General features: G+C 60.6%; 44 protein-coding genes, 1 tRNA gene and 1 pseudogene (2 of these 46 cut by a window edge). 21 read left to right on the top strand and 25 right to left on the bottom strand.

Annotated features, from left to right (window positions below):
• Positions 1–1,891, top strand: the 3' portion of a protein-coding gene (locus IFJ82_RS02325; protein WP_192265485.1) for a phosphocholine-specific phospholipase C. The gene continues 146 nt to the left of window position 1, outside the view; 1,891 of the gene's 2,037 nt are visible here — the last part of the coding sequence; the start codon falls outside the window, past its left edge; it ends in the stop codon at positions 1,889–1,891.
• Positions 1,888–3,147 carry a haloacid dehalogenase-like hydrolase gene (locus tag IFJ82_RS02320; protein WP_192265477.1) on the top strand — a complete coding sequence of 420 codons (1,260 nt, stop codon included), beginning with the start codon at positions 1,888–1,890 and terminating at the stop codon, positions 3,145–3,147. Before IFJ82_RS02325 ends, IFJ82_RS02320 begins: the two co-directional genes overlap by 4 nt.
• Before the next feature lie 540 nt (positions 3,148–3,687).
• Here IFJ82_RS02320 and IFJ82_RS02315 read toward each other — a convergent pair.
• The 6 genes from IFJ82_RS02315 to pstC all read right to left on the bottom strand — a co-directional run bounded on the left by IFJ82_RS02315 (position 3,688) and on the right by pstC (position 10,812).
• On the bottom strand, positions 3,688–5,361 hold the full coding sequence (locus IFJ82_RS02315; protein ID WP_003621510.1) for an OprO/OprP family phosphate-selective porin: 1,674 nt from the start codon (positions 5,359–5,361) through the stop codon (positions 3,688–3,690).
• Positions 5,362–5,530: 169 nt separating this feature from the next.
• Positions 5,531–6,541, bottom strand: a complete 1,011-nt coding sequence (pstS, locus tag IFJ82_RS02310) for a phosphate ABC transporter substrate-binding protein PstS (RefSeq protein WP_192265475.1) — start codon at positions 6,539–6,541, stop codon at positions 5,531–5,533.
• A gap of 835 nt (positions 6,542–7,376) precedes the next feature.
• Positions 7,377–8,081 (bottom strand): phosphate signaling complex protein PhoU, encoded by a 705-nt coding sequence (gene phoU / locus IFJ82_RS02305; protein WP_192265473.1) that lies wholly within the window; start codon positions 8,079–8,081, stop codon positions 7,377–7,379.
• 17 nt (positions 8,082–8,098) lie between these two features.
• On the bottom strand, positions 8,099–8,902 hold the full coding sequence (gene pstB / locus IFJ82_RS02300) for a phosphate ABC transporter ATP-binding protein PstB (RefSeq protein ID WP_003621506.1): 804 nt from the start codon (positions 8,900–8,902) through the stop codon (positions 8,099–8,101).
• Positions 8,902–9,798 carry a phosphate ABC transporter permease PstA gene (gene pstA / locus IFJ82_RS02295; RefSeq protein ID WP_040512685.1) on the bottom strand — a complete coding sequence of 299 codons (897 nt, stop codon included), beginning with the start codon at positions 9,796–9,798 and terminating at the stop codon, positions 8,902–8,904. Before pstA ends, pstB begins: the two co-directional genes overlap by 1 nt.
• Positions 9,799–9,846: 48 nt before the next feature.
• On the bottom strand, positions 9,847–10,812 hold the full coding sequence (pstC, locus tag IFJ82_RS02290) for a phosphate ABC transporter permease subunit PstC (RefSeq protein WP_048859155.1): 966 nt from the start codon (positions 10,810–10,812) through the stop codon (positions 9,847–9,849).
• Between the two features lie 235 nt (positions 10,813–11,047).
• Here pstC and IFJ82_RS02285 point away from each other — a divergent pair, with 235 nt between their 5' ends.
• A complete protein-coding gene (locus IFJ82_RS02285) occupies positions 11,048–11,275 on the top strand; it encodes a hypothetical protein (protein WP_003621501.1) in 228 nt (75 codons plus the stop codon).
• 79 nt (positions 11,276–11,354) lie between these two features.
• Here IFJ82_RS02285 and IFJ82_RS02280 read toward each other — a convergent pair whose 3' ends face one another.
• The 3 genes from IFJ82_RS02280 to IFJ82_RS02270 form a co-directional block, all read right to left on the bottom strand.
• Positions 11,355–13,379, bottom strand: a complete 2,025-nt coding sequence (locus tag IFJ82_RS02280; RefSeq protein WP_192265472.1) for an FUSC family protein — start codon at positions 13,377–13,379, stop codon at positions 11,355–11,357.
• 521 nt (positions 13,380–13,900) lie between these two features.
• Entirely contained in the window at positions 13,901–14,803 is a 903-nt protein-coding gene (locus IFJ82_RS02275) for a LysR family transcriptional regulator (protein WP_062809570.1), read from the bottom strand.
• 321 nt (positions 14,804–15,124) lie between these two features.
• The gene (locus tag IFJ82_RS02270; protein ID WP_192265470.1) at positions 15,125–17,647 is read right to left on the bottom strand and encodes an excinuclease ABC subunit UvrA; all 2,523 of its coding nucleotides are present in this window, start codon (positions 17,645–17,647) and stop codon (positions 15,125–15,127) included.
• A 349-nt stretch (positions 17,648–17,996) separates the two neighbouring features.
• On the opposite strand from IFJ82_RS02270, the gene IFJ82_RS02265 reads away from it, so the two are divergent.
• The 3 genes and pseudogenes from IFJ82_RS02265 (at position 17,997) to IFJ82_RS02260 (ending at position 22,071) form a co-directional block, all read left to right on the top strand.
• Positions 17,997–20,423, top strand: a complete 2,427-nt coding sequence (locus IFJ82_RS02265; RefSeq protein WP_003621488.1) for a TonB-dependent receptor — start codon at positions 17,997–17,999, stop codon at positions 20,421–20,423.
• A 565-nt stretch (positions 20,424–20,988) separates the two neighbouring features.
• Positions 20,989–21,148 (top strand): annotated as a pseudogene (locus IFJ82_RS15645) (DUF932 domain-containing protein); the annotation flags it as partial.
• 470 nt (positions 21,149–21,618) lie between these two features.
• Positions 21,619–22,071: an Rrf2 family transcriptional regulator gene (locus tag IFJ82_RS02260; RefSeq protein WP_040512678.1), complete on the top strand. Its 453-nt coding sequence runs from the start codon at positions 21,619–21,621 to the stop codon at positions 22,069–22,071.
• A 206-nt stretch (positions 22,072–22,277) separates the two neighbouring features.
• Here the strand turns inward: IFJ82_RS02260 and IFJ82_RS02255 are convergent, their stop codons facing one another.
• A complete protein-coding gene (locus IFJ82_RS02255; RefSeq protein ID WP_239026122.1) occupies positions 22,278–22,739 on the bottom strand; it encodes a MucR family transcriptional regulator in 462 nt (153 codons plus the stop codon).
• A gap of 743 nt (positions 22,740–23,482) precedes the next feature.
• Between IFJ82_RS02255 and IFJ82_RS02250 the strand changes: the two genes are divergently transcribed.
• Positions 23,483–24,457 (top strand): LysR substrate-binding domain-containing protein, encoded by a 975-nt coding sequence (locus tag IFJ82_RS02250; RefSeq protein ID WP_075632592.1) that lies wholly within the window; start codon positions 23,483–23,485, stop codon positions 24,455–24,457.
• A gap of 101 nt (positions 24,458–24,558) precedes the next feature.
• Here the strand turns inward: IFJ82_RS02250 and IFJ82_RS02245 are convergent, their stop codons facing one another.
• From IFJ82_RS02245 to phoU (IFJ82_RS02235), 3 genes are read right to left on the bottom strand one after another with little or no spacing between them, the layout of a single operon-like run.
• The gene (locus tag IFJ82_RS02245) at positions 24,559–25,845 is read right to left on the bottom strand and encodes a sensor histidine kinase (protein WP_117129670.1); all 1,287 of its coding nucleotides are present in this window, start codon (positions 25,843–25,845) and stop codon (positions 24,559–24,561) included.
• Between the two features lie 30 nt (positions 25,846–25,875).
• The gene (locus IFJ82_RS02240) at positions 25,876–26,661 is read right to left on the bottom strand and encodes a response regulator (protein WP_003621473.1); all 786 of its coding nucleotides are present in this window, start codon (positions 26,659–26,661) and stop codon (positions 25,876–25,878) included.
• On the bottom strand, positions 26,658–27,395 hold the full coding sequence (phoU, locus tag IFJ82_RS02235; protein WP_062810041.1) for a phosphate signaling complex protein PhoU: 738 nt from the start codon (positions 27,393–27,395) through the stop codon (positions 26,658–26,660). Before phoU (IFJ82_RS02235) ends, IFJ82_RS02240 begins: the two co-directional genes overlap by 4 nt.
• Before the next feature lie 206 nt (positions 27,396–27,601).
• Here phoU (IFJ82_RS02235) and IFJ82_RS02230 point away from each other — a divergent pair, with 206 nt between their 5' ends.
• Positions 27,602–30,079 carry a TonB-dependent receptor gene (locus tag IFJ82_RS02230; RefSeq protein WP_192265468.1) on the top strand — a complete coding sequence of 826 codons (2,478 nt, stop codon included), beginning with the start codon at positions 27,602–27,604 and terminating at the stop codon, positions 30,077–30,079.
• Between the two features lie 542 nt (positions 30,080–30,621).
• Here IFJ82_RS02230 and IFJ82_RS02225 read toward each other — a convergent pair.
• The gene (locus IFJ82_RS02225; protein WP_225578742.1) at positions 30,622–31,989 is read right to left on the bottom strand and encodes an MFS transporter; all 1,368 of its coding nucleotides are present in this window, start codon (positions 31,987–31,989) and stop codon (positions 30,622–30,624) included.
• Positions 31,990–32,052: 63 nt separating this feature from the next.
• A complete protein-coding gene (gene panB, locus IFJ82_RS02220) occupies positions 32,053–32,835 on the bottom strand; it encodes a 3-methyl-2-oxobutanoate hydroxymethyltransferase (protein ID WP_231105734.1) in 783 nt (260 codons plus the stop codon).
• Between the two features lie 775 nt (positions 32,836–33,610).
• Between panB and IFJ82_RS02215 the strand changes: the two genes are divergently transcribed.
• On the top strand, positions 33,611–34,516 hold the full coding sequence (locus IFJ82_RS02215) for a glucosamine inositolphosphorylceramide transferase family protein (protein ID WP_192265467.1): 906 nt from the start codon (positions 33,611–33,613) through the stop codon (positions 34,514–34,516).
• Between the two features lie 657 nt (positions 34,517–35,173).
• Entirely contained in the window at positions 35,174–36,445 is a 1,272-nt protein-coding gene (locus IFJ82_RS02210; RefSeq protein WP_408901708.1) for a hypothetical protein, read from the top strand.
• 116 nt (positions 36,446–36,561) lie between these two features.
• On the opposite strand, the gene IFJ82_RS02205 is transcribed toward IFJ82_RS02210, so the two are convergent.
• The gene (locus IFJ82_RS02205; RefSeq protein ID WP_192265466.1) at positions 36,562–37,227 is read right to left on the bottom strand and encodes a preprotein translocase subunit YajC; all 666 of its coding nucleotides are present in this window, start codon (positions 37,225–37,227) and stop codon (positions 36,562–36,564) included.
• Between the two features lie 472 nt (positions 37,228–37,699).
• Here IFJ82_RS02205 and IFJ82_RS02200 point away from each other — a divergent pair, with 472 nt between their 5' ends.
• A complete protein-coding gene (locus IFJ82_RS02200; protein ID WP_003621456.1) occupies positions 37,700–39,787 on the top strand; it encodes an AAA family ATPase in 2,088 nt (695 codons plus the stop codon).
• A 384-nt stretch (positions 39,788–40,171) separates the two neighbouring features.
• On the opposite strand, the gene IFJ82_RS02195 is transcribed toward IFJ82_RS02200, so the two are convergent.
• On the bottom strand, positions 40,172–41,083 hold the full coding sequence (locus IFJ82_RS02195) for an acid phosphatase (protein ID WP_192265465.1): 912 nt from the start codon (positions 41,081–41,083) through the stop codon (positions 40,172–40,174).
• 508 nt (positions 41,084–41,591) lie between these two features.
• Between IFJ82_RS02195 and IFJ82_RS02190 the strand changes: the two genes are divergently transcribed.
• On the top strand, positions 41,592–41,837 hold the full coding sequence (locus IFJ82_RS02190; protein ID WP_225578740.1) for a hypothetical protein: 246 nt from the start codon (positions 41,592–41,594) through the stop codon (positions 41,835–41,837).
• A gap of 366 nt (positions 41,838–42,203) precedes the next feature.
• Here the strand turns inward: IFJ82_RS02190 and IFJ82_RS02185 are convergent, their stop codons facing one another.
• Positions 42,204–42,542 carry a hypothetical protein gene (locus IFJ82_RS02185; protein WP_003621452.1) on the bottom strand — a complete coding sequence of 113 codons (339 nt, stop codon included), beginning with the start codon at positions 42,540–42,542 and terminating at the stop codon, positions 42,204–42,206.
• A 141-nt stretch (positions 42,543–42,683) separates the two neighbouring features.
• A complete protein-coding gene (gene grxB / locus IFJ82_RS02180; RefSeq protein ID WP_192265464.1) occupies positions 42,684–43,328 on the bottom strand; it encodes a glutaredoxin 2 in 645 nt (214 codons plus the stop codon).
• A 569-nt stretch (positions 43,329–43,897) separates the two neighbouring features.
• Between grxB and IFJ82_RS15640 the strand changes: the two genes are divergently transcribed.
• Genes IFJ82_RS15640 through IFJ82_RS02165 form a run of 4 tightly spaced genes read left to right on the top strand, consistent with a single transcriptional unit; the run spans position 43,898 to position 46,637 of the window.
• Positions 43,898–44,050: a hypothetical protein gene (locus IFJ82_RS15640; RefSeq protein ID WP_225578739.1), complete on the top strand. Its 153-nt coding sequence runs from the start codon at positions 43,898–43,900 to the stop codon at positions 44,048–44,050.
• Positions 44,029–44,838 carry a metal ABC transporter ATP-binding protein gene (locus IFJ82_RS02175; RefSeq protein WP_408901701.1) on the top strand — a complete coding sequence of 270 codons (810 nt, stop codon included), beginning with the start codon at positions 44,029–44,031 and terminating at the stop codon, positions 44,836–44,838. The genes IFJ82_RS15640 and IFJ82_RS02175 overlap by 22 nt, the downstream gene beginning before the upstream one ends.
• Positions 44,835–45,707: a metal ABC transporter permease gene (locus IFJ82_RS02170; protein WP_040512646.1), complete on the top strand. Its 873-nt coding sequence runs from the start codon at positions 44,835–44,837 to the stop codon at positions 45,705–45,707. The genes IFJ82_RS02175 and IFJ82_RS02170 overlap by 4 nt, the downstream gene beginning before the upstream one ends.
• Positions 45,708–45,722: 15 nt before the next feature.
• Positions 45,723–46,637: a metal ABC transporter solute-binding protein, Zn/Mn family gene (locus IFJ82_RS02165; RefSeq protein ID WP_003621439.1), complete on the top strand. Its 915-nt coding sequence runs from the start codon at positions 45,723–45,725 to the stop codon at positions 46,635–46,637.
• A gap of 58 nt (positions 46,638–46,695) precedes the next feature.
• On the opposite strand, the gene IFJ82_RS02160 is transcribed toward IFJ82_RS02165, so the two are convergent.
• The 4 genes from IFJ82_RS02160 to IFJ82_RS02150 form a co-directional block, all read right to left on the bottom strand.
• Positions 46,696–47,142: a hypothetical protein gene (locus IFJ82_RS02160; RefSeq protein WP_192265462.1), complete on the bottom strand. Its 447-nt coding sequence runs from the start codon at positions 47,140–47,142 to the stop codon at positions 46,696–46,698.
• A gap of 403 nt (positions 47,143–47,545) precedes the next feature.
• Positions 47,546–47,680, bottom strand: coding sequence for a hypothetical protein (locus tag IFJ82_RS15860; RefSeq protein ID WP_264986172.1), 135 nt, complete (start codon positions 47,678–47,680; stop codon positions 47,546–47,548).
• A 117-nt stretch (positions 47,681–47,797) separates the two neighbouring features.
• Complete coding sequence (locus IFJ82_RS02155) at positions 47,798–48,259, bottom strand: hypothetical protein (RefSeq protein ID WP_146222334.1); 462 nt, start codon at positions 48,257–48,259, stop codon at positions 47,798–47,800.
• 822 nt (positions 48,260–49,081) lie between these two features.
• Positions 49,082–50,536: a restriction endonuclease gene (locus tag IFJ82_RS02150; protein WP_192265460.1), complete on the bottom strand. Its 1,455-nt coding sequence runs from the start codon at positions 50,534–50,536 to the stop codon at positions 49,082–49,084.
• A gap of 447 nt (positions 50,537–50,983) precedes the next feature.
• On the opposite strand from IFJ82_RS02150, the gene IFJ82_RS02145 reads away from it, so the two are divergent.
• A complete protein-coding gene (locus tag IFJ82_RS02145) occupies positions 50,984–51,454 on the top strand; it encodes a tyrosine-type recombinase/integrase (protein ID WP_192265458.1) in 471 nt (156 codons plus the stop codon).
• 205 nt (positions 51,455–51,659) lie between these two features.
• Here IFJ82_RS02145 and IFJ82_RS02140 read toward each other — a convergent pair.
• A tRNA-Arg gene (locus tag IFJ82_RS02140) sits at positions 51,660–51,736 on the bottom strand.
• A gap of 58 nt (positions 51,737–51,794) precedes the next feature.
• Entirely contained in the window at positions 51,795–52,901 is a 1,107-nt protein-coding gene (locus tag IFJ82_RS02135) for an alpha/beta hydrolase (protein ID WP_075595782.1), read from the bottom strand.
• 70 nt (positions 52,902–52,971) lie between these two features.
• Here IFJ82_RS02135 and IFJ82_RS02130 point away from each other — a divergent pair, with 70 nt between their 5' ends.
• The 4 genes in view from IFJ82_RS02130 to IFJ82_RS02115 are tightly spaced (at most 15 nt apart) and all read left to right on the top strand, a layout consistent with a single transcriptional unit that may run on beyond the window.
• Positions 52,972–53,187 (top strand): zinc-finger domain-containing protein, encoded by a 216-nt coding sequence (locus IFJ82_RS02130; protein WP_062809584.1) that lies wholly within the window; start codon positions 52,972–52,974, stop codon positions 53,185–53,187.
• 15 nt (positions 53,188–53,202) lie between these two features.
• Positions 53,203–55,989 (top strand): DNA polymerase I, encoded by a 2,787-nt coding sequence (gene polA, locus IFJ82_RS02125; RefSeq protein WP_192265456.1) that lies wholly within the window; start codon positions 53,203–53,205, stop codon positions 55,987–55,989.
• On the top strand, positions 55,989–56,609 hold the full coding sequence (locus IFJ82_RS02120) for an SCO family protein (protein WP_192265455.1): 621 nt from the start codon (positions 55,989–55,991) through the stop codon (positions 56,607–56,609). Before polA ends, IFJ82_RS02120 begins: the two co-directional genes overlap by 1 nt.
• Positions 56,606–57,671, top strand: the 5' portion of a protein-coding gene (locus tag IFJ82_RS02115) for an ABC transporter substrate-binding protein (RefSeq protein WP_192265453.1). Its footprint extends 602 nt past the window's final position; 1,066 of the gene's 1,668 nt are visible here — the first part of the coding sequence; its start codon is at positions 56,606–56,608; its stop codon lies off the right edge, out of view. Before IFJ82_RS02120 ends, IFJ82_RS02115 begins: the two co-directional genes overlap by 4 nt.

Here is a 57,671-nt window from a genome sequence, read left to right as displayed (position 1 = left end):
GATCCTTATGCAGGAAAACCGCTCTTTCGATCATTATTTCGGCTGCCTGCAGGGCGTGCGCGGATATGGCGACCCACGCGCCGAACAACTTCCCGATGGCAACAGCGTCTTTTCCCAACCGGATGGAAAAGGCGGCCGCGTCATGCCGTTCATGCTGGATACGGCCCATACGTCATCGGCCTGCATCGCCAGCCTTGACCATAATTGGAAGGGCACGCAGACGGCATGGAACGACTGGCACACATGGGTGCCGCACAAGACACCCATGACCATGGGCCATTTCACCCGCGCGCAGATCCCGTACTATTACGCGCTGGCCGATGCCTTTACGATCTGCGACGCCTATCACGCCTCCATCTTCGGGCCGACCAACCCCAACCGGCTGTTCCTGTTTTCCGGCACAAGCGGCCTTGCCGCCGGGAATACGGGCAAACAGGTCATCGACAACTGCGATGACGGCAACTGGTCCGCCGACATGGCGCATGACCACCCGGATTTCGAACCGTTCCGCTGGTCTACCTATCCCGAAAAGCTACAGGCGGCCGGGGTGTCATGGCGTGTTTACCAGGAATATGACAATTTCGGCGACAATCCGCTGGCCTCCTTTGCACAGTTTCGCAACCTTGATACGAAATCATGGGCCTATCGCCGCGCGCGCATGGTCGTGCGGGGGTCGAATGCCGCCAACATGCATCAATCCGAAGGGCGCTACCTGATCCGTGCGTTCGAACATGACGTGGCGCACGGCACCTTGCCGCAGGTATCGTGGATCGTGCCGCCCGCCGCGTTGTCGGAACATCCCAATGCACCACCGGGATATGGCGAACACCTGATATCACAGTTGATGGACGTATTCGTACGTCATCCCGATGTCTGGGCCAAAACGGTTTTCATCCTTAATTACGATGAAAATGACGGTTTTTTTGACCATATGCCCCCGCCAGTCCCCGCCCTTGATCCGGCACAGGGCGCAAGCAGCGTAACAGTGGACGGTGAATCCTATCACGGCGTTCCCGTCGGGCTTGGCCCACGCGTACCCACGATCGTGGTGTCGCCCTGGACCAAGGGGGGATGGGTCAATTCGCAGGTGTTCGACCATACCTCCGTCCTGCGCTTTCTAGAGGCCCGCTTTGGCGTGGAGGCCCCCTATATCACCCCATGGCGGCGCGTGGTCTGCGGGGACATGACCTCCATCTTCGACTTTGCACAGACAGACCGCCGGTGGCAGGCGGACCTGCCGCGCACCGATACATACCTGGCCCAGACACGCCAGTCCTGCACGCTGCCGCTGCCGACACTCCCGACGCAGCAGGCCCTGCCACAACAGGAATCCGGGCAACGTCGCGCACGTGCCCTGCCTTACGCCCTGCATGCCGACCTTCTGCCCACGGGGGTCCTGCGCCTGGCGAATACGGGCACGCAGGGGGCGGTCCTGCGCATCCGCGACGCGGGGGTGACACGGCATTACACGCTTGATGCGGGCCATGACATGGATGTGCGGGTGGGTACGCCCCATGTCCCCGGCATGACGGTGGACATAACGGTACATGGACCCAACGGGTTCTTCCGCCGCTTTGCCGGCAAGGCACCGCCGGGGGTGGCGCTGCGATATGATCCGGTGCATGACGCGGTGGTGCTGTCGCTGCACAATCCCGGCCATACACCACAAAAGATACAGGTGGATGACGCCTATGCCCGCACCACGCAAAAGGTCATCATACCACCCGGCGGGAACAGCGAAACCACATGGCCCGTCACCGCGTCGGACTGCTGGTATGACCTGACCCTGCATATCCCCCATCATGGCCATGACACCATCATATTGGCGGGACACATGGAAAATGGCAGACCCAGCCGGACCGATCCACATATGGGGCAGCAACAGGCATGACAGTCCTTACCCGGCGCAGAGCGCTTGCATCCGGCCTTGCGGCCTGCATGGCCCCGGCCGTGCCTTCCTTCACCCGGGCCGCGACGCCGGTGCTGGCCCCCCTGAAATGGGCGCCGCGCACCCGCCAGGTGATCGAAAACCTGATCGCAACCCATGGCACCACCAGCTCCGACGCACGCAATAACCCGGCGCGACGTCCCTATGCCGTGTTCGACTGGGACAATACCTGCATCGCAGGCGATTGCGAAGAAACGCTGCTGCATTATACCGCCAGCCGTTTCCTGTTCGCCATGCCCCCACACGTCTTTGCCCAAGCGACGGCACTTGATGTGCCCGCACGTATTTTCGATGGGGAATTCCGCACCGTGGACGGGCGCCGCGTGCGCTTTGCCGACCTGCATGCGGATCTGTGCGCGGACCATGCCACGCTGGCGGCGCGACAGGGCACACCGGCGGCGGATGATCCGGTACTGCTCAGCCTGCGTTCCAAGCTGGTCTTTGCCTATGACGCCATCAACGCGACATGTGATGGCGACGTCGCCTGCCGATGGATCATCCGGCTGCTGGCGGGATATGACGCATCGGGGCTGGCGGCACTGGCGCGGGCATCGAACGCATGGCACCTTGGCCAGGGGATCGGGCGGGAAACCTGGATCACGCCTGCAAGCCGCCCGGGACGCGCAGGCATCGTCGCACGCCCCATCCAGACGGGCCTGCGCCTGACGCCTGAAATTGCCGAGTTGCAGGCAGCATTGCGGGGTGCGGGAATCGAGGTTTATGTCTGTTCCGCCTCTCTGGAAGAAGTGGTGGCGGTATTTGCGACCGATCCGGATTATGGCTATGGCCTGCCACGCGCCAATATCCTTGGCGTTCGCATGCAATGGCCCGGCGGCCGCCTTGGCCTGCATGGGGCCGCGCACTGGCCCGTGACCTATCGCACGGGAAAGGTCCGCGCCATCCGCGAAGCACTGGTCCGCCGGCATGGGCAAGGTCCGCTGCTGGTCTGTGGCGACAGCAGCGGCGACGCCGCCATGCTGAGCACATTTGCCGATACAGAACTGGGCCTGATCGTCAACAGGCTCCTGCCCGGTCCGATCGGCACCCTGTCCGCACAGGCCATCGCACAGATGTCCCTGCCCAACCCGCGCTTTGTCCTGCAGGGTCGTGACGACAATACCGGCGAGTGGCGCCCATCAGAACAGAGCATTCCAATGGGTCACACCCTGCCGCAGCTTTCAGGCCCCGTACCGGCCTGAACAAAAGGTCCCTGCCCGTTCCTGCAAAAATAATGAAAGTCTTGGGGTGTCGCCATTTTCAAAATGGCGACACCCTATCAAAAAAAACAGGAACATTTCTGTAATTGCCATGATTTTTTGAAAAATCAGTCTCAATAATATCCTGAAATTATAAAAGTTTTTGGTGAAGCTTTTTCCAAAAAGCTTGAGAAGACGCTATCTTTTTGAAAAAAGGAAATACCCAAAGACTTTTCTTAGGGATTATTTGAAAACAAACCGTCGATAAACAATAGGGAATATTTTTGGTGCTGCCATTTAATCGAAAAAAGGCGATGTCTTTCAAAGCTTTTTGAAAAAAGCTTCACCAAAAACTTTTATGATTTCATGATTTTATCGGACTTACCTTTTCCAAACTTTACTCCCAAAACTTTATGACCAGCACGAAATCCTTGTCCGGCACACTGTTGATACAGGCGGCGTGCCCGGACCGCTTCTGACACAATAACCCCGCCAGAGCTCTGGCGGGGTCATGTTACCAAAGGACCGCGACAGGCCGACGGATCAGAATGCCGCCTGAATACGCCCGGCCACCGAGTTACCGGTACGGCCCATCAGGTCATACAACTGGCTGTTGCGGGTCACGATGAAGTGGTTGAAATCCAGCATGAAACGGAAATGACGGTTGGGATACCAGTTTACGCCCGCCGACCAGACCGTCTGCTGCCCGCCCCGCACGCTGCCGATACCGCCAAGGTTGCTGTTCAGGTCCGCCACACTGTAACGCGCGGACAGTTCCAGCGCACCCCAGTCGCCCGTAGCGGGGTTGAAGGGATGTTCCACACCAGGGGCGGAGAACGCACCTTCCTTGATGTTATACGACCGCCCCTTGCCAAACAGGGTATAGTTCGCCGCGCCGTAATACCCTTCGAAATTGGCGGCAGGCATGTTGCCCGTGGCCTCGGTTCCCTTGCGCTGCACGCCGATATGGTAATATTCGCCCTTCAGCGTCAGGCGCTTCCAGCGGAAGCCGAGTTCGGGACCAGCAGACCAGACGGTGCCCGCATTCCCGACCGTGGCGGACAGCAGCTTTGTCGTCGTCAGGTTGACTTCAGGTGCTTCGCTGGGGGAATAGACGCGGCCATTGGCGGTTTCATTCACCTTGAACGCGCTGATGGCCGACAGGCCGACATGCAGGTCAACATCGCGCGAGACATAGGGACGGCCCGCAACACGGAACGTCGCACCCGTCTGGCTGTCGCTGACGACGGCGGACGAACGGTTGCCATAGCTCTGGCCCGTCACGTAACCCGCAATCCACCAGCGTTTGGCATAATGCAGGGCACCAAGGCTGAAGCGCGCATCGCCCGCGGCGATGTTACGCACGATATCGGTGATGGCGGGACGTTCCATCATTTCGAATTCGTTGGAGCTTTCGGAATCTTCCTCGGTCACGCGCGGCTGAAAGTAACCGGCGGTCAGCACCGTATGGTGGATACCTGCATAATTCAGGTTCGCTTCATACAGCGTCACCGCGCCATCCGCGCTGCCTGCGCCGAAATCAGGCGTGATATTCGCAATCCAGTTCTTGTAACGGAAGGAGATGGGGATACGCAGGCGACGCGCATTTTCCGTCATGCCGGGAAACAGGCCCTTCGTTTCCCCCGCACGCGGGGACATGCCCATGAACCCGCCAAGGTCTTCGTGGAACGCAAGGCCGATCTGAAGGGCATAGGCGCCATCCTCGGACGAGATGGTGGGACGACCGCCGGGGAAGCCGATCATCATGCCACCGAAATGAACAGCCTCTTCCTTTTCCGTCGCGGCACGGAACGATTTCCACGACGAATCAATCCCACGGTCGGACGGCGGCGTACCCACGTCGGATGAACGCAGCATGCCGCTGACCGACCCATTCATCCCCGGCCCCGTATCCCCACCAATCGCGATATCATTCGCCATGGCCGGGGACATCGGTGCGCCGACCGGACGGGCCATCGCATGACGGACCGGCTGCTGGCCTGCGGTGGTGCGTCCCTCCGCACGGACAAGACGCTGACGCAGGGCGCTGATCTGCCCCGACATCTCACGCCGCATTTCCTGCATCTCCCGCTGGAGTTGCTGGATCTGGGCATCCTGCGCGGACGTTGCACATGCCTTATGAACCGGCATGGTGCCCCACAAGGCAGAAGAAGCCAGAAAGAACGAAGCAGCAGACCGGCGAATCATCTTGTTCATTCCGTAAATAAAAGATGATCGTGATGTAATCTGTCGCGCTTTATTGTGTGTTATGTTTCCAAGACAGTTTCATGAAGGTTTTATGACAGCCGCGCATGCGCAAAAACCTGCCCCTTTCGGGGCAGGTCCACAACGCGGTCGCGGATTTATAACTGCTGAAAGGCTGTTATTACTGCGCGCTGTCCCACTTTTGCAGGATATCGGCCTTCACACTCGCGGGCACCGGCACGTAATCCAGACGGTTGGCGGCCTTGTCGCCGCTGTGCAGGGCATGGCCAAAGAACTTGCGCACTGCCGCACCGTGTTCCGCCTTGGACACCGGCACGTAAACCATCACATAGGTCGGCGACACGATGGGCCATGCGCCCGCACCATCGGTGTCGATCAGGTCCACCGCGAAGTGCGATGCCCCCTTCCAGTCGGCGGCTTCGGCCGCACGGCTGAAACTGTCGAGGCCGGCGGCAACGAACGCACCGCTATGGTTCTTCAGCTTGACCGTCGCCATGTGGGTATTGGCGGCGAAGGCATATTCCACGTAACCGATCGCACCTTCGGTATTGCGCACGGATGCCGCCACGCCGTCATTGCCACGCGCGCCGATCCCGCCGGGCCATGAAATGGACGCTCCGGCGCCCTGCGCGCCCTTCCATTCCGGTGAAACGCGGGACAGGTAGGACGTGAACACGGCGGTCGTGCCCGAACCATCCGCACGATGCACGGTGGCGATGGCGGTATCCGGCAGCTTTACACCGGGGTTCAGGGCCACGATCTTCGGATCGTTCCACTGCGTGATATCACCACGGTAAATGGCGGCAAGCGTCGGGCCATCAAGCTGCAGCGAACCTGCGGGCACACCAGGCACGTTGACGACCGGCACGATGCCGCCCATCACGGTCGGGAATTGGAACAGGTGCGCGGCATCAAGCTTCTGCGGGTCCATCGGCACGTCGGATGCGCCAAAATCAACAGTCTTGGCCAGGATCTGGTTCTGGCCCGCGCTGGAACCGACCGTCTGGTAATTCAGGCTGACACCGATCGAATTGCGGCTGTCCGCGCCCCACGCGCCATAAATGGGCGCGGCGAAGCTGGACCCCGCCCCCGTGATGTCGGCGGCATGCGCCATGACAGGAGCCGCGGTCGCCGCAAGGGCAAGCGCCAGAAATCGGACAGGAAAGTACATAATACTTGTGTTCCCCAATACAACAACCAGATACCAGGTGAATATCCAGCGAACGCGGGCAAATATAACGACGAATTCAGGGGGTAGGATTATATATCCGTGACAGTTTTGTGACAGAAATATGAACCCCCATCCGCGCATGCGGGCGGCCAGAACGCACCGCATCCTGAATGCAGGCATTCCCCGAGGCCAGAAGGCAGGGGCAAAAAAGATCCCGCCCATCCCGGCAATGTTGACGCAAAATCCTGCCAGAAACCCTTTCGTGGTTCCCGCCCACCATACAACATGACTGCCACGGCCTGCTGAACGATGCTTTCACTGAAATGATAAAGGTCTTTGACGAGGCTTTGATTTCTGAAAAAACAGCAATACCGGAAACTTTTGTCATTCCTTAGCGGCTGTCTGAACAGTTTGCACCAACACCCACTGAAATAATAAAAGATTGTTTGAAAATAAGGAAAGTTTTTATGTGCTGCCTTTTGATCGAAAAAGGCGGCGTCTTCTGAAGCTTTTTAGAAAAAGCTTCACCAAAAACCTTTATAATTTTAGGATGTTATCGATCCTGACTTTTCAAACAGTCTCCAAAGTATTTCGGTAAGTTTTTCCCAAAAATCTTTCAAACACATAATATTTCAAAAATAAAATTCCACATTTCTTCTCAATGGGCTGCTTTCAGACAGTCTCTTCGAGACTGTCTGAAAAGATCATGAGATAATAAAAGTTTTTGGTGAAGCTTTTTTCAAAAAGCTTCAAAAGACGTCGCCTTTTTCAATCGAAAGGCAACACAAAAAATCTTTTCCTATTGTTTATCAACCACTTGTTTTCAAACAGCCCCTTACAGATCCTGATCCGCGATCCCCCCACGCGGCCGCAGGACCGGCAGGATACGTCCCGTCGCGGCATAAAAAACGCGTTCAGAGATATTGGTGGCGTGGTCGCCAATACGTTCAAGATTCTTGGCAATGAACAGCAGATGCGTACAGGGCCCGATATTGCGCGGGTCCTCCATCATATATGTCACCAGTTCGCGAAACATGGAGACATAGAGTTCGTCCACCGCCATATCCGACTGCCAGACCTCCCGCGCCAGGTCAGGGTCACGCCGGTCCATCGCATCAATGGTGCGACGCAGGTTTTCCTGCACCAGACGCCCCATGCTGCGCAAACCGGTGACTGACACGGGATAGGACAGCAGTTCCCCACGCAGCGCACGGCGCGCGATCGACGCCGCACAGTCGCCGATACGTTCAAGATCACCCGAGATCTTGAGCGCGGAAACCACTTCGCGCAGGTCGCCCGCCATCGGCGCACGCAGCGCCAGCAGACGGATCACCAGTGCCTCGGTCTGGCGTTCAAGGTCATCGACCTTGGGGTCAAGTTCGGGGGCCTCCATGGCTGCTTCTTCGCCATGATCCACAACGGCGGCAATCGCCTGTGATGTCTGACGTTCGACAAGGCCACCCATCTGGCTGATGAGGGAGCGCAGGTGTTCGAGTTCCTGCTCGTAGCTATGAACCGTATGCGCTGATTCGTTCGGCATGCTCGATATTTCCTGTATCAGCCAAAGCGGCCCGTGATGTAATCCTGTGTCTGCTTCTTGTGAGGTGCGGTGAACATCTGGTCGGCGGTATCGACCTCCACCAGTTCCCCCATATAGAAAAATGCAACCCGGTCCGCGCAACGCGCCGCCTGCTGCAGGTTGTGCGTCACGATGGCGATGGAGAAATCACGCTTGAGTTCATCAAGCAGTTCCTCGATCCGTGCAGTGGAAATCGGGTCAAGCGCACTGGTCGGTTCATCCAGCAGGATGACTTCGGGGCGGGTGGCGATGGTGCGCGCGATGCACAGGCGCTGCTGCTGCCCACCTGACAGGGCGGCCGCGGATGCCCCCAGGCGGTCGCGCACCTCCGGCCACAGCGCCACGCGCTTGAGCACATCTTCCACGCGCTGGTCCATGTCAGAACGTGACAGCCGTTCATGCAGGCGCACGCCAAAGGCAATGTTGTCATATATGGACATCGGAAACGGTGTTGGTTTTTGGAACACCATGCCAATGCGCGAACGCAGGACATTCACATCCACGCCCGGCGCGATGATGTTGCGACCATCGAACATCACCTCCCCCGTCGCGCGCTGCCCCGGGTAAAGGTCATACATCCGGTTGAGGATACGCAGCAGGGTCGATTTTCCGCATCCCGACGGACCGATCATGCCAGTCACCTGACGTTCGGGGAAATCAAGCGAAATCCCCTTGAGCGCATGATTGGTCCCATACCAGAAATCAAGGTTGCGTATGGACAGCGCGGGCGGCGCGACATCCGTGACCCCACGGGCCACATCATCCATGACAATCGTATTCATTATTTTACGGATCCATTACGCAAGAGCCACCAGCGGGCAAGGATGCTGGTCGCAAGGACAGCGGCGGTAATCAGCAGGGCGCCAGTCCACGCCATCTGTACCCAGTCATCATAGGCCGATCCCGCATACTGGTAGATCGTGACGGGAAGGCTGGCCATCGGGGCATTCAGGCTGGTGGACCAGTTGAGGTTCCCAAGCGACGTGAACAGCAACGGCGCGGTTTCACCCGAAATACGCGCCAGCGCCAGCAGCACGCCGGTCATGATGCCACCACGCGCGGCACGCAGGCAAACGCTGAGGATCACGCGCCATGATGGCGCACCCAGCGCATAGGCCGCCTCACGCATGGCGCGCGGGACAAGGCGCAACATGTCCTCGGTCGTGCGCACCACGACGGGAATGAACAGGATCGTCAGGGCGAACATACCCGCCCATCCCGAAAAATGCCCCGCCGGTTCGACAAAGATCAGATAGACGAACAGGCCGACAAGGATGGAGGGCACCGAAAGCATCATGTCCGAGACAAACCGCACAAGCGAGACGATACGCCCATCGCACGAAAACTCTGACAGATACACGCCCGCCATCATGCCAAGCGGCGTGCCGATCAGGGCGGCAAGGCCCGTCTGTTCCAGACTGCCGACGATGGCGTTGGCCAGGCCGCCACCCGTTCCGGGGGCCGCCGTGCTGTGGGTAAAGGTCGGCAGCGACAGCCCCGCCCCGCCGCGCACGATCAGCGTCCAGAGGATGGAAAACAGCAGATATACGACCACGACGGTCGCAACGATGCACGCAACGCCCACGGCGCGGTCCGTGATGCGGCGGCGGATGGCCTGCGCCCCGCCACGCTGCCACCCGCCGGTGGCGGGGGCGACAGGGGGGCTGGCCGGTGTCATGGCCTGTGTGCTGGTCGGGTTCTGGGCCGACATGGCGTCACCCTTTCCTTATTCCGCAGCGCCGCGACGCAGGAAAATGCGCGAGCAGGCCAGCGTAATGAACGAAATGATCATCAGGATCGCGCCAAGCGCCAGCAGCGCCGACAGTTTCAGGCTGCCGGCCGGGCTTTCGGGGAATTCCAGCGCGATCAGCGATGCGATCGTATTGCCGGGCGCAAACAGCGACCATCCCATATGGTTGGCATTGCCGATAACGAAGGTCACGGCCATCGTCTCCCCCAGCGCACGGCCGGTACCCAGCATGATCCCGCCCATCACCGCCTGACGTGACCATGGCACGACGACCTTGCGCATCACTTCCCACCGGGTGGCGCCAAGGCCAAAGGCACTTTCCTTCAGCACGGCGGGGATGGAGGTGAAGACATCACTCATCACCGAACAGATGAACGGCGTGACCATCAGCGCCAGCACGACCCCACCCGTCAGCAGCCCGGTGCCATAGGGCGCGCCACTGAACAGCAGCCCGACCCCCGGCACATGACCCAGCATATGCTTGGTCGCGGGTTCGACATGATGGGCCATGAACGGCACGACAATGAAAAAGCCCCACATGCCAAAGATGATCGACGGCACGGCGGCCAGAAGCTGCACGGCGGTTTCAATCACGCGCGCCAGTGCGGGCGGCGCCATTTCCACCAGCCAGAAGGCCACCCCGAACGCGAATGGCACGGCAAAGACAAGGGCCACGAGCGTAGTCACCAGGGTGCCGAAGATGGACGTCGCCGCCCCGAAATGCTGCGTTACCGGATCCCATGCGGTGCTGGTGAAAAACTGCGGGCCGAAATTGGCCAGCGCGCGCCAGCCACCGGCGACAAGGACAATGATGATCCCGGCCATGACCAGAAGTATGAGCCAGCCCGCCATGCGCGCGACCAGCCCGAACACAATGTCACCACGCCGATCCGACACTGCCGTATCCTTGGTGGTTTCATCCGAAATTGTGGTAGGAGCCATGTATTGCGCCATGTCTTTTCCTGATATGCGTAACGCATCTTCAGGGTTAGACAATGACAACGTGCAGGATCAATAATAATCCTTCAACACATATGTTAAGTTTTTATGACAGCCCACCTGCCTCTACTGTCATGCAAAGTTCATTTATTTCGTCTTGCCCGTAACCCGTTCCATCCGGCATAGCGGGCGCGAATGCACGATATGTGCACATAAAGACAAAGACAGCAGGCAGGACATGTTTGAATCCAGCATCGTTGAAATCAACGGGATCACCTTGGGCGTCGTCTTGCGCGACCACCGTGACGGGCCGTGCAGTTTCCGCGCCCTGCATGAACGCACCATCCAGATGAACGGCCGCAGCTATGCCACGATGGAGGATGCGCGCGCCCATGCCCGCAGCCTGATGCGCATGGGAAATGCCTGCCGCCCGATGCCCGAAGCCGCCTGTGGGCTGCATGCCTGAACATCAGGGGTGGAATTCCTGAAAATTCCCGACACACCGCCGTTTGCAGACAGGCGGCGTGCCGGGGGGCTTTTTATTTTCATGATGTCACCTTGCCCACGGGCGTAAGCAGCATACGCACCAGATACAGGCACGACAGCACGACCTGACGCTGCTGCATGGCCTGTGGCGTTGCGGGAACCTGTTGTGCGACCCGCCCCTCGATCATCCGCAAAGTGCCATGCTCGCCCGCCCGCCCCTGATGCCAACGCCGCATGAACAGCGCCAGCGCCTGCCGTGTGGCGGGGGGCAGGTCATTGCGGCGTGCGACATCACGCAATGCAATCACACTCAAGCCCAGCGTCATCGCCCGTAACTGCGCCCGCATGTACTCTTCGACCATGTCCGGCGGCACGGTGGCGGAATTACGCAATATCCGCACAAGGCTGCCCGCGCAGGCCGCCAGCCATTGATGTGCGGAGGCATGTTCCCGCCCCGCGCCCAGCCCCCGCAGGCGACGTGCGGTCCATGCCGCCGTACGGCGCATGTGGGAATCGATACGGAACGGCACGACGATGCGATAGGTCAGGATCGCGAACAGGATGCTGCACAAAAACGCCAGCGTCCCGTTCAGGAACGCCGCCTCGTCAATGCGTCCCTGGTTCATTGGGCCAACCAGCACCGGCAGGAACATGTTGAATGAAAATGCATATCCCGCCGTCGCTGCATTACGCGCGGCAAGGCCACCGATGGTCATGGGCACCAGCAATGCCAGCACCAGCATTTCCGGTGCGGTCATTGCGGGAATGACCCAGAACGCCAGCACCGTGCCCACACCCGCGCAGTACAGCCCCCCTTTGAAAAACGGCGTGCCCGCGATGACCGGATTTTCACGTGTCGCCAGCAGGCCATACACCAGCGCGAGGAAGGAAATGAACGCCGCCCCCTGCCGCCATGCCGTGACCTCCCACACCAGCCATGCGCCAAGGATGGCGCAGGACGCACGCACGCCATTTTCCAGCGCCTCCACCGCATGGCGACGGGAAACGACGCGAAAGCGGAAACGGTCATGGCGCACGGGATGGTCACTGGCATGGATTTCGGACAGGACATGCCCCACCTGCGCCAGGAGTTCCATGAACAGGGCGGCCATGGCCGGATGCGCCGCCGTCGCCTGCCGGTCACGCCAGATGGCCTGCAGGCGCGCAACCCCCGCCCGCATCCCCCCACCAGCACGCAGCACCGCGCACAGTTCGCGCCTATATTCCCACGCGTCATGACCCGCATCCGGCGCATGTATCCCCCCCGCCAGCAACAGCGACACCCCGCGCGCCCGCGCCAGCAGGCCCAGCATCGCCGCAAGGGCGGCACGCGCATGGTCCCCGGTCCGGCTGCCGGGTTCGAGTTCAAGCTCGCTGAACTCCACCTGACTGTTGAAGGCCACCAGTTCCCCCAACGTCGCCCCCATCGCGGTGGACGGGACCTCCCCCTCCAGCAGGTCCGCCACCGTGCGCGTCGTATTGCCGAACGCCACCATCAGGCGCGTATGCAATGCCTGGCGCGCATGGGGGGCGACAGAGGGCATGAACACGATCGCCAGCGTCGCCTCGCACACCACGCCCAACACGATATAGCTGGTGCGCGCCACGCTGATATCGAACACATGGTCGGGTTCCAGGATCGCGCCGGTTGCGATGATGGCCGATGTGAAACCCGTCAGCACCAGCCCATAGGCCCGGTAATTGTCCAGCAGCGTCGCCCCCGCGCAACACAGGCCGATCCATACCGCCAGCGCACAGAAAAACAGGCCCGGCGCCTGTGGAAATGCCGCAATCAGCGCCATGGCGGCAACAGAGCCCACCAACGTCCCCCCCACACGCCACCGCGCCTTCGCCAGACTTTCCCCGCGTGAGGACTGCGCCACCACCCACACCGTCAGCGGTGCCCATTGCGGGCTGTCGAGTTCCATCCACATCGCGATCAGCAGCGACAGGATCGCGGCGAACGCCGTACGCAGGGCAAAGGCGAAATCCGCCAGCGAAGGGGCATACAGCCACGACAGCCTGCGCACAAAAGGCGGCAGGAGGGCGGAAAACGTGTCGGGATCGTGGGGGCGCGCGGTCATGGCGTGGGCACCATGCAAATCCGCCCCCGCATGGGTCCAATCGTTTGTCGTGATGATATGATAAGGAGGGAGTATGAAAGCCGGATTCGCCGCACCTTGCGAAACCTGATGGCAAAGACCTGACCACGGCCCTTCAGAAAGCTACCTGAAAAAACAGCATCAGTATCATGCCGGAATTAGAGGCTGTTTGAACAGTCAGTCTCAATAACATACTTAAATTATAAATGTTCTTTAGTGACGCATTCCGTGAAAATCTTCAGAAGACACCGCCTTTTTCGATTAAAAGTCGGAACCTAAAAACTTTTCTTTTTTTATCAATGATTTTTTCAAACACTCTCTTCTGGAAATTTCCGGTAAAGATTTTCAAGGCGGCTTTGGGGAAGGCAGCCTCCAGAAATCCCATAATTCCCGTGGGCTTCTTTCCAAACAGTCTTTACGTGGCACCATGACTGGCGGCATCCCCCTGATGGGGCCGGAAACCTTTCTGCCTCATTCTTTCTGACGACAAAAGACCCTTTCCCTTACACACAAAACACATCATCGGTCCGCAAGCGCATACATACCTCCCAAACACGCGCCAGAACGGCGGACGGGTTGGGCTGGCGCAGGCGCACGATCGCCACCTCCGGCGCGACACAGGGCACGATGGGACAGGTGCGCAGGCCCGCACCGCCCACGACCTCCGGCAGGGCCGCAACCGGCAGGATGCTGCACAGGCGACCCGCGCGCAGTTCGGAATGCAGCAGGCTGATGGAATCCGTCTCCAGCATGATGGTCGGGGTGACACCGGCCTCACGAAAGCCGGCATCAATGATCTGGCGGCTGCGCAGGTTGCGTGTAAACAGGCACAGCGGAATGGACGCGACCTCCGCCCAGTCACATTCGGACCGGTCAGGCACGGGGGCCGACAGCGCACCCGCCAGCACATACTGTTCCGCATAAAGTGGCCGCACATCGAACGCGCCCCCCAGCGGGACCTGATCGAGATAGGTTACACCCAACTGCACCTCATGTTCGCGCAACATACGCGCGATTTCGCCTGCCGCGGCGGAGCGGACTTCCTGATGCAGGCTGGGGATGGCGGTGCGGAAGCTTTCCAGCAGCAACGGAATGGTCAGCAGCGCAGGCGGCATCACCGCAACCGACAGCGACCCGCCCGATACGTCCTGTGCGAACGCGGCCTCCTGCTTTAACCCGTCAAGCGCCGCAAGCGTCTGCTTGGCCCATGCCAGCACCCGCCGCCCCTCCTCCGTCAGGCCAAGAAAGCGGCGGTTGCGATGGATGACGCACACACCAAGTTCGTTTTCAAGCTGCCTGATCCCTGCCGACAATGCGGGCTGCGACACACCGCAATGTTCCGCCGCACGGGAAAAGTGGCGGAAACGATCAAGGGCGATCAGGTAGGTCAACTGGCGCAGGAACACGGCATATCCGTCAGGTCAGGGGCAATGCCCCCGTTTTATAGAAGGTGCCTGTTTGAGGACAGCCAAGAGAAGTTCCAGATGCCGCCCTTTCCCTTAAGAAGCTGTTTGAAAAGTCAGACGCGATAACATCCTGAAATCATAAAGGTTTTTGGTGAAGCTTTTTCTAAAAAGCTTCAGAAGACGCCGCCTTTTTCGATCAAAAGGCGGCACCCAAAAACTTTTCTTTTTTATCAGTGCGTTATTTTCAAAAAATCCCTAATGCATTGATAATAAATTGGAAATTTCAGATGTTCCTTTGAAAGATCGTTGCCAAAAAAGAGCCTACCCTACATACCGCGCAAGGAACGGCGCCGTGACACTGCCGGTGGCCTGCGCCACTGCCTGCGGTGTGCCGGCCGCGACGATCGTGCCGCCTTCTTCACCTGCACCGGGCCCCATGTCGATCACCCAGTCCCCGCCCGCGACCATGCGCATGTCATGTTCGGCCACGATCACGGTATTCCCCTGATCCACCAGTTCATGCAGGTGTGCCGACAGGCGATCCACGTCAGAAGGATGCAGCCCGGTCGTCGGTTCATCCAGCACATACAGCGTATGCCCACGCCGCTGTTTCTGAAGTTCGGTCGCAAGCTTGATGCGCTGCGCCTCGCCCCCCGACAGTTCGGTCGCAGGCTGACCCAGCCGCAGGTGCCCAAGGCCGCTGCGTTGCAGGATCGACAGACACGTCGCGGCGTTGGGCACATCCGACAGAAACGCCAGCGCCTGATCCACATTCATCGCCAGCACATCGGCGATGGAACGGTCGCGATATGTCACCTCCAGCACCTCCGGCCGGTAACGCGCGCCATGACATGTCGGGCACGGGGCATAGACACTGGGCAGGAACAGCAGTTCAACCATCACCGAGCCAGCCCCCTGGCAGTGCGGGCACCGTCCCTTGGCCAGGTTGAAGGAAAACCACCCCGCATCATACCTGCGCGCGCGGGCAAGGTCGGTACGGGCATACAGCCTGCGCACAATGTCGAACAGGCCGGTATAGGTCGCAAGGTTTGAACGCGGGGTGCGACCGATGGGCTTCTGGTCAATCACCACAAGGCGCCCGATCCCCTCCAGCCCGGAGGCGATGCGCCCCTCGAGATGGCGGATTTCCGGGGTCGGGGCCTGCGTGTCCCCGTCGTCGTCGTCCGCCACCGGCAGGGCCTGCCCCAGTGCGCGCGCGACGATGCCCGTCAGCGCATGACTGACCAGCGAGGATTTCCCCGACCCCGAAATCCCGGTCACGGATGTAAACGCCCCCAATGGAAAGGCGGCCTCCAGCCCGTCAAGATTGTTCCAGTGAATATCCGCAAGCCTCAGCCAGCCCTGCGGCGTGCGCGGCGTATGGGTTACGGCCTGCGACGTGGCGAACAGGTACTCGCGCGTGCGTGACGCCGCGACATCGCGCAACCCCTGCGGCGGGCCGCAATACAGGATTTCGCCCCCACGCTCCCCCGCCTCCGGCCCGACATCGACAATCCATGCGGCGTGACGGATGACATCAAGGTTATGTTCGACCAGAAACAGCGAATTGCCCGCCGCACACAGCCGCCCCAACGCACCCAGCAACGCCTGCGTATCGGCCGGATGCAAACCCGATGACGGTTCGTCAAGCACATAGACCACGCCAAACAGGCTGGAATGGATCTGCGTTCCCAGACGCAGGCGTTGGTACTCACCGGGCGAGAGCGTCTGCACCCCGCGTTCCATCTGCAGGTATCCAAGCCCGAGCTGCATCAGCACGTCGATGCGCGCGACCATGTCGGCGGCAATCCGGCGCGCCGCGATCGCGATGGCATCGTCACCCGTACCCGCGGCCATATCGGCCACGCCTGCAAGCACGCCACGGATACGCCCAAGCGGTAGCGCCCCCATCGCCGCGATGTTCATCCCCGCGAACGTCACACGCAGCGCATCGGGGTTCAGCCTCTGCCCATGACAGAGCGGACAGTCGGTGGAGATCATGAACGACGCCGCGCGCGCGCGCATGTTCGCACTTTGCGAATTGGCGAAGGTCTGTGTGACGTATCGGCGCGCACCGGTGAATGTTCCCTGATACGCGGGTTCAACCCCACGGGCGATCGCGGCCTGCACCTGCGCATGCGTCAGGCCCGGATAGATCGGGACAGTGGGCGTTTCATCGGTAAACAGAATCCAGTCACGCGTCTTGCGCGGCAGGTCGCGCCAGGGGCAATCCACATCAATGCCCATGGTAATCAGGATATCGCGCAGGTTCTGCCCCTGCCATGCGGTGGGCCACGCGGCGACGGCGCGATCGCGGATCGACAGGCCGTCATCGGGGACCAACGTGGCCTGCGTCACATCATGGACACGGCCCAGCCCGTGACAGCGCGGGCACGCCCCCATGGGCGTGTTGGGGGAAAATGATTCCGCCTCCAGCCGTGCCAGACCGGGAGGATAGGTGCCCGCGCGCGAATAGAGCATGCGCAGCAGGTTCGACAGCGTGGTGATGCTGCCGACCGATGACCGGCCCGAACTGCCGCCGCGCTGCTGCTGCAACGCGATGGCGGGGGGCAGGCCATCGACAATGTCCACATCAGGCACCGGCATCTGCTGAAACAGACGCCGTGCATAGGGAGAGACGGATTCAAGGTACCTGCGCTGTGCCTCTGCATATAAGGTACCAAACGCCAGAGAGGACTTGCCCGATCCCGATACCCCGGTGAACACCACCATGGTATCGCGCGGCACATCAATCTCCACATCACGCAGGTTATGTTCGCGCGCACCGCGCACACGCACGAAATTCCGCCGGTCCGGTGATATGGGGGGAATGGATGGCGGCATGATGCGAACTCCGGCATAAGGTCACGCCATGATCCCACCGCACGCGCGCACGTTCAACCCCGCCACCTGCATAGGCATAATTGAGTACATGGGCATGGTACCGGCACGGACAGTACGGCCCGTCACATGTCCCGGCATAGCGGGGTATTATCCATCTTTGGCATTTATCCTGCCGGGGTGAACGGGCGCGTCGTTACAACATAAACGGCGAAAACCTCAATAATGCCCACAATAATCGTCATTTCACGGGCATGGTGTTGCATGCGCGCACTGTCATGAAACCTTCACATGAAATAACGCAAAGGTGCCGATAGATCATCTCCTGCCTTTTCACTCAGGAGAATCCCAGGTGCCACCCAAGTTGATCCGCAGTGGTCGTATTGCCCTTGGCCTGTTCTGCTCTGCCATTGCGCTGTCCGTTGCCCATGCCCAGACAGTACAGACCCCCACGGCAGAGAAGAAGTCCACCCGCACCCCCCACAAGACCAACGCAACATCAAAAAAGGAAAAAGGCGAGTTCTCCACATCGAATGTGGAACAGATCATGGCGACGTCCCGACGCACCCGTTCGGAACAGAGCGTCAACCACACCCAGTTGCAGCGCATCCTGCCCGGCATCAACCCGGTCAAGGCGCTTGAAATTCTTCCTGGTGTTGTCTTTGAAAATGCGGACCCATGGGGCAATAACGAACAGAATTCGTCGTTGTACATCCACGGCTTCAACCAGAACCAGCTTGGCTTTACCCTTGATGGTGTCCCGTTGGGCGATCAGTCCTATGGCAACTATAACGGCCTGTCACCACAGCGCGCGGCGTTGAGCGAAAACATCGCTTCCGCCTCGGTCGCGACGGGCGCGGGTGCGCTGGGCACTGCATCGACATCCAACCTTGGCGGTTCGCTGCAATTCACGACGCAGGACCCGATGCACAAGGCAGGCGGGCAGATTTCGCAGACATTCGGCAGTTGGTCGACATTCCGTACCTTTGCACGTGTTGACACCGGCGATTTCGGCAACGGCAACTCGGCCTATTTCTCGTGGGCGCGGCAGGATGCACGGGCATGGGATTTCGCGGGACACCAGGGCGGCAACCAGGTGAACGCCAAGTTCGTCCACCAGGGGTCCAAGGACAAGGTCACGGCCTTCTTCGACTGGTCAGACAAGACCGAACCCAACGAAGACGGCATCGTCGAACCCGCTGGCGGCAGCATGTATGTGCGCCCGTTCCTGTATCCGAACCTGAAGGAAGCGGTGAACTATTATAACGGTTCCGCCGCCTACAAGGCCGCGGGCAACAATTATCGCAATTACTATTCCGATGCACAGCGCGAGGATTTCCTGGCGTATGTGAAATGGACACATGATTTCACGTCCAACCTGCATTGGGACAACCAGATCTATTACCATCACGACATGGGCGAAGGCGTCGTCGCAGGCCCGATCAGCGCCGCCGGCCTGCCGACCCTGTTCAGCGCCTATTTCCCCAACGATTCCTCCTCCCAGCTTTCTGGCGTGTTCGGCGGTTCGGGCATGGCGACGCGCACGACGGAATACTGGGACAACCGGGGCGGCATCATGTCCACCCTGCATTACAAGGTCGGCCACCACAATATTGAACTGGGTGGCTGGTACGAACGCAACGACAATACGCAGGCCCGGCGCTGGTACGCATTCAATATCGACAATCCCACCAGCCCGTATGACCGGCAGCAGAACCCGCTGATCCATCAATATACCAACCTGTTCTATACCAACACCATCACGACCCACCTGCAGGATAGCTGGCAGATCACCAAGAATTTCATGCTCAGCGCCGGGTTCAAGTCGGAACTGGTCTATACCGATGGCACCCTGCCGGTCGCGGCCCTGCCGGGATCGCTGTCGCCTTCGACCGCGCGCACCATCCCCGGTGGCAACGTCAATACGGTCAAGCCCTTCCTGCCCGCATTCGGTGCGTTGTGGAACATCACGCCGCATGAACAGTGGTTTGCAAACATCCAGGAGAACATGCGTTCTTTCCAGGATACCGGTTATGGAAATGCCAGCCCGTGGGGCATGACCAGCCAGGCCGCGTTCGAGGATTTCAAGAAGCACGGCAAGGTCGAAACCGCATGGACATATGAAACCGGCCTGCGCACCAACCGCCATGTCCACCTTGGTCCACTGACGAACATCAGCGGACAGCTTGAATATTACCACGTGCATTATTCAAACCGCCTGCTGTCGGTCGCGTCTTCGCCTTATAATAGCAACGTGTCCTACATCATCGGCAGTGCAAGCATCCTGACCAATGTGGGATCGGTCACTACCGACGGCATGGACTTTTCCATGACGGCACAGTTCGGGCCGCATTTCTCCTTCTATAATGCGCTTTCGTATAACAAGTCGGTCTATAACGACAATTACGTAACCGGGACGACAGTTGTGCCGACGGCGGGCAAGAATGTCGCGGGCATCCCGAACTGGACCGAAAAATTCGTGGCCTCCACCAACTGGGGCGATTTCTATGGGCAGTTCGTCGGCGACGTGATCGGGCGGCGGTACACCACCTTCACCAATGACCTGTCGGCCAAGGCCTATGCCCTGTTCAGCATCAATGCCGGATACACCATCCGCAACATCCCGCATGTGCAGGGCCTGAAGATACAGGGCAACATCACCAACCTGACGGGCACACGTGGGTGGTCCACCCTGAACACCAATAATGCAAGTGGCCAGTACACAGCCTTCCCGATTGCACCGCGCATGTTCTTCCTGACGGTCGGGGCAAGTTTCTGATCGGCAGGACGGGATTTCAGAAAGTTTTCGGGGCCGCATCGCATGACAGGATGCGTCCCCTTCGACTGTCTGAATTTAAAAAGTCCCTGGTGAATGTTTTAAAAGCCACAAACAAATGTCATATTTTTTCAAAAATGTGACAATCAGGGACTTTCACTGTTTCCAGCCAGACCTTTTCAAAAAACGCCTGTCCCGATAACACGGGGCAGGCGTTTTCCTTGACGGGCCATCGCGTTTTAGAGATTGTTTGAAAACAAATTATTGATGAAAAACGAGAAAAGTTTTTTGGGTGTCAACTTTTTCAAAAAATCTGGGTTTTCCGAAGCTTTTTGAAAAAAGCTTCACCAAAAACTTTTATGATTTCATGATCTTGTCGGACTTACCTTTTCAAACAGTCTCCCGGCGCTGCGGAACCTGGGCCGCGGTATGGCAATCCTGCGCCAACGGATCATGGGCCAGACTCTGCCCTTGAAGGCCCCCCCACTCACACCGCAAATGTCATGGGGCGTCTTTGCCGTCGCCACACCATATTCGATATCGGATCGCCCTCACTCTACCAAGATAGAATGAGCCAAACGCACTGACACATTGGCCCTTCGGCCAGATATGCAGCCTGATCGGTGTGTCATCTTCCAGATCTACTGGCGGCGATCAACCTCCAGCATAAGTTGCTGTCGCACCGGTCCGCACTGGTGGAAACTCTGGAAACGAAAGGCGGGCGGATATAACCGCGCGCCGTGACTGGCCCCGATTATGGTCGCCCCTGTCCGTGGGATGTTTCCGGGTCGTCTCCTGACGGCGCATGGCATTTCCTCAACGCTGACCTGTCGCTTCGACCATGCGAGATGCTACGCGCCTTTTCATACCCTTCATGCACGGTAACACCGCACATGCCTGCCCCTTCCTGCACCGGGGCGGCATAGGTTCACCATCAGCACCGCAAGACCACAGAATGCCGCCCCCTATCCCCCCGGTAAAGCTGGCTGGGATGGGTGATAGAACAGCAGCGGCGTAGCTTGGCAATGATGGCGGGACCATAATCCTGTGCCGCAAAAATGCTGAAACGCGGACGGTACTTATGGCGTGGGGCCTGCCATCACGGCATGCGGTCACGGGGAACATTCAATAAGATGTATAATTTTCACATCTTTTATAATGCTAGAAAAAGATGTTCATGTTGCATACCTATTGACCCATGCGCCTGACCCTGCATACTGATTATGCCCTCAGAACATTGATTTATCTGGGAATCCATACGGACCGCCTGACCTCCATCCACGAGATCGCGCAGGCCTATGGCATTTCGGAAAATCATCTGATCAAGATCATTCACCGTCTTGGCCGTGGTGGCTTTGTGGAGACCCTGCGTGGCCGCAGGGGGGGATTGCGCCTTGGTCGCCCCGCGCATGATATCCTGATCGGTGATGTCGTACGTTATACCGAGGAAGACCTCGGCCTTGTAAGCTGCATGCAGGCCCCTGCCGAAGGAGTGCGGCCCTGCCTTCTGGTGGGGGGATGTTCCCTGCGCGGCATCCTGAACGAGGCGCTGGGGTCATTCATGAGTGTACTCGACAGCTATACACTGGAACAGGCCATCACGGCGCATGAACGCCGCCTGCTCGACGCGCCGCCGCCGACTACGCCCTGACGCCCTGACGCCCTGACGCCCTGACGCCCTGACGCCCTGACGGGCCTTCGCACATCCTCACGCCACATACCATCACCATACCATCACCACGGTGCGGTGACATGTCCATATCCCCCTTGCCACATCATGCCACTGGCACATCATACCCCTGCCACACATAAACCGCGTGACAGGGACACCGTGATGGTGGGGAACCGGGAGGGGTGTCAGCCCCCGGCGTTCTTCTTGCGCCGCCCGCGCGGTGCCGCGGTTTGCGGTTCCTCCAGCATGGGCGCCGCACCGGCATGGGCGGAAACGGGAACCGTGCGCCCCAGTCCGCTTTGCTGCGCCAGGGCGGAACGTTTCGCCGCGTAATTGGGCGCGGTCATCGGATAATGCGACGGCAGGCCCCATTTTTCACGATACTGCTCCGGCGTCATGCCATAGGCCCGGTCAAGATGCCGCTTGAGCATCTTGAGCTTCTTCCCGTCTTCAAGGCAGATGATATAATCGGGGAAGACGGATTTCTTGATTGGCACGGCGGGTTGCAACGGTTCCGCTGTTTCCTGCCCATCGCCGCCTGTGGCGCCGAGTGCGGCGAAAACGTTGCGGATCAGGTCCGGCACACGTTCGGGCGGCAGGCTGTTATTGATCATGTAAGCTGACACGATATCCGTTGTCAGGGACATGAGTTCAGGGGTCTGGATGTGTTTTTTATCCAATTTCTCACCATTCATGCAGAAAATATCAGAATAATATCACCGTTTGCATTGATAATAATCCCATGCGGCGCACTACGCAATTGTTGTCTTCCGGCGCTGTTGGTTCCTGTATATATGCACGACCTGAATTATTTATAGATCATCAGGATAATTTATACATGATTGCATCGTCACGATCATGATTTCATCCATACGGCACCATACCGTGTCTCATGGCCGAATATTTTATGTATTTATCGCAATGGGTACCTGAAAAGTTCCCCCATTTATTGCCTGTCATCATCACGTTTTGCCAGCATATCTGAACATGTGCGGTTTTTTCTTCGCACCGGCCTGTCCAGAAATTCTTCTGCCCTGTCACCATGCACCGCCGCCCCTGCATCGCCCGTCCGTCGGCAATATCATGAAATCATAAAATTTCTGGTAAATACTCGTCTGAAAAATCATTACAAAGACCATGAATTCCTGAAAAAATGACCTTTCGTGCCATTCATTACTTCTGTCGGGGCTGTTTACGGATATCCCTCCCTTGCATCATCCCCTGACATGACGGCGGCGTTGCACCGTGGCGGACGGTCATGCACCCTATTGCGCGCATGGCTGCCGACGTGACAGATGGCGCCGTATCCATGGGCAGGCCATGGACACCGTTCCGTCCACACTGCGCGCCCGGCCATGGGATGGGACATGTTATGGATCGTAAAACCCTGATGGAAAACCGATACCGGATTCCCTCGCTTGCGGCGCTCAATGCGTTCGTGGCGTTCGCCCGCACCGGGGCCATCCGCCGGGCGGCGGCAGAACTGCGGATCGACCATGCCGCCGTCAGCCGGCACCTGCGCGATCTTGAACACGCACTTGGCGTGCCGTTGCGCACCGGGCAGGGCGGCCTGACCCCACAGGCCGAAATCTATTGCGCGCGGATCATCCCCCTGCTGGAGGGACTGGCCCACGCCACGGCGGACATGCGCCAGGATATTGCGCATCTGACTGTCACCTGTTCGCATGGCTTTGCCTATCACTGGCTGCTGCCGCGCCTGTCGGTCTTTCGCCGCGACCATCCATGCATCGACCTGTTACTGCGTCCCGTCGATGCCGATACCGGATTTGATCCCCGCCATGGCACTGGCGCCCTGCATGCCGACATCCGGTACATGACCGATGAACCGCAAGGACCGGAATACAGGGGGCCGGAACGCAACATGCGCTGCATGGAAATCACCCGCCCGGCGGTCTTTCCCGTGGCAAGCCCGCGCTGCCTTGCGCGCCTGTCCCACCCGCCCCGCACGGCGGCGGATCTGCTGGACGCCCCCCTGCTGCTGGAGGATGACGAGACGGAGTGGAAATTATGGTTCGCGGCCCAATCGGTGCAGATCGGCACGGTGCCCGCGGCGGGACGGCTGTGGCAGGCGCATCTTGCTCTGGCGGCCGCACGGGCGGGGGAGGGCATCGCGCTGGGCAATCCTTACCTGTTGGCGGAGGACCTGCGGGCGGGACTGTTATGCCCCGTCACCACGACGGCAACACCCCTGCGCCGGGTCGCGCTGGGGTCATATGTGCTGCGTGCGCCGGCACATGTGTGGGAAGGCACGGCCCTGCGCCTGCTGCGCACGTGGCTGTCCGCTCAGGTGGCGATCTATGAAGGGGAGTTGCAGGAGAGGGCACATCCCGGCCCCGAAACCTGACGGGTGTTAAAAAACAACCTGTTCACAGGAACAAAAGACACCTTCCGGGAAGGTCTGTTTCCAACGGGGGGCGCCTTTATCGCGCCCTCTGGCATGGCGCGTCATGCAGGGGGGATTGCCCCATTGCGCCGGTCGCGCGCGCCTTCCTCCGCCGGGGGCAGCCACAGCGTGCATGATGTGCCCTCCCCCTCCCGGCTTTCGATCTGCAGGCGGCCACCGTGGCGGTCCACGATATGCTTGACGATCGCAAGGCCCAGCCCCGTGCCCTGCTGCACCTGTCCCGGCACGCGATAAAACTGCTCTGTCACCCGGGGCAGGTAACGCGCGGGAATGCCGGGGCCGTTGTCACGCACGCACACGACCACGCCCCCACCGCACGGCCACGGCGCGTGCGGGCCGCCATCCCGCCCGGTCGCGTTCGCCACGGTGACATCCACCCGCGCCCTGCGCCCCGCGACACCGGGGGCATAGCGGATGGCGTTCCCCACCAGGTTCAGCATGACCTGCACGATCTGGTCCCCATCGGCCATGACCGGCATGATGTCGGGCGCCACATCCAGCGCACAGGTAATGTCCGCGCCCTCCAGCAGGGGGCGGGCCTCGTCCATGGCGCGGGCGACGACGGGGGCGACATCGATGCGCGTGCGCGGGCGCTGATGTTCGACCATCTGCACCCGCGACAGGTACGACAGCCGGTCCAGCAGGCGCAGCATGCGTTCGGCCTGCCCCGCCATGATGCCAAGGAAGCGCGCCCGCGCAGGCGCATCATTGGCGGCAGGGCCACGCAGGGTTTCAATGAACCCCGACAGCGCGGCCAGCGGCGTACGCAGTTCATGGCTGGCATGGGCGACGAAATCGCCGCGCATACGGTCCAGCGCATCCTGTCCCGTCCGATCCTCCAGCAGGGCAACGACAACCCCGCGCCCCCCCGGTGCCGAAGGCGCGATCCGCCGCAGCAGCACGCGCACGACCCGGCGCACCGGCACATCAAGCGTGACGGTCGTTTCCGCCGTGGTCGAAAGCTGTTCCAGCACCTGTTGCGTCGCGGGATGGCGCACGATCGCGCCCAGCGTATCGCCAAACATGTCACGTGCGGAGGTGGAGGCATGGGCCAGGTCGCCACGCGGGCCAAAGACGATGCACGCGCCGGGCAGCAGGTCAAGCATATGCGGCAGCGTCGCCAGCGGATCGACCTGCGACGCCGCCGCCGCACGGTCCATAAGGGTGGAGGACGCCGGCACCACCGCATCCGCATCCCTGCCGTGCGCCGTGCTGGCGCGTGATACGCCGTCCCCATGGCGATACCACCGCATGCCCCGCGCCACCATGGCGCGCGTCAGGGCATACCCCCCGCCGCCCAGCGCGATCCCCGCCAGCAGGTCATGCATGGGCGCGCGCCCTGCGGGGCGGGGCCGCCATCAGGGCGTCACGTCACCGGACATGTCGTCAAGGGCATAACCGCTGGCCCGGACCGTGCGGATCAGGTCCGGCAAATCCCCTTCGTTCAGGATACGGCGCAGGCGGCGGATATGGACATCGACCGTGCGCGATTCCACATGCACCCCACGTTCCCAGACCGAACGCAGCAGGTCTTCGCGCGAGAAGACGCGGTTGGGATTGCGCATGAAGAATTCCAGCAAACGATATTCCGTCGGGCCGGGGGCCAGCACACGCCCCGCACGCGTTACGCGGTGGCTGACGGGATCAAGCACGACATCGACAAAACGCAGCACCGCCGTCGCATCGGCCTGTGCCTGGACACCGCCGGCCCCGGCATTCAGCACGCTGCGCCGCAAAAGCGCACGCACGCGGGCGTTGAGCGCCTCCATCCCGCAGGGTTTCGTCAGGTAATCATCCGCGCCGGTGTCCAGCGCATGCACGCTGTCGCTTTCGGCGGTGCGCGCCGTCAGCATCAGCACGGGCATGTCACACATGGCCCCGCCACGCGCGCGCAGCCTGCGGCACAGATCCACACCCGACAGGCCCGGCAGCATCCAGTCCAGCACAAGCAGGTCGGGCTGCCACGATCCCACCTGTTCCAGCGCATCCAGCCCGTCGGCCACGGCGCGGACTTCGTATCCCGCCGCCTCCAGGTTATAGGTGACAAGGACGGACAGCGCCTCGTCATCCTCCGCCACGAGGATTTTCGCACGGGGGTCCGTGCCGGGGTCGGTGGCCGGGGTGGAAGTCGACAGCGACGTCACTGCGTGTCATCCCCCGACACAAGGTCGGCAATCGCGGCGGGACCTGAAAAACCGCCACGCGGGCGCACGACCGGCAGGATATCGCCCGTCACGGTATAATACACGCGCTCGGCAATATTGGTGGCGTGGTCGCCAATGCGTTCAAGGTTCTTGGCGATGAACAGCAGATGCGTGCAGGGCCCGATATTGCGCGGGTCCTCCATCATATATGTCACCAGTTCGCGGAACATCGCGGTATAGAGTTCATCGACAGCCGTATCGGACTGCCACACCTCATACGCCTTTTCGGGGTCGCGCTGCGTCATGGCGTCGATCGCGCGGCGCAGGTTGTCCTGCACCAGCCGTCCCATGCCGCGCAGCCCGCTGAGGGAGACGCGCGTGCCCAGCAGTTCGGTGCGCAGCGAACGCCGCGCGACCGACGCCGCGCAGTCGCCGATGCGTTCCATGTCCCCCGTGATCTTGAGCGCGGAGACCACCTCGCGCAGGTCGCCCGCCACGGGGGAGCGCAGGGCAAGGATGCGGATGACCATCGCCTCTACATCGCGTTCAAGGACATCGACCTGCGGGTCGAGTTCCGGGGCGGCGGCGGCGGCATTTTCGTCATGGTCCACCACGGCGGCGACCGCCTGCGATGTCTGGCGTTCCACCAGCCCGCCCATACGAACCATCATGGCCCGCAGCCGTTCAAGTTCCTGTTCGAAACTGCTGACGATATGTGTGGATTCCTGTCCCATCAGCCCCTGTCCCATTTCCGCGTCCGCCATGCGCCCGATCGGTACTGCGCATATTTCACCATGATTTCAGGGCTTACGGACCTGATCGAAGGTATATTATATCGCCTGCGCATTTCTTCCAAGGTGGAAAGCCGGGGACGGCGCTATTGTCATATTTCTGAAACATCAACATTTTCAAACGTTTTTTGCCAAGGAAACCGCCCTCCATGATCCCCCGCGCCCTTTCCCCGCGCCGCCCGGCGGGCACCTGCGCCATGCCACGCCATGTGCTGGCCGCCGTGATGGTCGTGATGGGGGGGACGAACGGCACCACATGGGCGGCCACCCTCACCCCCGTCCCGTCCCCTCCCGGCGGGCCGTCACCTGCCCATGCGGCAGGGCCGCGCACACGCCATCTGGCCGCCTCCACCGCGCCCGCAACCACAGATGTGCGTACATCCGCGACCACGCCCGCACTCACGCACGAACACATTTCCGTAACCCAGGCACACCCCCACGGCCACCAGCCCGGCGGCGGCCTGCTGCGGGAGGAAAAGGCCCCGAAATCCGTCAGCACCATCGGCACGGATTTCATGGACAAGCAGGCCCCTTCGGCCACGGCGTTCGACATGGTCGCGATGTTGCCCGGGGCCAATGTCGCGACATCCGACCCGCTTGGCTTCTCGCCACAAACGAACATCAACGTGCGCGGCATGGGCGGGGATTCGATCGGCTACCTGCTCGAAGGGATGCCGCTGAACGACATTGCCTATTATAACGGCTATCCGGGACAGTTCGCGGATACGGAGAATTACCAGACCGTCTCCCTTGCCCAGGGGGCGGCGGATCTTGATGCCCCTGTGCTCAACGCGGCGGGCGGACTGATGGAAATGACGTTCCGCGACCCGGCCGAACATGCGGGCGGATATGCCGACGTGTCATATGGGTCATACAACACCAACCGCGAATTCCTGCGGCTGGAGACGGGAACCCTTGGCCATACCGGCATCCGGGGCTTTGTCTCCTACTCCCACGGCTATACCGACAACTGGCGCGGGGCGGGGCATGACGAACGCCAGCATATAGATTTCAAGTTCCTGCGCGACTGGGGCAATGACAACCGCGTCTCTCTCATCGGGACATGGAACACGATGGTCGCCAGCTACTATCCGCTGGTGGACAAGGCGGACTGGAAACAATCGGGGCCATTTGGGGCGGCGAACAACCTTGCACGCACCTATGACCCCAATGACGCGGCGGGCGGAGCGGATTACGCGCCGCTGTACCGGCAGCCCGAACGCATCTTTTATGTCGCCGCCCCTTCGCACTTCAGCCTGACGCACGGGCTGCGGCTGAAGATGACGCCCTATGCGCAATGGAGTTATGGCAACGACCCGTCGGGCACGACGCTGGCGGATGCCGGGATGTACGCCGAAGGGCAGGCAACACCACGCGGCGTTCCCGGCGTGGATGATCTGGTGCGCGCGAACTGGACGCAGAACAGCTATCGCGCCGGGGTCAACGCCACTCTGGACTGGCACATCGCCAACCATGACCTGGTACTGGGCGCATGGTACGATTATTCCGACGACAATGAAAAACAGCCCTTCACCGCCGTCAGTGCGAATGGCACCGCCGCCGATATCTGGGTGGACCGTATCAGCCGCACCATCCTTACACCCGACGGGCGGCAGCTACAGGCGGGTGGTTTCCATTCCATCGCGCAGACCAACGCCCTGTATGCGGGGGACCGGATGACGTTCCTGCACAGGCGCCTGCACCTTGAGGTCGGGTTCAAGGACGTGATGCTCGACCGGCATGGCAGCACGACCGACGCCGCGTGGAACCAGACCAACGTGAGCAGCAACACATCCATCCCCCTGCCGCGCATGGCCATCAGTTACCAGATCACGCCACGCCATCAGGTGTTCTTCAACACCACGACCAGTTTCCGCACCCCCGATGAATCCGCGCTGTTCACCACCTACAGCCCGATTACCGGCGCACTCGACCCCAGCAGGGTAAAGAACCAGTATTCCGTGTCGGAGGAGCTGGGCTACCGCTATTCCGGGACGTGGCTGATGGGGGGGGTCACACTGTTCAACTATGACTTCACCAACCGCGAGATCCAGACCACCATCGACGTGAACAACGCGACCGTGGCCTCCACCCTCAATGGCGGGGGACAGACGACGCGCGGCGTGGATGTGGAGGTCGGGACCCATCCGTGGCACCACTGGAGCCCTTATCTGTCGGGGGAATACCTGCACGCCACCATCGACAATGACATTTCCGCCAATGGCGACCTGCTGCCTACGCGCGGCCTTACGGCGGTCAACAGCCCCACACTTCAGGCGTCTGCGGGCCTCAGCTATGATGACGGGCATTTCTTTGGCATGGCGAGCGTCAAATATGTCGGCCACCAGTATGCGACCTTCATGAATGACGAACGCCTGTCGGACCATACCACCGGCAACCTTGCATTCGGATACCGCATGGACAGCCATTATTTCCTGTCACGTCCCGAATTTCGCATGAACTTCATCAACATCACCAACCAGCATTACCTGTCCGGTGTCGCCGCCCCCACCTTCAACGCCCGCGACACCACAGGCGTGCATGGCACCACCATCGCGGGGCAGGCGCCGACCTATTACGTGGGCGGCGGGCTTGCGGTCCTGTTTACGGCCTCGACCGGATTCTGAACGCATCTTTGGAACGGACGACGTGATGAAAGAACAGGAGAGCGTCTGAAAACAAACCGTTGATAGACAATAGAAAAAGATTTTTTGGTGTCGCCCTTCGATCGCAACAAGGCGATGTCTTCCGAAGCTTTTTGAAAAAAGCTTCACCAAAAACTTTTATGATTTCACGATCTTGTCGGACTTACCTTTTCAAACAGTCTCTAACAGGCTGTCGGGTTGGAAGCCAGAATGGACATTATTCATAAATTATGAGAATATATTTCTGTTTTTGTGTTGTAAATTCTATTATTTTTGTAATTTCAGAAATATTTCTGCGTAAAAAATCCCAATCCGGCAGCCTGCCAAGAAAATGGATAATACCAGACATTAGTATATTTTTTGAAATTCGATGTCCTGCAAAGATCTTTGGGAAAATATTTACTGAAAATTTTATCATTCCCACAGATTACGGCTTTAAATTTTAAAAACGTCCTTTCAGGATTTTCCCGAAAAACCCTGGAAATATTGCATTTTCGAACGAGGTCGGCGACAGCCAGAGACTTCTATTCTTTTCTCAACAGCCTTCCGGCATCCGTTGCCGGACGCGGGCACAACAGCAGCACGCCCACCCCGGCCGCCACGAAGGCACAGGCCGGGATTGCCAGAAACCCGATCCCGATCCCTGCACGCGCCCCCGCCGCCTGTGCATGATCGCCCGCCACCAGCCCATATCCTGCCAGCAGCCACGCCAGCATGCTGCCCCCACCATCAAAAGCCAGTTTCGACGCCGTGGAGTTGAGCGCCCATGCCAGCCCCGCCGTACGCACGCCGCTGGTGCGGGCGCCCTGCTCCACATATTCCGCCAGCAGTGCGAAGCAGGCCGGATTGCACAGGCCAAGGCACAGGCCAAACAGGCACATCGCCACCACCGTTACCGGCCATGATGGCGGGCACATCCATGCCAGCGCCAGCCACGTCCCGCACAGGCACGTCCCCACCCCCATCAGGCGCCGGTTGCCGCACCGCCGGGCAAGGGCCGCGCCACATACGCTGCCGCACAGGCCCAGCACATTCATCGCGCCCAGTATCCAGCCCGCGTCATGGTCACTGCCGCCAAGCACGAAGCGCACGTAATAAACCAGCGCACCAAACATGAAGGTCGATCCCAGCATGACGAGGATCATCGCCCCCGTCAGGCGCAACCACCCGCCATTGCGCAAAAGCGCACGCGCCAACACACGCACGGGCTGCCGGTCGCGGTGCGCGCGGGCGCGTTCGTGGCACAGCGTGGCCACAAGCCCCAGCAGGGCGGCGACCACCACCGCAACCATGACCATGAACAGCATGAAACCATGCCGCCGGTCGCCATGGCCCAGCCAGTCCACGGCAGGCAGTGTCAGCACCGCGATCAGCAGCGTACCGCACCCTGCCCCCACCATGCGCGCGCTGGCAAGGCGCAGGCGGATGGCGGGATCATCCGAAATCAGGCTGGTCAGCGCGCCATAGGCTGTGTTGGACACGCTATAGGTCACGCACAGGCCCATGTAGGTGAGACAGGCCCAGACATAACGTGCAATCCCCCCCGGGCCGCCAAACGGCACAAAGGTCAGCACGATCATGGCGGCAAACGGCAAAAGCCCGATACGCAACAGCGGCAGCGCCTGACGTCCCGCCGGGCGCCGGTCGATCACCACCCCCACCACCGGGTCGGCCACGATGCTGATGGCGCGCGCGCACAGCAGGATCACCGCCACACAGGCCGGTGGGAACAGGCAGATGTCGGTATAGAAATATTCCAGGTAGCTGAGCATCAGCCCCCAGATGATGTTGAACGCCAGGTCCCCCGCGCCGAACGCCAGCAGTTCACGTCGGCCAAACGCGGGCGTTCGCGCCGCATCCGCCATGGCAGGGGAAAGGGGAAGGAGCTGCACCACACCGTCTCTGCTTCAGCAAGGTATCAGCATGGCATGCTTCCCCCCACCCGTCGATCCTCCTTACCCGCGTGTACCGAAACACTGCGCATCGGTGGGAAAGCGGCGGTTACGCACGTCATCGGCATAACGGCTGGCGGCGTCCTCGATCACGGACCCCACCTCGGCATAGCGCCGGACGAAGCGGGGGGTGAAATCCCCGAACGCCCCGACCAGATCATCCACCACCAGCACCTGTCCGTCGCAGGCCACCGAGGCCCCGATGCCGATGGTCGGCACCGAAAGTTCACGCGTAATGGCGCGCGCCACGGGTTCGACCGTGCCCTCGATCACAATGGCGAACGCCCCGGCTGCGGCAATGGCGTGGGCATCTGCCGTGACCTTCGCCGCCTGAAGCGCATCACGCCCCTGCGTGCGGAAACCGCCCGTGGCGTTGACCGCCTGCGGCATCAGCCCGATATGCCCGCATACCGGCACACCGCGCTGTGTCAGGAAACGCACCGTGTCCGCCATTTCCGCACCCCCTTCAAGCTTCACCGCACCGCAGCCCGTCTCTGCCATGATGCGTGCGGCATTGCGGAATGCCTGCGCGGGGGATTCCTGGTACGATCCGAACGGCATGTCCACCACCACCAGCGCACGCTGCGACCCGCGCATGACCGCGGCGCCATGGGCGATCATCATGTCCATCGTAACGCCAACCGTACTCGGCAGGCCATAGACCACCATGCCCAGGGAATCCCCCACCAGCATGACATCCACATGCGCATCAAGCCGCTGCGCCATGGATGCGGTATAGGCCGTCAGCCATACGCCCGGCACCTCGCCCTTGGTCACGTCACGGATGGTACGGCGACGTGTCTGTGTGGTGGTACTCAATCAAGCCTCCTGCCAAAGGGGCGCAAGGAAACCCGGCAGGGCCCGCGCCACTGCACCCGGATATCGCAGCACGAACGTCCTTGTAAACATACGCGAAAACATACGGGCGATGGCAGGGGGCGGGGGCAGGAGGCGGGGGCGGTCGCGCGGGGACAAGCGCCAAGGCTTTCGAATCCCCATGCGAATCCCCATGGCACGTTCCCGTCCCCCATGACGGGATGGCGTCATCGACATCCCCGATGCAGATATGTCCGAGATACCCTGAATAAAGCGACCCGGCCCCCAGCAGCCCCCTTCCCCCAAGGCCCTTTCGCGGTTTTGTCCCTGCCCGACCTCCATGCACAGGGCCACAGCACAACAGGGCCACGGCCATGACCACGGCGGGGAAACGCATGACCGCCCCCCTGACGCACCCGCCTTTTGCCGGACATGGCCTCTGCGCCTTGCCGGTGCGCGGAGGGTGAAATATGTGATAACCGGACATGCGATCCGCGCCAGTCGGCAGTCCGGGCCTTTGGTCGGAACTATGATCAGGGCAAGCGCCCGGAACAGCCGCGCCGAATATCCGGTGCAGGCAGGTCCATGCCCCGCACACCCGCCGCGTGCGGGAAATGACCCGGACACACAACGCCATCGCACAGGGCGCAGAAGGCAGGACGCAGGACGCAGGACGCAGGACGCAGGACGCAGGACGCAGGACGCAACGGTGCCTTCACCTGTCATTTCATGAAAGGACACGACATTGGGACTGGGACGCACCGACATCTGGCGCACAGGGATCATCCATGCCCCCATGACGCAGGTACTGCGCGATGGCGTGGGCGCGCATCCGGTTACATGGATCGACAATCCTGGCCCATTCCGCTTTATCGCCGACCCGTTTGGCATCTGGCGGGGCGACCGCCTGTATGTCTTTGCAGAAGCATATGATTACCGCGTGAAGGTCGGGCGCATCGACGTGTTCGTGTTCAACCGCGCGCTGACGCTGCTGGAACATTGCCCGGTTCTGGTCGAACCGTGGCACCTGTCCTATCCCGTGATCGTGCCCGACCTGGACGGCACAATTTACATGATGCCCGAATCCGGCCGTTCGGGACGACAGAACCTGTACCGCGCCACCGATTTTCCCTATCGCTGGGAACGGGTGGAGATGTTCGAATTCCCCGGTGCCGCCGTCGATGCCTCCCCCATTTTCCATGACGGACGGTGGTGGATATTCCACGCCCCATGGGGCAATTCCCCCATCGACCGTATCAGTGAACTGCACGTTGCATGGGCCGAACGCCTGATGGGGCCATGGCATCCGCATCCGGGCAACCCCGTGCGCCGCGACATCCGCAGCACCCGCCCCGGCGGCACCCCCATCATGACGGATAACGGGCTGGTACTGCCAACGCAGGAATGCGCCGCCACCTATGGCGGGGCGATCACGCCACTGCATATCACCACCCTGACACCCCAGCGATTCGAGGCCAGGGCCGCGCCGTCCCTGCACGCGCCCGCGGCCTTCGCCCCGTTTACTGACGGGTTGCATACGCTGTCGGCCGCAGGGGATGTGACGCTGTTTGACGCCAAACATACCGATCCCTCCATCGTGCGACGCGCGCTGGTTGATCTTGACCGCCTGCTGCTACGTCGCAGATCATGACCCTGAATTCATTAATACATTGATATGTAATAATAAAGATGTTGCCTTTTCCCCGGACAGGGCAACATCTTGTCGCAGCATATGGGACAACGCCGCCCCCAGAACATTTATAATTTCAGCATGTTACTGACACTGTCTTTTACCAGCTTTTACCAGCGCCGTTTTTGTTTAAAGACCGTTTGAAAACAACGCATTGTCCAGAAAATGGAAACATTTTCAGGCGTGACCTGGGTCTTTGTGCAAATACCATGTCTTTCAAAGCTTCGTGGAAAATATCTCCCAAAAAAACTTCATTATTCCATATGGTTATTGGAATGGACTCTTTATGTAGCCCTTAAACCGCCCCCATGATGCAACAGTTACCCATACCCGAAGTAGAAATGTCAGGGAGCGGATATTTTTTCCCAATACCGCGACCATGACAGTGGTATAGCCATTCCCGGACAGAAAAAGTCAGTGCCTCCTGACCTGATATATTATATCCAATTCATTGGAAATATACCCATCCCGGTCACGCCATGTTTCGCACGGGACACGTCACATTACACAGACATCATGAAAGATCGTGCTGTCTGCATCGACATCTGGCAGGCATGCCCTGACCAACCGCCATTCCCGTGTCAGGTGGAAAGTGCGACCTGTCCTATTTTTAACTTGATGTTAAGAACTGTTATCAATAAATATAGGCAGGCATCCTCCGCAACGGGGTTCCCCCCGTCCGGTTGCTGGCCGCGACGCCATCCGTCGCGCACCTATGTCCCCGGCATCCATACGTCAGGCCATGCCTGCACGCGGGATGCCGCATCAACCGCACACCATACCCACACCATCGCGGGCCATGGCTTCATACCAACCATGCGCCCCGCCAACTCGGCTACTGACCCTCCCTGCCCGCCGGACCAGACCCCATGGGCCAAGAAGGATCTTATGATGCGCGAAACCCACTGCACCCGGGCCGCCTGGCACCTGACCCATTCACGTCCGGAAATGCTGGTTGACTATTTCAACCCGTGGACGCCGATGTCACGGCAGGTCAGCATGCTGACACACCGTTTCAGCGTGGTTGCTGCCCTGTGCGAACAGGTTGGCGCGGATGACGAACTGGTGGTGTTGCGCAATGCACTGGCCTTTCACCTGCTGCGTGCGGCAACCTGGTGGCGCATCGACTTTGCCGCGCCACGCGTCGCAGGCATGCCCACCACGCGTTTCATGGCCCATATCCATGCCCATATCGACCGCGTGGCCGAAGATGAAAGCCTGTTTGACGTCCTGACATGGCAACATCACATGCGCCGTGGCGATACGTCGCATGTCATGGTGCTGGGTACCGACCCGCTGTGCCGGGGGGGGACGTCCATCCTGTACGGACTTGACGGGCAAAGGCGCTTTCGCTTTGCCCTGCGCGAGGATGGCGCAGGCAGGGGCGTGGCATGGGATGCGACGGCGCACGGGGATTTCGTATCCACCTGCCTGGACGCACGCGCGCGCCACAGCATGGTCGAAACCCGTAACGAGGCATTGGGCGAATGGGAAGACGCACGCATCGAACATGCACGCGCGGCGAAATACCACATGCTGCATTTCCGGCAGGATACCTCACGCCCGGTCATCGACCGCTATATCGAGGTTCTGGGCGAAATGACGCGCTGCCGTTCGCGCTTTGGCCGGTTTGAATTTGGCAACATCCTGAACCACATTGCCTTCCTGCTGGTGCGCGCGGCGCATGAACGGCAGGTGTCCGTCGCCAGTGTCCTGCGTGAAGGCACGGCGCAACCGATCAACCTGCGCGTGGCCAACAGCATCAAGAAACGTGCCCGCGCCTATGTCGCACACGGGGTGGACCCGTTATTGCAGGATGGACTTGATACGATGCTTGACAGTGTGGTTTCGGGATATTCACTGTCCGGACAGGTACAGGAATCCGAATAAAGGCGCGGGGTATCGCCCCTTTTCAAAAGGACGATACCCCGCGAAACCTTCTGGAAAAAAGACCCTGCCGCAACCGCCCATAACGGGCGGCCCCGGCGGGGCCGTCATCTGCATTATCAGGGCGTCTGGCGCGGTGCGCTGGCGCCGGGTGCCTGCGTCACGGTGGCGGACGGGGCGATGACGCGGTTCATCACCTCGAACGACACGGCGTCGGTCACGGTGACGTCAACGGTATCCCCCACCTTCAGGGTATTCAGGAAACCCTGCATCGCCTTTTCCCCGATCACTTCCGTGCGGGTGATCTCGTCAGCGTCCTCAAACGTGATCTGGTGCCTGGCGGGGTCCACCGCCAGCACATGCACCCGTTCGCGGCGGTTCGACACCAGCATGCCATGCGGGTGCAACCCGGCATATCCCTTGGCCGAGGTAATGGTCGATTCCGGCGGCTGCGTACCGGGCGGGACGATGGACGCGGCGATCGTCTTGAAGAAACGGATGTTGATCTTGTCACCTGCCTGCAGGCGCGGAACATTGCGGGCCTCGGGCGGGACGCGCACGGTCACGAGATCACCTGTGTGGTCACGCAACAGCACTGTTCCCGTCTCGTGATCCACGCTTTCCACCGTTGCGGAGGACACCTGATTCCCCACGATAACCGACGTGTCGGCCTGTGCGGGATGCGGGGCGGCGACCGTCGCCATCACACCAAGCGACAGCGCCGCAAGGCCGGGAACAAAAGCGGACGACACATAGCGCGCGACCGCCGGGATCTTGATTTTCATATGGCTCTTTTCCGTCCAGAATCCAGGTTCTTGTAAATGCCTGCCTTCCCCACCATAGAGGCGGGCCAAGGTCTTGATCCAATACCGTATCGTACCGACATAAGGGTTAAGACGCTGTTTGAAAAGTCTGCCTGAAAAACATCACGCATTCACAACCAGGGCTTTTTGCGGCGCTTTTTTCAGGAAGTCCCGCAAAAGACGTCGCATTTTTTGGGGAAAGATGACGTCTGGGGAATTTTTTCTTTTTCTATCAACAGGTTGTTTCCAAACAGCCCCCGGAACACATCATCCAGGACAAACCCCATGACGGGTGGGGTGCTTCCTCCTTGCTGGCGTGCAAACGTCAGGCATGGCGCCCGGTTCAGTGCGCATCCCGCAAGGCAGCCCCGAGGCGGACGCGGGGGGTGCCTTTTCGCACGACATTTTTTACCATGACCCGTATATTCCACCCAACAGCAGGAGATCCGACCCGATGCCGCTTGCCAAAAGCAGACGCCCGGCCCATCGCCGCGTACCCACCGCGCGCCCGTCGCGGGTAAAGGGGGACATGCGCCGTCTGCTGGACATGCTGTGTGCGTTGCATGGGTCGATCCACCGTGGCGCGCGCGATGCGGGGTCGCTGGTGCGGTGCGCGGTACAGGCGCAACCCGACCTTGGCCTGCCGGACAAGGCCCTGCCCGCCATGATCCGCCGCGACGGCGACGCCCCCCCCACCGCGACCGAATGGAAACGTCTGGGCCATGCCCTGGAAGAGGCACGCGACGCGCAGGCGGGGCATGGCGGCTACCTTGATGCATGGCTGTCGGAACTGCGTCGCGCGACGGGTCTGGACGATGCGGCGACCGATATCCTTGGCCTTGCGATGTGTTATCGCCTCAATGGCCATTTCGAGCAGTTGTGGGACGACCTGTGTGAAAACCGCTCCCGCGGGCCATTCCTGTGCGAGGACATCTCGCTGCTGCACATGCTGCTCAACCGTGCGGAAATGGAAATCGCCGCCGCCCTCGCCCCAGAGGGACAGTTACGCATGAGCGGGCTTATGAGCGTGGACGAGGATGGCGACATCACGCTGCTGCCGCGCCTGATGGCGTTGATGAACCGGCGCGCGCGCGTGGTGGGCGACATCCGTTCCCTCCTGCTGGGACAGCCACGCGGGGCAAGCCTGCCGTGGGAGGCGTTCGCCCATCTTGGCGAACAGGGCGAAATCGCGGCCAAGGTGCTGGCTGCCGCCGTGCGCGACCATGCGCCGGGCATCAACATCTTGCTGTATGGCCCCCCCGGCACGGGCAAGACCGAATTCGCGGCAACCCTTGCGGCACAGATCGGTGCGACACTGTATCCGGTGGGCGAGGCCGACAGCAGCGGCGACGAACCCTCCCGCCATGAACGGCTGGCGGACCTGCGGTGCAGCACGCGCCTGTTACGCAACACATCCTCCGTCCTGCTGTTTGACGAGGCGGAAGACCTGTTCACCACCGGCCTGTTCGAGGCCCCGCAATCCTACAGCCGCGTGTTCTTTCACCGGTTGCTGGAACAGGGGGGAACGCCGGTGATCTGGACGGCCAACGATCTGGAAATGCTTGGCCCCGCCATCGCGCGGCGCATGTCGCTGTGTATCGAAATGCGCCAGCCCGGCGTCGCGGTGCGTGCGCGCCTGTGGCAGGACATGGCGCAGGAGGAACAGGTGCCCCTGACGCCCGATACCGCCGCCCTTCTGGCGCGCGCCATTCCCGCCCCGCCTGCGATCCTGCGCAATGCGCTGCGTTCGACCCGTCTGGCGGGTGGGGATTCCACCATGGTCTGCACCATCGCCACCGGCATCACGCAGGCCGCGTCGGCAGGGCGGGTGGTGATGCCGCCGCCGGGCGGGGATGCGCCGTATGACGCCTCTTTGGTCAATGCCGACAGTGACCTTGCGGGGCTGGCGGCGCGCCTTTCGCGGCCGGGCGCACCGCGCGCGGTGTCACTGCTGCTGTCGGGGCCACCGGGAACGGGCAAAAGCGCGTATGCCCGCTACCTTGCGGATATGATGGAGCTTCCGGTCCTGCAAAAACGCGCCTCCGACCTGCTGGACAAATATGTGGGACAAAGCGAACAGAAGATCGCCGCCGCCTTTGCCGAAGCACGCGACACCGGCTCCTTCCTGATTTTCGACGAGGTGGACAGCCTGCTTGGCGATCGCCGCGCGGCCGAACGTAATTGGGAGGTCAGTCAGGTGAACGAAATGCTGACATGGATGGAAAGCCACCCGCTGCCGTTCGTATGCACCACCAACCTTGCCGCCCGCCTTGACCCGGCCAGCATGCGCCGCTTCCTGTTGCGCGCACGTTTCGACTATCTCACGCCACAACAGGCACGCCATGCGTTTGAACGGTTCTTTGACCTGCCCGCGCCCGAGGGGCTGAACCGGCTGCGCACGCTCACCCCCTCGGACTTTGCCCTGGTGGTGCGCAGGCAGGCCCTGCTGGACGTGCCTGCGACGCCGCAGGCGATGCTTGACCTGCTGGTGGCGGAAACCAGGGGGCGCGAAGGCAGCCAGACCATCGGGTTTTCGATGTAGGAACGCAGGGGTTGGGGCAGGTGCAGGCGCTGCGGCCCCTGCACCCCACGATCAGGAAGGGTGCGGGACAAAAAATCCCGGCATCACCGCAAGAGGCTGTTTGAAAAATCAGGCCCAATACCATCCTGAAATTATAAAGGTTTTTGGTGAAGCTTTTTCCAAAAAGCTTCAGAAGACGCCGCCTTTTTGAAAAAAGGCGGCACCCAAAAACTTTTCTGATTTTTTATCAATGATTTGTTTTCAAGCAATCTCCAAAAGTTTTAGGGAAGGTTTTTAAAGATATTTTGTAAGGCATTGCCTTTTTAAAAAAGACCCCACTTTAAAAAGACCAAGCCGCTTAACTTCTGTGCGTCCTTACTGAAAGCGTCCTTACCGGGGACAGCCTTACTGGGGGGAATGGGCTGCGGCGTCGTCTTCTTGCGCGCATTCACCGGGATCGGGCGGCGGCAGGTGGGCGGGGGGATGATCGCGCAGGGCCTCGATTTCCGTACGGGCGGCGTCAAGACCCTGCGCAAAGCCCGCCTCCTGCCGCATGGCGGTATACAGCACGGCCCCATTCATCCATCCCGCCGTGACATCACTGTGCCAGTGGACGCCACAGATCACACGGCTTTCACCATAGATGCGCGCCCGGCGCATGATCTGGGCCGTACGCGTGGGCAGCAGGTCCGACAGTACGGCCCCCGTCATCCATCCCAGCGTGGCATAGTCGGAAGGATAGGACGGTGTATGCGCCACCTCCCCCCGTTCGGCCACGCACAGGGGCAATTCCATCGCGGAATAGGGACGCGGGCGGTTCCATTGCGCCTTTTCCAACGCAATCACGGGGTCAACCCGTGCCTCCATCCGTGTCAGCAACGCTTCCAGCCGTGGCAGATGGGCAGGTGACAGCGTAAAACCCGCCGCACAGGAAAAAGCGGACAGCATATGTCCCACCCCATGCCGGGCATCACGCTGCGCCAGTTTCCACCGCCCGCTGCCTTCCTGCACACGTGTATCGGCAAAGATGCTGGCATCGGCGGCGCTGCCTGCGGTTTCGGCGGCTGGAGGCGGGGGCAGGAACACCCGCCCATCCGGCAAGGGCGGGCCGGACAACGATGGGCCGGACGGTGCGGGATGCGCGGGGGCCGGTGACATCGCCAGCCCCATGCCCACCACCAGCACAGATGCCCCCACCACGGCACGCGCACCGGAATGTCCGGACCGCCAGCCTTTGGATCCCGTATGGTGCAGTTCCCGGTGTTGGAGCCCCTTGCGTCGCGCCCCCCTGCGCCGCGACAAAAATCCCCTGTCCATGCTTTTGCATCATTCCTTCAGAAACGCCGAACGGGCTTTATTGCATATTCCCAATCAGAGACTGCCTGAAAAACAGCCCCCGTAACCTACCGGAATCATAAAAGTTTTTGATGCAGCTTTTTTCAGGGAGCGTTGCAAGGACGAGGCATTATCTGGGCAAAAGCAACTCCCCGACAACTTTTATCATTTTTTAGAGACTGTTTGAAAAGTCAGGATCGATAACACACTGAAATTATAAAGGTTTTTGGTGAAGCTTTTTCTAAAAAGCTTCGAAAGACGCCGCCTTTTTGAAAAAAGGCGGCACCCAGAAACTTTTCCTGTTTTTTATCAATGACTTGTTTTCAAACACTCTCTTATGAACGGGTTGCTTTTAAATAATCTTGGCAATCTGCACCGGCTGAAATTCCTTGTCGGCATCCGCCCTGCCGGATACGCCATGGGACGCGCATATGAAACACACATGGGGCCATGTCATCCCGACCGGTTCAAAGGGCGGAGTTTGTATGGCATGATGGCAACAACATCTGCCAATGGATACGACATGAACCGCAAACCATCGTTGCTGCCGGGGAATATCAGCCCCCTTCGTATCGCACTGTGCGTCGGTGGCGCGATCCTGGTGGTGGTACAGTTCGTACGCTCCGCCCATATGGACCCGCTGGTCGCGATGCCGGGCGACGTGATGTTCCACATCGTCATGATGGCGCTGGGCGCAATCCTGTTCGTGCTGGGCATGTGGGGGCCGTCGATGTGATCCGCATCGACATGGCATGCCCTGACACATATCACCGGCACGTCATGAACAGGTTCCGGCTGACGCTTTTGCCCGCACCCCTCCCCAAGACGTCGCCTTTTAAGAGACTGTTTGAAAACAAGTCATTGATAAAAAACAGGAAAATTTTCTGGGTGCCGCCTTTTTTCAAAAAGGCGGCGTCTTTCGAAGCTTTTTGGAAAAAGCTTCACCAAAAACCTTTATAATTTCAGTATGTTATCGCGCCTGACTTTTCAAACAGTCTCTAACAAGGCGGCACTCAGGGATTTTGGCCTTTTGTAATCCTGCTGTTCTGTCGCAATTTCTGGGGCCACGATTCCTGGGGCACCCTTGATTCCAAGGCAGGCGTCAGCGCCGTTCGGAATCCGCCCCGCTGCCCCCATCGGTAATACCGGCGCGTGAGGGGGCATCGGAACCGGGCCGCACCTCGCGCGTGGTACGTGCAACCGCGGCGTCATCGCCAAACCCACGGCCGGAGATGCGCCGGCGGGGGGCGGGATTTTCCATCAGCACGTTTTCCAGCGCCTCCGGGTCGGTGCGCTCGGCCTCGTCAAACAATGCATCGGCGCGGGCCTGATCGCCTGCCTGCTCGGCACGGACCCCTGCTTCCGCCAGACGACGTGCGGTTGCGTGCTTGCCCCCGTCCGGATCGTCGGCACGGGCGTTGTCATCAATGGAACGTGGCATTGCGGCCTCCTTACTTACGGGTCCAAAGGCCCCGCGACGGCCATGGCGGCAGGCACCATGCCCATCACGTCGGCCCCATGCCACAAACCACCGCCAGGCGACATGGTTCAATGACGTGGGTCATGCCCGCACACAACGCGCCTATGCGCTGATGGTATCAAACAGCGGGACACCACATGCCTGTGACATGGTGCGGCAGTACTGCGCCACCTCCGCCGGCCATGACAGGCCCGCAACGATGGTCAGGCTGCGTAACAGGGCGAACAGGTGAATATCGTCGCTGGACAGTTCCCCATTGACCGCATGCGGCGCACGCACCAGCGGGACAAGCGCACGCAGGCGCGCATCAACCTGCGCGATCATCCCCGCACTGTCATCAAGCAGCGCGCCAAACGGGCCGACCATCTTTTCCTTGCCACGGATGAAATAGGCACGCGCGGCGGTGGTTGCGAATTCCTCCAGCGGGGCGGCAGCGTCACGCGGCAGGATCAGGCGCAAGGCGATGGCGTTCGTGGCCTGTATCCATTCCCCCACCTGCGGGTTGATCGCCCCCGTCAGGACACGCGCGCCGCCCATGGCATCGACATGATCGACGATGTCCATGCTTTCGCCCATATACTGGCCGTCCTGCTCCAGAATGGGCACCATCTTGGCCCCGATCATGCGCGTGGGCGTTGCCACGTCATCATTCAGCAGTGTCACGACATCCACCGGGATATCCTTCAGCCCGAAGATCATCCGCGCCTTCACGCAGAAAGGACAGTGATCATAGCTATAGAGTCGCATCCTTATCCTTCATGTCCTGTTTGTTGGTCCTGACCTTATATCGCGAAACCTGCCCTGACCGGCGGACTGTTTGCAAGGAACGCCAATTGCGAACGTCATGTGAAAGGCGGTCTGTAAATGATACCCACGGCAACGGGCTGCCACCATGGACGTTCCTGACGGGGTTTTTGCAACCTCGCCCCAAAGGCTGCGCATATTCACAACAGCCGGACTGAACACGGCGGCTTTATTATTCCCCGCAGGATCATTATTTCCCGCAGGATCACGATGTGTTTTCGCACATGCTTTGTGGGCGATGGCGGCATGCGGGGGGACGCATGCCAGAGGACGCATATCGGAGGATGCATGCCGGGAAACGATGCCGCGCCGCGCGCGCCCTGCGGGATATGCACCGCACCGCCCCTGTCCGCGCGGCCATCCCCCATGGCCGCATGGCGCGATAAGGGGGACGGGCAGGCTTTCCCGCACAAACCCCGTGCCTTGACCGGGAGGTGGCCGGGGGTGTAATGTGAAAACGTTATAATATAACAATAACGCGGTCCCATCCCACCGCGCGGAATGACAAGACCATGACCTCAGCCCACGGGGCACCGCCCCCTTCCCCCACCGCACCCACGCTACAGACCTGGATGGCCCGGTCATGGGCGTGGCGGCTGGCCTGGATGGGGGTGCCCATCGGATTGCTGTGGGTGGCCATTGCATGGGCGGCGCGCCTGCCATGACCCGGACCGAGACACAGGCGACGACGGGCGGGATCACACTGCATGACATTGCCGCGGGTTATGAGCGTGTACCGGTATGGCAACATGTCACCGGCACCTTCGCCCCCGGCAGCCTGACGGCCATCGCCGGAGCCAATGGCGCGGGCAAGTCCACATTGGTACGCGCGATGCTTGGTGAAATACCGTTACGCGCGGGGCGTATCGATTACGGTGGGCAACAGCCACGCGACTTTGGCTATCTGCCACAGGCCCGTGACATCGACCGGGGGTTCCCGTTATGCGTGGCGGACCTTGTGCTGTCGGGCGCGTGGCGCACGACCGGCGCGTTCGGCGCGGTTAATGCCCGGCAACGCGAACGCGCGGAACAATGCCTGCGCCATGTCCGCCTGTCGGGGATGGAGGAACGCGGCATCGGCGACCTGTCGGCGGGACAGTTCCAGCGTCTTTTGTTCGCGCGGCTGCTGATGCAGGATGCGCGGGTCATCATACTGGACGAACCTTTCACCGCGCTGGATGCGCCCACGACGCGCGACCTGCTGCATCTTGTCGATCACTGGCGTGACGAAGGTCGGACCGTGATCGCGGTTCTGCATGACCTGCGCCAGATCACACGACATTTCCCCAATGTCGTCCTGCTGGCGCAGGGTGCGGCGCATTGGGGGGCGACCGATGCGGTGCTGACGCCTGCGCTGCTTGAACGCGCCTATGGCGGCACAGCGATGTTCGCTTGCCCCATGGGGGACACCCCACCGGTTGAGCCGCAGCAGGAGACGGGCATATGGGCATGAGCCTGCATGACCTGTTCATCACCCCATTCGCGGATTTCGGGTTCATGCGGCGTGCCCTTGTCGCGTCACTGGCGCTTGGGCTGGGCGCGGGGCCGGTGGGCGTGCTGTTGCAGTTGCGGCGGATGAGCCTGGTTGGCGATGCGATGAGCCACGCGATCCTGCCCGGTGCGGCCATCGGCTTTCTGCTGGCGGGGGGGATGTCCATGACGGCGATGGGGCTGGGCGGGATTGTCGCGGGGCTGGGGGTGGCGCTGCTCTCCGGCCTTGTCAGCCGCCTGACGCGCCTGTCCGAAGATGCAAGCTTCGCCAGCTTCTATCTGACCTCCCTTGCGCTGGGGGTGCTGATCGTGTCCGCGCATGGATCGAACATCGACCTTCTGCATGTGCTGTTCGGCACCATCCTTGCCATCGACACCCCGACATTGTGCCTTATGGGGGGGGTGACGACGGTGACACTGTGCATCCTGTCGGTGGTATGGCGGCCGCTGGTGATGGAATGTGTCGATCCGGGGTTTATGCGCCTGGTGGGGGGGCGCGGCGGGGCATGCCATATGCTGTTCCTGTTCCTCGTGGTGCTTAATCTGGTTTCCGGGTTCGAGGCGCTGGGCACGCTGATGGCGGTGGGGATGATGATGCTGCCCGCCGCAAGCGCACGCCTGTGGACACGCAGGCTGTGGGTCATGATGACACTGGCTGCCGCCATTGCCGCGCTGTCGGGACTGGGGGGTCTGCTGCTGTCGTTCCACTGCCGCATGGCGTCGGGGCCGACCATCATCCTGACATGCAGCCTGTTTTACATCTTTTCGCTGGTGCTGGCCCCGATGGGGCTGGCGCGGCGCCTGTTTGCCCCGCGCATGAAACGCGCATGACAAAGGCTTCCTGACATGAAAATCCGTCTTCTGCCCGTTGGTTTCCTGCCTGTTGCCTGCGCCCTGCTGATGACGGGCCTTGTACAGGGGCACGCCGCGACGGCCCGCACGGTCCATGCCGTCGCCAGCTTCACGGTGCTGGCCGATGTGGTGCGCCAGGTGGGGGGGACGCATGTCGCCGTCACCTCCCTCGTGCCCCCCGATGGGGACCCGCATGAATTCGAACCCTCCCCCGCCGATGCAGGAAAGCTCCAGCAGGCGGACGTGATCTTCCTCAGTGGCGAAGGGCTGGAGACATGGTTTGTCCGCCTGTCGCGCGCGGCGGGATATCATGGCACGCCCGTCATCGTGTCCAATGGTGTCCCCCTGCATGAAATGGTGGAGGACGGGCACGATGTGACCGACCCGCATGTGTGGAACAGCGTGCCAAACGTGGAAATCTGGACACGCAACATCCGTGATGCCCTGATCCGTGTTGATCCGCAGGACGCAGAGGCCTTTCGCGCGAATGCCGATGCCTATCTTGTACGGCTGCATGACCTTGACCATTACATCCGCGACCGGATCGCCACCGTCCCTGCCGACCGTCGCCGGGTGCTGACCGGACATGACGCCTTTGGCTATTTCGGGCGTGAATATGGCGTGACCCTGATGGCGCCACAGGGCCTGTCAACGGAAACCGAGGCCTCAGCCGCTGATGTGGCCGCCCTGATCCGGCAGATCCGCACCCTGGGCGTCAGTACATATTTCATGGAAAATGCCGCCGACCCCCGCCTGGTGCAGCAGGTCGCCACCGCCACAGGCGCACGGCCTGGTGGCACACTGTATGTGGAGGCCCTGTCCCCCCCCGGGGGGCCTGCGGCGGACTACATCTCCATGATCCATCACGATGTGGACCTGATGGTCCAGGCCATGCAGGCGGCACACTGACCTGACGCGCCCGCCCTTCACAGGGAAAGGAAGGGAAGGACAGGACGGCATCGCCGCCTCATCCCATGATGGAGGCGGCCTTGCGGCGGATATGGGCGCACAGTTCGCGGCGTTGCGGGATGTCGAGGTCCGTCACCTTTGGGCCATCGGCATCCGCGGGGTGCAGGACGCCTGCCGTGCCATAGGCATATTCCATGTCGCCCCGATGGTCGTCGGACACCGCATGCGTGCGGGCGATCAGATGGTCAAGCAGCGGCGTCGTATCACCGTGCGGCAACAGGCCATTGCCGATGCAGAAATTGAGATATCCCGCCAGACGCGCACCCGGCGCGCCCTCCACCACGCCATGCGCCGCAGATGCGCCAGGCTGGGAAACAGACTGGGGAACAGGCTGGAGGACTGACGCGGATGCGGCATTGTCGCGATCACGCGCAAGGGCGGGTCCGGTTGCAAGGGCAAACGTCACGACCATGGGCAATGTCAGCCCGGACGGCAGGGAACGCATCACTTTTCATCCTTCTTGCGGGACGTAAAGAGGGTTTTATGATCGCGGGTCCAGCGCGACAAAGCCCGTCGGCTGCATCGCCCCGGATGCAGCCCCTAAGCATTTATGCAGGCGGGAGTTGCACGCGGACCGCGCCAAAAGCGCGGGGGCAAAACACCCCTGCAACAGGCTCCCGCCCTTCCGGGTCGGCACCCCACGCGCGTCCCCGGGGGATACCGCCCACAGGGATAAGCCCACGAGGATAAACTCACGGGGACGCCCCAAGGATATGCATGCAGGTATAGCCCGGGATTCAAGAGCTGGAGCAGATCCTGTTTGAATGCGTGCATTCAAACAGGTGAAGATGCTCGTAAAAACAATAAACTGGCGCATCTTCACCGAGCCGGTTTTCGGTGGAAATGCTCTAGTGATGAAGAAACCCCATCCCGGTCTGCATGGCCGTATGCAACACATCCGACCAGACACCACCACCCCGGCCACCGTGATCTCCGCCAGAAGGGCCACCGGGCGGCCCGCTGCCTTCCGACCCATCGGTCATCGGCAGTCCGTCATCATCAAGGGGCGGCCGATGTTCGGCACAACCAGCAAAAATAAGAAGGCATCCCGTTACCAGCGCAAACCGGGACAAAACAAGCCGGGACAAAAAACGTGGCATCTAATCTTTGCCACCAATACGGATTTTTTCCACGTCTACGTCGTCATATGTCCTTGCGGACGAGACCTCCGGGCTTTTTGCGCCATGATGCCGATTGGGCGGGGGGCCACAGCGGACGGGCGATGTCTCCATGTCCGGCGGCGGTCTTCCATGATTGCCAAAGCCACCATCAGGCGGCCCGCCATCGCCCATACCACCCCCCGTCATCCCGCCGCCCATCATGCCAGCAGACGGACCACCCGCCGACATCATGTCAGTCATTCCCCCACCGGGAGCAGAACTCCCCCCGAACGCACCGCCGCCGAACCCCTCCGTCACAGCGCCATGCACCCCCTTTTCCATGGGCGGGCGCGTTGCGGATGGAGGCCCCCTGCGACAGGCGGCATCAGTGCCCTGACACGCCCCGAGCGCGAATGGAAGCAACAGGCATGCAGTGACGACACGTGGGCGAAGACAGGACATGAGGATTCGGCTTTTCTTTCTGGACTCCTGAATGTTACCGCCCATACCGGGTCTATATTCGTTACGAATATTTACTTAATGCTTCCAAATGTATGGGGCATGTTCATCGTCACGGCACAGAGGCCGCTATCAAAGACGTTGATACCGATGATGTGGTGCCTGCCCTATCTGGACAGACATGGCAGAGACAGCCGGACGGCTGAGGGGCGCATGGAGCGTATACTTGATTATGCGCGGGGCTGACGTGAGGGAGAGAACCAGGCCCGTTGGCGTGGACACCTGTCCGCACTTCTCCCTGCACCCCTTCCAAGATGTCGAAGGCCCAGCACCACAATGCAGTGGTATGGGCGGGGATTGCATCAGTCATGGCGTCACTGAGCCTGTCGGACAGGCCGGCAGCAAAGGCCACTCGGTTTGCCTGCCTGACAGCGGCGCGATCTGGTGAGGTCCGGTCCTGCCTATGGTCTGAAATTGATATGACCCCATCCGTATGTGGACAATACCGGCGGAGAAGATGAAGGGCGGCCCGGTTACATCGCATGCCCCTTGTCCAGTGCTGCCCTTGCTCTTCTGGATGGCCTGCGCCAGCCTACGAACGGGACCGGCTTTGTCTTTCCCGGATAGGACATGGAAAAGATGATGCATCCAGTTGCGGCTTCCAAGGCCGAACTGCCACCCGCATCGCTCACAATCGGGATCGATATATCCAAGGATCATCTTGGCGCTGCCCGTCACCCCGACGGTGATACCGTCCGTGTCGCCAACACCCGCAAGGGCCAGCCCCTCGGGCTGGGCACTCGTAGTCCAGAGCCCATGTCTCTGTTACGTGCCATAACGATCTCCATCTTCAATCTCGACATCGCGTGCATAATCTTGAAGCTGAGCGTGATTAAGGAGAGTAACTCCGTTTTTACTGGCAAGCTGCCTTGCAGAAGTCGTGAAGCCCGCATTGGATACAACCGCCGAGTGCGTACAGTCATAATAACCCATGGCGGAGAAAGCCTGCTGGACAGCATCATTTCCAACAGGGTTGGAATAGAGCTTGCATTGTAGGACAATCTTCTTGCCGTCCTTATCCGCAATCACATCCGCGCCCTGGTCGCCAGATGCTACCGTGGCGCGAGCGTTCCACCCGATCTGGCGCAGAAGAATGGCGCAGTGTTCTTCATAATCGTATGGGTTCATTGTGGGAGAAAAGATTTCGGGACCAGACGTGACCGGTTCCGTCGGGATAATATCAGGTATCGTCTTAGATGCGGTTCGATTAATTTCGGCAATGACTTCTGCTCTAATTATTTCCCATTTATCCAATAGGTTATTTTGTTGTAAAATAGGAACAATTCTACTATTTAAAAAAATAGGTATTTCAGGTTCCCATTTTTTTGTGATAATTGTTCCGTAGTCGTCTTGATAAATATTTTGACGCCACTTCATTGCAAGAATTTTTTCTTTTGCTTTAATCTCTCTAATACATAGTTGAAGGCCATGGGCCGTTCGGGCGTTGTCTGCATCAATTGCTTCACGCTCTTGCCTTTTCCGTTTGTGTCGAGAAATTTCTTGGAAAATTTTCACGCCAGCAAATGCGAGCGCAACAGCGATAACGACTCTCCAGAAAGACGAGAGACCTGAGTGATTATCGTCTTTCTGCATGCTGTTGAAAGACAAAGGCGAAGCTGCGCTAGCTGGGGAAGTCATAGGCGCAGCGACATCTTCTGTCGGGGGCTCAGTCGTCGATATGTGCGGTTGCGCGAAGGGAAGAGGAAGAAGAACTCCGTGTGTGTCTACATATTTATTAAATGCATCAATGGCAACTGAAGATCCGGCGAGGGAAATATGAGGTGTCGTCCCATCACTTAATTGAATGGTGGAAGATGCTGCTGCGGTAAAATTGTGGACGAATGCTTTTGTCTCTGCTGCGGGAACATCCGCACCAAAATGACCGGCTTCATCAGGATCTGGGACAAGGGGGAGAGTGTAATCACCTATTTTCCATGATCCACTGGAAATTTTATGTGCGTTGTCAGTCACATCGATATGAACCAGATGACTGCGCGATGCAGAAATTCCAAATTTTAGACCGGATTGATCTGAATATATAATCGGTGCCTCGCCGATAGCCGTGTCAGTTATCTGCCAGTCAACCTGGCCGCTTGCAGGTAACGTGCTGGCAGCATATCCACATTTAATATAAGACACATTAGAAAATATTATAAAAGAAGATATTAATATTAATTTCGGACGCATTTTCCCCTCCATGAGTCCGTGAATGTAGTCCATATCTTTCCATGAATTCCAGATGGGCCTTTTTTCTAGCCGGGCGTTTGCTTGCAGTCACTCTGGGTAATATGCCCATGGACCTGCCGAGTGAGATATAACTCCCCCGTTTCCAAATTTGTCTGCAATGTGCGGTTAATAAGCTAAACGTCGAGGGGCCTGATCGGCGCGCAATGTATTGAGCTTTGCCTGCGGACACCTCTTCCTTACTCGCTCTTCCTCAACCACACGCCAGCCCCGCCATTATTCTCAGCGATAAACTCGACCCCAGCCGCCTTCCGGGCAGCGCGTATGGCAGTGGATATTGCCCAAAGCGTATGGTGCATGGGGATGGCGTGGGTATGCAACCCTGCCAGTGACAGACATGCAGCCTGCCAACGTGCGTTTCCTGCTTCAGGAACAGTCCAACAGTCCAACCACAGCAAATCGAAGCGGCTATGGGGGATGCTCATGCAATACGCCATTGACCTGGGGTGGCGTGATACCGATCACACTGTAGATGTTCGGCGGGTTAAAGTGCGTAGCGTGGGTATCCATTCGTGGACAGATGCAGAAATTGCGCAATATGAAGCGCATTGGCCGCCCGGCAGTAAACCTCGACTGGCGCTTGCGATTCTTCTCTATACTGGACAGAGACGTAGCGATGCTGTGCGCATGGGGCCAGCAGATACGATAGAAGGAACGATTCGGGTAAGGCAGGTTAAAACTGGCGCGGGGCTTCTGATCCCGGTGCATCCGGCACTTGAAATCGAACTATCGGCATGGACGGATTGTGGCGCAGGAACCTTTCTGGCAACAGAGCGCGGGCGTCCATTTTCGGTCAATGGGTTCTATAATAATTTCGTGTCATGGTGCGCCGATGCAGGATTACCCAAGGGATATAGTCCGCATGGCCTGCGAAAAGCAGCAGCGTGGCGATGAGCAGAAGCGGGATGCACAACCCACCAGATTGCCGCCATCACCAGGCATCGCACATTGGCAGAAATTGAACGTCATACGCGGGCTGTCGAACAGGCAAAATTGGCGGGGGATGCGATGCGCAGACTGGAACAAATTGGCAAACTACGGAATGAGCCTGGCAAACTTTCCGATAAGTAATTGATATTTGCCTATTTTATCGGAGGTATGGCGGACTCGAAAGGATTCGAACCTTCGACCTTCGCCTTCGGAGGGCGACGCTCTATCCAGCTGAGCTACGAGTCCACTGCCGCTTTCCATACCCTGTCATGACGGCGAACGCCAGCCCTGAAATCATGCAATTTCATTTCCGCACCAGCCCGTCCATCCGTGCGGGCAGGAAGAAGGGAACCTGCGCATCGCCTGCGCGCGCATCATTCCAGGTGCTGGCGGCGATATCTCCGCCCGATGGCAGGAAATCATCTGGCCGCCCGATCCAGGAAATGATGTCACGCGTAACCTTATCCCCTTCGCGCCCGCGCAACAGCAGGTGATACCCCGCCGGGATAAAATCGCGCCGCGCATCGGGGGGCAGATGCGCCCATGCCCGATTCATCGCAGATGCGGGCACAAGCTGGTCCCGCCCGCCATAAATCGCAAGCACCGGCCCCTGCATATGCCCCACATCCTGCGCCGCGCGATGCATCAGCAAAGCCAGCCCAGCCAGGGCCGTCGTGCGCGTGGTACGCAACGTCAGCGGATCGTAATACAGCCGCGCCAGCGCCAGCATGTCATCCGACGCCGTGACATGTACCGGCAGTTCACGCCCCGTCAGCCGCCATCGCGGCGCAAGCATGGCCATCGCGCCCAATGTCGCGTCCGTCCCCACACCAAGGTCCCACACCGCCGGGGCCAGCAGGATATAACCCGCGACATCCGATGCCTGTCCCGACATCCGTGTGTGCGCCGCCTCCCGCGCCGACATGCACACGGCCACCGCGCCCCCCATGCTTTCACCCGCCACATACAGGGGGATGTCGGGATTTTCATGGTGGATGGCCGCGGCCTCCGCCGATGCGGCGGCGACCATCGCATCCGTCCCCGCCCATCCGCCCCGATCCGGCATCGCGCCGAATCCCGGCTGGTCCGGGGCATAGACCGTGATGCCATGCGCCGCCAGAACCGGGCCGGGACGTTCCCATGCATCGCGGCTGTCGTTGAACCCATGCAGCGCAAGGATCACCGCGCGCGGCATCCCATGCGCACGCCAGACACGCAGGGGCACACGCCCCGTGCCGGGCACGTCCATCACCCTGTCGGGCGGCACGACACGGCCCAGCGCCGCATGCCGTGGCGGCGGAAGCGGCGTGGGGGCATCATGCATCACACATCCCGCCAACAGGAAAAGGAACGCCGGATAAAGCAGGCGTGACAGGCGAAGGTTTGAAAGCACGGCAATCCTGCGTATCATCGTCACCGACGCCACGGGTCCACCGGGGCATCGCACTCCATGCCGGACAACAAGCCCGAGGTTCACCGAAATGCAAGCCCTGACCAAAAACCCGACGCCACGCCCCGTACTTGGCCTGATCGAAACCATCGTGGTCGATTCGCGCGTCCTGTCATGCGACGGCGGCCTTGGCGCGCTGGGCCACCCGCGCGTTTTCCTGCGCATCGCGGACCACCAGACCTTCTGCCCCTACTGCTCACGCCTGTTCGTGCTCAACCCCGAGGCAACGCCCGGCGACGCGCACTGAAAACCCCAGATCCCGATGCACACTGACGCGCAGGTCCGCCTGATCCTTGTGGATGGTTCCGGTTTCATTTTCCGTGCCTTCCACGCCTTGCCCCCCATGACCAGCCCGGACGGAACGCCCGTCAATGCGGTATTCGGGTTCACCAACATGCTCGCACGGCTGCTGCGCGAACATGCGGGAACGCATCTGGCGGTTATCTTCGACGCGGGACGCCACACGTTCCGCAACGACCTGTATGACCAGTACAAGGCCCATCGCCCCGAACCGCCCGAAGACCTGCGCCCGCAATTCGCGCTGGTGCGTGATGCGACGGCGGCCTTCAGCGTACCCGCGATCGAGGAGGCAGGCTGGGAAGCCGATGACCTGATCGCGGCCTATGCGCGCAAGGCGACGGATGTGGGGGGCACCTGCACCATCATCTCCTCTGACAAGGACCTGATGCAGCTAGTGCGTCCGGGCGTGTCGATGATGGATCCGATCAAGCAGAAACCCATTGGCGAGGCCGAGGTGATGGCCAAGTTCGGCGTCGCCCCGGCACAGGTCATCGACGTGCAGGCCCTGATTGGCGACCCGGTGGACAACGTGCCCGGCGTGCCGGGAATCGGGCCGAAGACGGCGGCCGCGCTGATGGAGGAATATGGCTCGCTCGACGCCATCCTTGCGGGTGCCGCGCGGATGAAGCCGTCAAAACGGCGTGACAACCTGATCGCGCACGCGGACATGGCGCGCCTGTCACGCCAGCTTGTCACCCTGCGCGAGGACGCGCCCTGCCCCGTGTCGCTCGCCTCCCTCGCCTGCTGCGACGTGGACGAGGCGCGACTCGGCCCCTGGCTGGAGGCGATGGGCTTTCGCTCCCTTCTGCAGCGCATCGGCCTGAAATCCATGGGGGCGGAGCGGCGCGGAACCCCGTTCATTCCCCCCGCCCCCCCGCCGCTTGCGGATGATGCCGCCCACACCGCAGGCACCGTGCCCGATGCGCCGTACGGGACGTATGACACCATCACCGACGCCGACACGCTGCGCGCATGGGTGGCACAGGCGCGGGACGCGGGCGTATGTGCGGTGGATACGGAAACCGATGGGCTCGACCCGCTGCGCGCGGGACTGGTGGGGATTTCGCTGGCGACCGGGCCGGGCCGCGCGTGCTACATCCCGCTGGCGCATGAAGGCGACCTGATGGACAGCGCCTCTGTAACGCAGATGGATGCCGCCATCGCGCTGGAATGCCTGTCGGACCTGCTGGTGGACCCGTCGGTGCTCAAGGTGTTCCAGAACGCCAAGTTCGACCTTGAGGTACTGGTGCGCGCGGGCGCGCCACAGCCCACGCCCATCGACGATACGATGCTGATTTCCTATGCGCAGTTCGCGGGCAAGCATACGCAGGGCATGGACGAACTGTCGCGGGTGTATCTGGGCCATACGCCCATCCCCTATGACGAGGTGACGGGCACCGGGCGCAACCGCATTCCCTTCGCCCGGGTGGACATCGCGCGCGCCACCACCTACGCCGCCGAGGATGCGGACGTGACGCTGCGCCTGTGGCATGTGCTGCGCCCGCTGCTGCGCCCCAACCAGGCGCTTGCGCTGTATGAGGAGCTGGAACGCCCACTGGTTGCGATCCTGGCGGACATGGAGCGCATGGGCATCGCGGTCGATGCGCACGACCTGCGGGCCATGTCGGTCGAATTCGCAGGGCGCATGGCCATGATCGAGGCACGTATCCATACCCTTGCGGGGCGGGAGTTCAATGTCGGCTCGCCCAAGCAACTGGGCGAGATCCTGTTCGACGAAATGGGCCTGACCGGGGGCAAGCGCATGAAGTCCGGCGCATGGGGGACGGATTCGTCCGTGTTGCAGGACCTTGCGGACAAGGGGCATGACCTTCCGGCCGAGGTGCTGGCATGGCGGCAGCTCGCCAAGCTCAAGAGCACCTATGCCGATGCGCTGGTCAACCAGGTCGATCCCGCGACGGGGCGGGTCCACACCTCATTCCAGATGGCGGTGACGACCACGGGGCGGCTGTCGTCGAACGATCCCAACCTGCAGAACATCCCCGTGCGCACAGAAGAGGGCGGGCGCATCCGCCGCGCCTTCATCGCGCCTGCGGGACAGGTTCTGCTGTCGGCGGATTATTCACAGATCGAACTGCGGCTGCTGGCGCATGTGGCGGACATTCCCGCGCTGAAGGAAGCCTTTGCGCTGGGGCAGGATATCCATGCCCGCACCGCGTCCGAAGTGTTCGGCATCCCGATCGAGGGGATGGACCCGCTGACGCGCCGTCGCGCCAAGGCGATCAATTTCGGCATCATATACGGCATCAGCGCCTTTGGCCTCAGCCGGCAGCTTGGCATCGCACCGGGGGAGGCAAAAGGATATATCGACGCATATTTCACGCGCTATCCCGGCATCCGCGATTATATGGAGCGCACGCGTGAAGAGGCCCGCGCCAACGGATATGTCGTCACCCCCTTCGGGCGGCGCTGCTGGGTGCCGGAAATCAACGGGCGCAACGCCGCACGCCGCAATTACGCCGAACGCCAGGCCATCAACGCCCCGCTCCAGGGGGGGGCGGCGGACATCATAAAACGCGCGATGGTGCAGATTCCTCACGCAATGCGTGATGCGGGGCTTGACGGACGCATGCTGCTTCAGGTCCATGACGAACTTCTGTTCGAGGTGCGGCACGAAGAGGCGGACCGTCTCGCCGCCCTTGTAAAGCAGGTCATGGAATCCGCAGCGACCCTTTCCGTGCCGCTGGTGGTGGAAACCGGGACCGGAACGAATTGGGCGGACGCACACTGATGCTGAGTAAACGCGACAGGTTTATCCTTATCGTCACGCTGGTGATCGTGGTGGTTTCAACACTGGCGGGGTATGTGGGCTACCGCATCTTTGACCGGATGCTCCCGCCGCTGACGACCTATGGCAATGAGGTGGGCGGTTCCTTCCGCCTGATTAACGGGGCCGACGGGTCGGTGCTCGACAGTGATTTCCGCGGGCGGTGGATGCTGGTCTATTTCGGCTCCACCCACTGTCCCGATACGGTCTGCGGCGCGACGATGGCGTCCATGGCCAAGGCGATGGACATCCTTGGCCCGGCAAAGGCGCACCATGTCGCGCCGATCTTCATTTCGCTTGACCCGATGCGCGACACATCGGACGTGCTGCGCACCTATACGCTGCGTTTTGGCCCGCGCCTGTTCAGCATGACAGGATCGCCCAAGATGATCGAGGCCGTGGCCCGTGAATATCATGCCCCCTATGTCCGGCAGCCGCTGGAAGGTGGGGATTACATGATGGAACCGGCATCACAGATCGTCATCATGTCCCCGACCGAGCGGTATTCCGGCACGATCCCCACAACCGCCACGGGACAGGAAATCGCCGACCGGATCGAGCAGTTGATGGCGAACGGTAAATGAAGCTGCCCGGATCGTGCCTGGCGCTGGCCATCGCGGGCATGGCCTGCCTGCACGGCGCGGGGACGGCACATGCGGCGGACCACCGGGGCGGGACGCTGCGGCTGACGGCGCGTGCCTCTGCCGGGACGCTGGACCCGCAGATCGACTATGCCTCCATGTATATGCAGCTTTTCAATGTCGTCTATGACGGGCTGCTGAACTTTCGCAAGGCACAGGGACCGGCGGGAAGCGAACTGGTTCCCGACCTTGCCGAATCCCTGCCCGATACGCCCGATGGGGGGCGGACCTGGATCTTTACCCTGCGTCGGGGCATCCATTTTTCCGATGGGCGCGAGGTCGGGCTTGATGACGTGGTGGCGTCGCTGCGGCGGATCTTCATCGTCGGCAGCCCGACCGCGGGTTCGTTTTATGGTGGTATCCTGGGCGCGGATGACTGTATGCGCGATGTTGCGCGCTGCACCCTGGCCGATGGGGTGCAGACCGACCTCGCGACACGGCGCATCACTATCCGCCTGAAGGAACCGGATGCGGAATTCCCGCAAAAGATCGCCTTTCCCCACGCCTCCATCCTGCCTGCGGACACGCCGTTGCATGATGTGGGCAATACCCCCATCCCCGGCACGGGGCCGTATCATATCGTCGCCTATGACCCGCAGCAGCATATGCGACTGGAACGCAATCCCTATTTCCATTCATGGAACGATGCGGCACAGCCCGATGGGTATGTTGACGCCATTTCCTATGATTTCGGCCTGTCGGATGAAGATGCGGTCACGGCGGTGGAAAATGGCCAGTACGACTGGGCCTTTGGCAACAAGCCGCTGGACCGCCTGGGTGAACTTGGCGCGCGTTACACAGCACAGGTGCATGTACATCCGTTATTCGGGCTGTATTTCATGCCCCTGAATGTCAACCTGCCGCCATTCAACAACATCAAGGCCCGCCAGGCGGTCAATTACGCGCTGGACCGCCGCGCCATGACGATCCTGGCCGGTGGCGGCGCGCTGGGTGCGCCATTATGCACCATGGTACCACCCGGGTTGCTGCCCAATGACGGGCAAT

Origin of the sequence: Novacetimonas hansenii, assembly GCF_014843995.1 — a bacterium.
Taxonomy (GTDB): Bacteria; Pseudomonadota; Alphaproteobacteria; order Acetobacterales; family Acetobacteraceae; genus Novacetimonas; species Novacetimonas hansenii.
The sequence above is the reverse complement of the archived record's forward strand: the minus strand, read 5'-3'. Positions and strand labels throughout refer to the sequence as shown.

Excerpts from the sequence above, each read along its gene's own strand:
- IFJ82_RS02185 (WP_003621452.1), bottom strand. The coding sequence starts at position 42,542 with ATGCCACGTTCCATTGATGACAACGCCCGTGCCGACGATCCGGACGGG.
- pstB (WP_003621506.1), bottom strand. The coding sequence starts at position 8,902 with ATGAATACGATTGTCATGGATGATGTGGCCCGTGGGGTCACGGATGTC.
- IFJ82_RS02285 (WP_003621501.1), top strand. The coding sequence starts at position 11,048 with ATGTTTGAATCCAGCATCGTTGAAATCAACGGGATCACCTTGGGCGTC.
- pstS (WP_192265475.1), bottom strand. The coding sequence starts at position 6,541 with ATGTACTTTCCTGTCCGATTTCTGGCGCTTGCCCTTGCGGCGACCGCG.
- IFJ82_RS02255 (WP_239026122.1), bottom strand. The coding sequence starts at position 22,739 with ATGTCCCTGACAACGGATATCGTGTCAGCTTACATGATCAATAACAGC.
- IFJ82_RS02210 (WP_408901708.1), top strand. The coding sequence starts at position 35,174 with ATGTTAAGAACTGTTATCAATAAATATAGGCAGGCATCCTCCGCAACG.
- IFJ82_RS02230 (WP_192265468.1), top strand. The coding sequence starts at position 27,602 with ATGATCCCCCGCGCCCTTTCCCCGCGCCGCCCGGCGGGCACCTGCGCC.
- IFJ82_RS02270 (WP_192265470.1), bottom strand. The coding sequence starts at position 17,647 with ATGCCGCCATCCATTCCCCCCATATCACCGGACCGGCGGAATTTCGTG.
- IFJ82_RS02280 (WP_192265472.1), bottom strand. The coding sequence starts at position 13,379 with ATGACCGCGCGCCCCCACGATCCCGACACGTTTTCCGCCCTCCTGCCG.
- phoU (WP_062810041.1), bottom strand. The coding sequence starts at position 27,395 with ATGGGACAGGAATCCACACATATCGTCAGCAGTTTCGAACAGGAACTT.
- IFJ82_RS02200 (WP_003621456.1), top strand. The coding sequence starts at position 37,700 with ATGCCGCTTGCCAAAAGCAGACGCCCGGCCCATCGCCGCGTACCCACC.
- IFJ82_RS02250 (WP_075632592.1), top strand. The coding sequence starts at position 23,483 with ATGGAAAACCGATACCGGATTCCCTCGCTTGCGGCGCTCAATGCGTTC.
- IFJ82_RS02315 (WP_003621510.1), bottom strand. The coding sequence starts at position 5,361 with ATGAACAAGATGATTCGCCGGTCTGCTGCTTCGTTCTTTCTGGCTTCT.
- IFJ82_RS02135 (WP_075595782.1), bottom strand. The coding sequence starts at position 52,901 with ATGATACGCAGGATTGCCGTGCTTTCAAACCTTCGCCTGTCACGCCTG.
- IFJ82_RS02130 (WP_062809584.1), top strand. The coding sequence starts at position 52,972 with ATGCAAGCCCTGACCAAAAACCCGACGCCACGCCCCGTACTTGGCCTG.
- IFJ82_RS02195 (WP_192265465.1), bottom strand. The coding sequence starts at position 41,083 with ATGGACAGGGGATTTTTGTCGCGGCGCAGGGGGGCGCGACGCAAGGGG.
- IFJ82_RS02205 (WP_192265466.1), bottom strand. The coding sequence starts at position 37,227 with ATGAAAATCAAGATCCCGGCGGTCGCGCGCTATGTGTCGTCCGCTTTT.
- IFJ82_RS02175 (WP_408901701.1), top strand. The coding sequence starts at position 44,029 with ATGGGCGGCGCGCCTGCCATGACCCGGACCGAGACACAGGCGACGACG.
- IFJ82_RS02155 (WP_146222334.1), bottom strand. The coding sequence starts at position 48,259 with ATGTCCTGTCTTCGCCCACGTGTCGTCACTGCATGCCTGTTGCTTCCA.
- IFJ82_RS15860 (WP_264986172.1), bottom strand. The coding sequence starts at position 47,680 with ATGACCGATGGGTCGGAAGGCAGCGGGCCGCCCGGTGGCCCTTCTGGC.
- grxB (WP_192265464.1), bottom strand. The coding sequence starts at position 43,328 with ATGCGACTCTATAGCTATGATCACTGTCCTTTCTGCGTGAAGGCGCGG.
- IFJ82_RS02245 (WP_117129670.1), bottom strand. The coding sequence starts at position 25,845 with ATGCATGACCTGCTGGCGGGGATCGCGCTGGGCGGCGGGGGGTATGCC.
- IFJ82_RS02145 (WP_192265458.1), top strand. The coding sequence starts at position 50,984 with ATGCAATACGCCATTGACCTGGGGTGGCGTGATACCGATCACACTGTA.
- polA (WP_192265456.1), top strand. The coding sequence starts at position 53,203 with ATGCACACTGACGCGCAGGTCCGCCTGATCCTTGTGGATGGTTCCGGT.
- IFJ82_RS15640 (WP_225578739.1), top strand. The coding sequence starts at position 43,898 with ATGACCTCAGCCCACGGGGCACCGCCCCCTTCCCCCACCGCACCCACG.
- IFJ82_RS02165 (WP_003621439.1), top strand. The coding sequence starts at position 45,723 with ATGAAAATCCGTCTTCTGCCCGTTGGTTTCCTGCCTGTTGCCTGCGCC.
- pstC (WP_048859155.1), bottom strand. The coding sequence starts at position 10,812 with ATGGCTCCTACCACAATTTCGGATGAAACCACCAAGGATACGGCAGTG.
- IFJ82_RS02150 (WP_192265460.1), bottom strand. The coding sequence starts at position 50,536 with ATGGACTACATTCACGGACTCATGGAGGGGAAAATGCGTCCGAAATTA.
- phoU (WP_192265473.1), bottom strand. The coding sequence starts at position 8,081 with ATGCCGAACGAATCAGCGCATACGGTTCATAGCTACGAGCAGGAACTC.
- IFJ82_RS02160 (WP_192265462.1), bottom strand. The coding sequence starts at position 47,142 with ATGCGTTCCCTGCCGTCCGGGCTGACATTGCCCATGGTCGTGACGTTT.
- IFJ82_RS02170 (WP_040512646.1), top strand. The coding sequence starts at position 44,835 with ATGAGCCTGCATGACCTGTTCATCACCCCATTCGCGGATTTCGGGTTC.
- IFJ82_RS02120 (WP_192265455.1), top strand. The coding sequence starts at position 55,989 with ATGCTGAGTAAACGCGACAGGTTTATCCTTATCGTCACGCTGGTGATC.
- IFJ82_RS02190 (WP_225578740.1), top strand. The coding sequence starts at position 41,592 with ATGATGGCAACAACATCTGCCAATGGATACGACATGAACCGCAAACCA.
- pstA (WP_040512685.1), bottom strand. The coding sequence starts at position 9,798 with ATGACACCGGCCAGCCCCCCTGTCGCCCCCGCCACCGGCGGGTGGCAG.
- IFJ82_RS02260 (WP_040512678.1), top strand. The coding sequence starts at position 21,619 with ATGCGCCTGACCCTGCATACTGATTATGCCCTCAGAACATTGATTTAT.
- IFJ82_RS02320 (WP_192265477.1), top strand. The coding sequence starts at position 1,888 with ATGACAGTCCTTACCCGGCGCAGAGCGCTTGCATCCGGCCTTGCGGCC.